Annotated in this window: 51 protein-coding genes (1 of these 51 cut by a window edge); 21 read left to right on the top strand and 30 right to left on the bottom strand. The window is 63.2% G+C overall.

Annotated elements, in window-relative coordinates:
- The 3 genes from AC1DXU_RS06705 to AC1DXU_RS06715 all read right to left on the bottom strand — a co-directional run.
- A partial coding sequence (locus AC1DXU_RS06705; protein ID WP_477366070.1) for a B12-binding domain-containing protein occupies positions 1 to 321 on the bottom strand: 321 nt, incomplete at its 3' end.
- A gap of 96 nt (positions 322 to 417) precedes the next feature.
- Positions 418 to 2,067, bottom strand: a complete 1,650-nt coding sequence (locus tag AC1DXU_RS06710; RefSeq protein ID WP_477366073.1) for an ABC transporter substrate-binding protein — start codon at positions 2,065 to 2,067, stop codon at positions 418 to 420.
- 45 nt (positions 2,068 to 2,112) lie between these two features.
- Positions 2,113 to 3,663 carry a trimethylamine methyltransferase family protein gene (locus AC1DXU_RS06715; protein ID WP_477366076.1) on the bottom strand — a complete coding sequence of 517 codons (1,551 nt, stop codon included), beginning with the start codon at positions 3,661 to 3,663 and terminating at the stop codon, positions 2,113 to 2,115.
- Positions 3,664 to 3,753: 90 nt separating this feature from the next.
- On the opposite strand from AC1DXU_RS06715, the gene AC1DXU_RS06720 reads away from it, so the two are divergent.
- From AC1DXU_RS06720 to AC1DXU_RS06730, 3 genes are all read left to right on the top strand, one after another.
- Positions 3,754 to 4,656 carry a LysR substrate-binding domain-containing protein gene (locus tag AC1DXU_RS06720; protein WP_477366079.1) on the top strand — a complete coding sequence of 301 codons (903 nt, stop codon included), beginning with the start codon at positions 3,754 to 3,756 and terminating at the stop codon, positions 4,654 to 4,656.
- A gap of 87 nt (positions 4,657 to 4,743) precedes the next feature.
- Complete coding sequence (gene mutL, locus AC1DXU_RS06725; RefSeq protein ID WP_477366082.1) at positions 4,744 to 6,606, top strand: DNA mismatch repair endonuclease MutL; 1,863 nt, start codon at positions 4,744 to 4,746, stop codon at positions 6,604 to 6,606.
- Positions 6,607 to 6,610: 4 nt separating this feature from the next.
- Complete coding sequence (locus tag AC1DXU_RS06730; protein WP_477366085.1) at positions 6,611 to 6,925, top strand: DUF1905 domain-containing protein; 315 nt, start codon at positions 6,611 to 6,613, stop codon at positions 6,923 to 6,925.
- 170 nt (positions 6,926 to 7,095) lie between these two features.
- Here the strand turns inward: AC1DXU_RS06730 and AC1DXU_RS06735 are convergent, their stop codons facing one another.
- Positions 7,096 to 7,989 carry a DMT family transporter gene (locus AC1DXU_RS06735; protein WP_477366088.1) on the bottom strand — a complete coding sequence of 298 codons (894 nt, stop codon included), beginning with the start codon at positions 7,987 to 7,989 and terminating at the stop codon, positions 7,096 to 7,098.
- A 92-nt stretch (positions 7,990 to 8,081) separates the two neighbouring features.
- Here AC1DXU_RS06735 and AC1DXU_RS06740 point away from each other — a divergent pair, with 92 nt between their 5' ends.
- Positions 8,082 to 9,008 carry a LysR substrate-binding domain-containing protein gene (locus AC1DXU_RS06740; protein ID WP_477366091.1) on the top strand — a complete coding sequence of 309 codons (927 nt, stop codon included), beginning with the start codon at positions 8,082 to 8,084 and terminating at the stop codon, positions 9,006 to 9,008.
- Here the strand turns inward: AC1DXU_RS06740 and AC1DXU_RS06745 are convergent.
- Entirely contained in the window at positions 9,005 to 9,589 is a 585-nt protein-coding gene (locus AC1DXU_RS06745) for a hypothetical protein (RefSeq protein WP_477366094.1), read from the bottom strand. The two genes, AC1DXU_RS06740 and AC1DXU_RS06745, sit on opposite strands and share 4 nt — an antisense overlap.
- A 115-nt stretch (positions 9,590 to 9,704) precedes the next feature.
- Here AC1DXU_RS06745 and AC1DXU_RS06750 point away from each other — a divergent pair, with 115 nt between their 5' ends.
- Positions 9,705 to 9,938 carry a DUF2093 domain-containing protein gene (locus AC1DXU_RS06750; RefSeq protein WP_477242707.1) on the top strand — a complete coding sequence of 78 codons (234 nt, stop codon included), beginning with the start codon at positions 9,705 to 9,707 and terminating at the stop codon, positions 9,936 to 9,938.
- Between the two features lie 7 nt (positions 9,939 to 9,945).
- Here the strand turns inward: AC1DXU_RS06750 and lpxK are convergent, their stop codons facing one another.
- The 6 genes from lpxK to AC1DXU_RS06780 all read right to left on the bottom strand — a co-directional run bounded on the left by lpxK (position 9,946) and on the right by AC1DXU_RS06780 (position 15,533).
- Entirely contained in the window at positions 9,946 to 10,971 is a 1,026-nt protein-coding gene (gene lpxK, locus AC1DXU_RS06755) for a tetraacyldisaccharide 4'-kinase (protein ID WP_477366097.1), read from the bottom strand.
- A gap of 1 nt (position 10,972) precedes the next feature.
- The gene (waaA, locus tag AC1DXU_RS06760) at positions 10,973 to 12,289 is read right to left on the bottom strand and encodes a lipid IV(A) 3-deoxy-D-manno-octulosonic acid transferase (protein ID WP_477366100.1); all 1,317 of its coding nucleotides are present in this window, start codon (positions 12,287 to 12,289) and stop codon (positions 10,973 to 10,975) included.
- Positions 12,286 to 13,077 (bottom strand): lysophospholipid acyltransferase family protein, encoded by a 792-nt coding sequence (locus tag AC1DXU_RS06765; RefSeq protein WP_477366103.1) that lies wholly within the window; start codon positions 13,075 to 13,077, stop codon positions 12,286 to 12,288. Before AC1DXU_RS06765 ends, waaA begins: the two co-directional genes overlap by 4 nt.
- Before the next feature lie 5 nt (positions 13,078 to 13,082).
- The gene (locus tag AC1DXU_RS06770; RefSeq protein ID WP_477320012.1) at positions 13,083 to 13,328 is read right to left on the bottom strand and encodes a DUF4170 domain-containing protein; all 246 of its coding nucleotides are present in this window, start codon (positions 13,326 to 13,328) and stop codon (positions 13,083 to 13,085) included.
- A gap of 68 nt (positions 13,329 to 13,396) precedes the next feature.
- Positions 13,397 to 14,152, bottom strand: coding sequence for a 3'(2'),5'-bisphosphate nucleotidase CysQ (locus tag AC1DXU_RS06775; protein WP_477320014.1), 756 nt, complete (start codon positions 14,150 to 14,152; stop codon positions 13,397 to 13,399).
- A gap of 37 nt (positions 14,153 to 14,189) precedes the next feature.
- The gene (locus AC1DXU_RS06780; protein WP_477320016.1) at positions 14,190 to 15,533 is read right to left on the bottom strand and encodes a TldD/PmbA family protein; all 1,344 of its coding nucleotides are present in this window, start codon (positions 15,531 to 15,533) and stop codon (positions 14,190 to 14,192) included.
- 131 nt (positions 15,534 to 15,664) lie between these two features.
- On the opposite strand from AC1DXU_RS06780, the gene AC1DXU_RS06785 reads away from it, so the two are divergent.
- Positions 15,665 to 16,081 carry a VOC family protein gene (locus tag AC1DXU_RS06785; RefSeq protein WP_477366106.1) on the top strand — a complete coding sequence of 139 codons (417 nt, stop codon included), beginning with the start codon at positions 15,665 to 15,667 and terminating at the stop codon, positions 16,079 to 16,081.
- Position 16,082: 1 nt separating this feature from the next.
- Here the strand turns inward: AC1DXU_RS06785 and epmA are convergent, their stop codons facing one another.
- Positions 16,083 to 17,129, bottom strand: coding sequence for an EF-P lysine aminoacylase EpmA (gene epmA / locus AC1DXU_RS06790; protein WP_477366109.1), 1,047 nt, complete (start codon positions 17,127 to 17,129; stop codon positions 16,083 to 16,085).
- A 123-nt stretch (positions 17,130 to 17,252) separates the two neighbouring features.
- Between epmA and efp the strand changes: the two genes are divergently transcribed.
- A complete protein-coding gene (efp, locus tag AC1DXU_RS06795; protein ID WP_027038615.1) occupies positions 17,253 to 17,822 on the top strand; it encodes an elongation factor P in 570 nt (189 codons plus the stop codon).
- 37 nt (positions 17,823 to 17,859) lie between these two features.
- On the opposite strand, the gene AC1DXU_RS06800 is transcribed toward efp, so the two are convergent.
- Positions 17,860 to 18,780 carry a LysR family transcriptional regulator gene (locus tag AC1DXU_RS06800; RefSeq protein WP_477366112.1) on the bottom strand — a complete coding sequence of 307 codons (921 nt, stop codon included), beginning with the start codon at positions 18,778 to 18,780 and terminating at the stop codon, positions 17,860 to 17,862.
- Positions 18,781 to 18,892: 112 nt separating this feature from the next.
- Between AC1DXU_RS06800 and AC1DXU_RS06805 the strand changes: the two genes are divergently transcribed.
- The gene (locus AC1DXU_RS06805; protein WP_477366115.1) at positions 18,893 to 19,552 is read left to right on the top strand and encodes a DsbA family protein; all 660 of its coding nucleotides are present in this window, start codon (positions 18,893 to 18,895) and stop codon (positions 19,550 to 19,552) included.
- A gap of 34 nt (positions 19,553 to 19,586) precedes the next feature.
- Positions 19,587 to 20,483 (top strand): MBL fold metallo-hydrolase, encoded by an 897-nt coding sequence (locus AC1DXU_RS06810; RefSeq protein ID WP_477320037.1) that lies wholly within the window; start codon positions 19,587 to 19,589, stop codon positions 20,481 to 20,483.
- Between the two features lie 110 nt (positions 20,484 to 20,593).
- Here the strand turns inward: AC1DXU_RS06810 and AC1DXU_RS06815 are convergent, their stop codons facing one another.
- From AC1DXU_RS06815 to AC1DXU_RS06845, 7 genes are all read right to left on the bottom strand, one after another.
- Positions 20,594 to 21,322, bottom strand: coding sequence for an ABC transporter ATP-binding protein (locus AC1DXU_RS06815; protein WP_477366118.1), 729 nt, complete (start codon positions 21,320 to 21,322; stop codon positions 20,594 to 20,596).
- Complete coding sequence (locus tag AC1DXU_RS06820) at positions 21,315 to 23,087, bottom strand: branched-chain amino acid ABC transporter ATP-binding protein/permease (RefSeq protein WP_477366121.1); 1,773 nt, start codon at positions 23,085 to 23,087, stop codon at positions 21,315 to 21,317. Before AC1DXU_RS06820 ends, AC1DXU_RS06815 begins: the two co-directional genes overlap by 8 nt.
- Positions 23,080 to 23,913, bottom strand: coding sequence for a branched-chain amino acid ABC transporter permease (locus tag AC1DXU_RS06825; protein ID WP_477320043.1), 834 nt, complete (start codon positions 23,911 to 23,913; stop codon positions 23,080 to 23,082). The genes AC1DXU_RS06820 and AC1DXU_RS06825 overlap by 8 nt, the downstream gene beginning before the upstream one ends.
- A 64-nt stretch (positions 23,914 to 23,977) precedes the next feature.
- Positions 23,978 to 25,129: a substrate-binding protein gene (locus tag AC1DXU_RS06830; RefSeq protein ID WP_477366124.1), complete on the bottom strand. Its 1,152-nt coding sequence runs from the start codon at positions 25,127 to 25,129 to the stop codon at positions 23,978 to 23,980.
- 53 nt (positions 25,130 to 25,182) lie between these two features.
- Positions 25,183 to 26,028, bottom strand: a complete 846-nt coding sequence (locus tag AC1DXU_RS06835) for a nitrilase family protein (protein ID WP_477366127.1) — start codon at positions 26,026 to 26,028, stop codon at positions 25,183 to 25,185.
- A gap of 248 nt (positions 26,029 to 26,276) precedes the next feature.
- Positions 26,277 to 26,921: an ANTAR domain-containing response regulator gene (locus tag AC1DXU_RS06840; protein ID WP_477320049.1), complete on the bottom strand. Its 645-nt coding sequence runs from the start codon at positions 26,919 to 26,921 to the stop codon at positions 26,277 to 26,279.
- A complete protein-coding gene (locus AC1DXU_RS06845; RefSeq protein WP_477366130.1) occupies positions 26,921 to 28,054 on the bottom strand; it encodes a transporter substrate-binding domain-containing protein in 1,134 nt (377 codons plus the stop codon). The genes AC1DXU_RS06840 and AC1DXU_RS06845 overlap by 1 nt, the downstream gene beginning before the upstream one ends.
- Positions 28,055 to 28,220: 166 nt before the next feature.
- On the opposite strand from AC1DXU_RS06845, the gene AC1DXU_RS06850 reads away from it, so the two are divergent.
- Positions 28,221 to 29,681: a phospholipase D-like domain-containing protein gene (locus tag AC1DXU_RS06850; protein WP_477366133.1), complete on the top strand. Its 1,461-nt coding sequence runs from the start codon at positions 28,221 to 28,223 to the stop codon at positions 29,679 to 29,681.
- Positions 29,682 to 29,715: 34 nt separating this feature from the next.
- Complete coding sequence (locus tag AC1DXU_RS06855; RefSeq protein ID WP_477366136.1) at positions 29,716 to 30,516, top strand: endonuclease/exonuclease/phosphatase family protein; 801 nt, start codon at positions 29,716 to 29,718, stop codon at positions 30,514 to 30,516.
- A gap of 5 nt (positions 30,517 to 30,521) precedes the next feature.
- Here the strand turns inward: AC1DXU_RS06855 and AC1DXU_RS06860 are convergent, their stop codons facing one another.
- From AC1DXU_RS06860 to AC1DXU_RS06890, 7 genes are all read right to left on the bottom strand, one after another.
- A complete protein-coding gene (locus AC1DXU_RS06860; protein ID WP_477366139.1) occupies positions 30,522 to 32,495 on the bottom strand; it encodes a glycoside hydrolase family 127 protein in 1,974 nt (657 codons plus the stop codon).
- A gap of 22 nt (positions 32,496 to 32,517) precedes the next feature.
- Positions 32,518 to 33,375 (bottom strand): carbohydrate ABC transporter permease, encoded by an 858-nt coding sequence (locus tag AC1DXU_RS06865; protein WP_477366142.1) that lies wholly within the window; start codon positions 33,373 to 33,375, stop codon positions 32,518 to 32,520.
- Positions 33,375 to 34,298: a carbohydrate ABC transporter permease gene (locus AC1DXU_RS06870; RefSeq protein WP_477366145.1), complete on the bottom strand. Its 924-nt coding sequence runs from the start codon at positions 34,296 to 34,298 to the stop codon at positions 33,375 to 33,377. The genes AC1DXU_RS06865 and AC1DXU_RS06870 overlap by 1 nt, the downstream gene beginning before the upstream one ends.
- A gap of 240 nt (positions 34,299 to 34,538) precedes the next feature.
- Positions 34,539 to 35,780: an ABC transporter substrate-binding protein gene (locus tag AC1DXU_RS06875; RefSeq protein WP_477366147.1), complete on the bottom strand. Its 1,242-nt coding sequence runs from the start codon at positions 35,778 to 35,780 to the stop codon at positions 34,539 to 34,541.
- A gap of 120 nt (positions 35,781 to 35,900) precedes the next feature.
- Positions 35,901 to 36,941 (bottom strand): LacI family DNA-binding transcriptional regulator, encoded by a 1,041-nt coding sequence (locus AC1DXU_RS06880; RefSeq protein ID WP_477366150.1) that lies wholly within the window; start codon positions 36,939 to 36,941, stop codon positions 35,901 to 35,903.
- A 162-nt stretch (positions 36,942 to 37,103) separates the two neighbouring features.
- A complete protein-coding gene (locus tag AC1DXU_RS06885) occupies positions 37,104 to 38,273 on the bottom strand; it encodes an NAD(P)/FAD-dependent oxidoreductase (RefSeq protein WP_477366153.1) in 1,170 nt (389 codons plus the stop codon).
- Positions 38,273 to 38,977: a class I SAM-dependent methyltransferase gene (locus AC1DXU_RS06890; RefSeq protein ID WP_477366156.1), complete on the bottom strand. Its 705-nt coding sequence runs from the start codon at positions 38,975 to 38,977 to the stop codon at positions 38,273 to 38,275. Before AC1DXU_RS06890 ends, AC1DXU_RS06885 begins: the two co-directional genes overlap by 1 nt.
- A gap of 208 nt (positions 38,978 to 39,185) precedes the next feature.
- Here AC1DXU_RS06890 and AC1DXU_RS06895 point away from each other — a divergent pair, with 208 nt between their 5' ends.
- From AC1DXU_RS06895 to AC1DXU_RS06915, 5 genes are read left to right on the top strand one after another with little or no spacing between them, the layout of a single operon-like run.
- The gene (locus AC1DXU_RS06895) at positions 39,186 to 40,256 is read left to right on the top strand and encodes a type III polyketide synthase (protein WP_477366159.1); all 1,071 of its coding nucleotides are present in this window, start codon (positions 39,186 to 39,188) and stop codon (positions 40,254 to 40,256) included.
- Complete coding sequence (locus AC1DXU_RS06900) at positions 40,256 to 41,473, top strand: sulfotransferase family protein (RefSeq protein ID WP_477366162.1); 1,218 nt, start codon at positions 40,256 to 40,258, stop codon at positions 41,471 to 41,473. Before AC1DXU_RS06895 ends, AC1DXU_RS06900 begins: the two co-directional genes overlap by 1 nt.
- Before the next feature lie 6 nt (positions 41,474 to 41,479).
- On the top strand, positions 41,480 to 42,097 hold the full coding sequence (locus AC1DXU_RS06905; RefSeq protein ID WP_477366165.1) for a Tgt2/MlaC family protein: 618 nt from the start codon (positions 41,480 to 41,482) through the stop codon (positions 42,095 to 42,097).
- A gap of 16 nt (positions 42,098 to 42,113) precedes the next feature.
- Positions 42,114 to 42,827 carry an ABC transporter ATP-binding protein gene (locus AC1DXU_RS06910; protein WP_477366168.1) on the top strand — a complete coding sequence of 238 codons (714 nt, stop codon included), beginning with the start codon at positions 42,114 to 42,116 and terminating at the stop codon, positions 42,825 to 42,827.
- Positions 42,824 to 43,945: an ABC transporter permease gene (locus AC1DXU_RS06915; RefSeq protein WP_477366171.1), complete on the top strand. Its 1,122-nt coding sequence runs from the start codon at positions 42,824 to 42,826 to the stop codon at positions 43,943 to 43,945. The genes AC1DXU_RS06910 and AC1DXU_RS06915 overlap by 4 nt, the downstream gene beginning before the upstream one ends.
- A 105-nt stretch (positions 43,946 to 44,050) precedes the next feature.
- On the opposite strand, the gene AC1DXU_RS06920 is transcribed toward AC1DXU_RS06915, so the two are convergent.
- Positions 44,051 to 44,338 carry a hypothetical protein gene (locus tag AC1DXU_RS06920; protein WP_477320083.1) on the bottom strand — a complete coding sequence of 96 codons (288 nt, stop codon included), beginning with the start codon at positions 44,336 to 44,338 and terminating at the stop codon, positions 44,051 to 44,053.
- Between the two features lie 420 nt (positions 44,339 to 44,758).
- Complete coding sequence (locus AC1DXU_RS06925) at positions 44,759 to 45,826, bottom strand: M35 family metallo-endopeptidase (RefSeq protein WP_477366174.1); 1,068 nt, start codon at positions 45,824 to 45,826, stop codon at positions 44,759 to 44,761.
- Between the two features lie 275 nt (positions 45,827 to 46,101).
- Here AC1DXU_RS06925 and AC1DXU_RS06930 point away from each other — a divergent pair, with 275 nt between their 5' ends.
- The 3 genes from AC1DXU_RS06930 to AC1DXU_RS06940 all read left to right on the top strand — a co-directional run bounded on the left by AC1DXU_RS06930 (position 46,102) and on the right by AC1DXU_RS06940 (position 51,820).
- Positions 46,102 to 46,725: a nuclear transport factor 2 family protein gene (locus AC1DXU_RS06930; RefSeq protein WP_477366177.1), complete on the top strand. Its 624-nt coding sequence runs from the start codon at positions 46,102 to 46,104 to the stop codon at positions 46,723 to 46,725.
- A 48-nt stretch (positions 46,726 to 46,773) separates the two neighbouring features.
- Positions 46,774 to 48,636: a hypothetical protein gene (locus tag AC1DXU_RS06935; RefSeq protein ID WP_477366180.1), complete on the top strand. Its 1,863-nt coding sequence runs from the start codon at positions 46,774 to 46,776 to the stop codon at positions 48,634 to 48,636.
- 97 nt (positions 48,637 to 48,733) lie between these two features.
- Entirely contained in the window at positions 48,734 to 51,820 is a 3,087-nt protein-coding gene (locus tag AC1DXU_RS06940; RefSeq protein WP_477366183.1) for an ATP-binding protein, read from the top strand.
- A gap of 193 nt (positions 51,821 to 52,013) precedes the next feature.
- Here the strand turns inward: AC1DXU_RS06940 and AC1DXU_RS06945 are convergent, their stop codons facing one another.
- Positions 52,014 to 52,556, bottom strand: coding sequence for a hypothetical protein (locus AC1DXU_RS06945; RefSeq protein WP_477366186.1), 543 nt, complete (start codon positions 52,554 to 52,556; stop codon positions 52,014 to 52,016).
- Between AC1DXU_RS06945 and AC1DXU_RS06950 the strand changes: the two genes are divergently transcribed.
- Complete coding sequence (locus AC1DXU_RS06950; protein WP_477368868.1) at positions 52,548 to 56,660, top strand: Pls/PosA family non-ribosomal peptide synthetase; 4,113 nt, start codon at positions 52,548 to 52,550, stop codon at positions 56,658 to 56,660. The genes AC1DXU_RS06945 and AC1DXU_RS06950 overlap by 9 nt on opposite strands.
- A protein-coding gene (locus tag AC1DXU_RS06955) for a GNAT family N-acetyltransferase (protein WP_477366189.1) crosses the window boundary here: on the top strand, positions 56,660 to 56,896 show its 5' portion. 222 nt of this gene lie beyond the right edge of the window; only the first 237 of its 459 coding nucleotides appear in the window; its start codon is at positions 56,660 to 56,662; the stop codon falls past the right edge of the window. The genes AC1DXU_RS06950 and AC1DXU_RS06955 overlap by 1 nt, the downstream gene beginning before the upstream one ends.

Below are 56,896 nucleotides of genomic sequence, written 5' to 3' on the forward strand. Positions count from 1 at the left end.
GCCGATCACCATCTTGCCCTGCTTGGGTGCGCCGGTGGCGGCGAGCAGCGGCCGCAGGATGAACATGCCGGCCTTCATCGCGTTGGCGGACAAAAGCACTTCGGGAACGAACAGGATGCCGTCTCGAAAATCCTCGCCGACGATGCGCATGCCTTCGACCAGCGCCTCGGTCAGCACCTTGTAAGGCACCCAGCCGCGCTCGAGCAGGATGTTGGTGCCTTCCTCGATCTCTTCCTTCAACCCGTCATAGAGGTCGTCGTGCATCTGCTGCACCAACTCGTCGTCGGAAAGCTCGGAAAGGATGATCTCGTCGTCGGCCATTTTTCCTGCGCCAATTGCTTGTCAGTGATTTACAGGTCGCCGGCACCTTTTGTCAGAGGTGCCGGCGGCTGCTGCTTGCAAGTCTCGGGAGTTACGTCAGGCGTCCAGCCAGACGTTCTGGAAGTCCATTTCGTACGTCTGGTGCATTCCGTAATTCTTCACCTTCTTGCTCATGTGGCAGCAGAGCTTCTGCCAGAACGGCTGGATGATGACGCCGGAATCCTGCAGGATCTGCTCGACGTCCTTCATCACCTCTTTGCGCTTGTCGGGATCGGCCAGCGAGAGCGCCTGCTTCAGCTTGGCGTCGAAATCCGGGTTGGCATAGGCCGTTTCGTTCCAGGCTTCGCCCGAGCGATAGCCGAGCGCCAGCACCTGGACGCCCAGCGGCCGCATGTACCAGATGGTCATCGAGTACGGATACTTCGTCCAGTCGTTCCAGAAGGTCGAGCCCGGCAGCACCGTACGCTTCACCTTGATGCCGGCATCGCGCAACTGGCCGGCGATCGCATCGCCGGTGTTCTTCTGCCATTCGTCCTCGACGGTGATCAGCTCATGCTCGAAGTCGGCCTGCCCGGCATCCGCCATCAGCTTCTTGGCGGCGGCGGCATCGCGTGTCTTCTTGGGCAGCGGGTAGTATTCGGGATGGATCGGGGCGACGTGGTGGTTCTCGCCGACCGTGCCAAGCCCGGCGTAGCCGAGCTGCATGACAGCATTGTTGTCGACGGCCATCTGCAGCGCATTGCGCACCCGCTGGTCGTCATAGGGCTTGTGGGTGATGTTGGTGCGAGCAACGAGGGTGGTCGCCGTCGCGACCTCCGATTTCACCAGATCCATCTTGTCGAGGGCGTCGATGAAGTCGGCCGGCGTTTCGAAATCGAGGTCGATCTCGCCGGACTCGAAGGCATTCAGCGTGGCGTTGAAGTCGGTGCCGTAGTCGATGAACTCGACACCGTCGAGCGGCGCTTCGCCACCCCACCACTTGCCGTTCTCGCGACGCTTGACGACCGCCTTCGTACCCACCGCATAGGACACCAGTTCGAAAGGTCCGGTGCCGATCGGCTTCTTGATCGGGTCGGCGCCATCCTTGTCGAAGTCGCGATGCACGACCAGCGCCGGATAGTCGGTGAAGCCCGGTATGATGGCGATGTCGGGTTCGGCCAGCTTTAGCTTGACCGTGAGGTCATCGACCTTGGTGATGGCGCCATCCTTGGCCTTGCCGGTCGTTGTGTCGATCAGCGCACCGACGCGTGCTGCCATGGAATTGCCGGACGCACCCTTGTCGCACCAGCGGTTCAGATTGGCGACCACGTCATCGGCGTTGAAGGCATCGCCATTGTTCCAGGTGACACCTTTGCGCAGATGCAGTGTGTATTCGGTGGCGTCGTCATTGACGTCCCAGCTTTCGAGCAGGACCGGCTCGAAGGTGAACTGGTGCGTGTAGCGGACGAGCGGCTCCAGCCAGCAACGGGTGACGTTTGCCATCTCGGTCCAGTCGTAGGTGCGCGGATCCTTCTGCGCCTTGACCGACATCGCGACACGCAGCGTTCCGCCCTTTTTCGGTTCGTCGGCCAGGGCTTTGGTCGGCGCGGCAAGGCCGATCATGCCGTAGGCGAAAGCCGTCGATGCGCCGAAGGCGCTGGCCAGCGCCAGGAATTCTCGCCGGTCCATGCGGCCTGCACGCGTCTCTTTCGCCATTGCCTCGATAGCGCCCGGCACGCGGTCGCCATTGCTTCTGAAGAGCGTCATGTTTTCCTCCCTTGGTTTTTCCGTCAGGTTCTTCGCCTGTCTTAACTAACTAACGCTGTCCGGCAGTTTTTCCTCCCGCCGCGCGATCAAATCCTTGAGACCCTCGGCGATGCCCTCGTCGAGCTTCGGCTCCTCATAGTCGGCCAGCATGTTGCGCGCCTTCTCGCGGCCGCGCGTGTCGTGGTCCTTTGCGCCCTCGGCGTTCCACTGCTCGTACGAATTGAAGTCCATGATCGAGGGCATGAAGAAAGCGGACTCGAAATGTTCGAGTGTGTGCTGGGTGCCGAGGAAATGGCCCTGCGGCCCGACCTCGCGGATCGCCGCCATCGCTTCCTTGAAATCGTCGAACGGAAGGCCGCCTGCATATTTGTACCAGCCGACAAGCTGCTCGCAGTCGGTGGCGAATTTCGAGTAGCCGCAGGTGAGCCCCGCCTCCAGCCATCCGGCCGAGTGCCAGATGTAGTTGGCGCCGGCAAGGATGGCGGCATGCATAAGCATGTTCGCCTCGTAGCCGGCTTGGGCGTCGTTGAGCTTGGAGCCGACATGGAAGCCCGACGTGCGCCACGGCAGTTTGTATTTCCTGGCCAGCGCACCCATCAGATACATCATCTGCGCCGCCTCCGGAGTGCCGCCCATAGGCGCCCCGGTCTTCATGTCGACCGTTACCATGAACTGGCCGTAGATCTGTGGCGAGCCGGGACGCAGGAGCTGCGTGAACGCGATGCCTGCAAGCGCTTCCGCATTGACCTGCGCGACTGCGCCGACGGCGGAGGCCGAGGTCGAGGCGCCGCACAGTGCGAAGGGCGCCAGGATCAGCGGCTGGTTGCTGCGCGCATAGACCTTCATGGCGTCCAGCATGGTGGCGTCCCACACCAGTGGCGAGTTGCAGTTGGTGATCGACACCAGCACCGGGTTGTCGCGAACGAACTCCTCGCCGAACACGATGCCGGCCATCGCCATCGTGTCTTCGGCGCGCTCCTTCGAGGTGACGATGCCCATGAACGGCTTGTCGGAGTGCTTCAGCGCCGAATGGATGATGTGGAGGTGACGCTTCGGGACCGCGATTTCCATCGGCTCGCAGATGACCGAGCTCGACGAGTGCAGCGCTGGCGCCATGTAGGCGAGCTTGTGGAAATTGTTGAGGTCGGCGAGCGACCCGTAGCGCCTGTTGTTGTCGAGGTCGCGCACATAGGGCGCACCATACATCGGCACGAAGATGGAATTCTTGCCGCCGACGCGGACGGTACGCTCGGGGTTGCGGGCATTGAGGGTGAATTCCGATGGGACCTTGGAGACCAGCTCCATCAAGAGCGCACGGTCGATGCGGACGCGCGTCTCGGTGACATCGGCTCCTGCGGCCTTCCACAGGGCGATCGCCTCATCGTCGCGGAACTCGCAGCCCACCTCTTCGAGGATCAAGAGCGATTCCTCGTGGATCAATTCCACCGCCTCGTCAGGCACCATCTGATAGGCGGGGATCTGGCGCACCAGCGTCGGAAACGAGGCTATGGGAGCGCCTCGTATCGCCTTGCGCCCCAGCCGACCGCCACTTCTGCGGTTGGCGTGATCGGTCACTGCAACGGCCGGTGCATTCATGGCAACTCATCCTCCAACAGCCCTCAACTTAGCGAGACGAAATATAGCTGTGACGCTGGAAAATCCTGATCTCTTGTATAAACTCTCCTTATGCGAAGCCTGCGCCATCTGCTGCCCTCCGCCGGCAGTCTCATCGTCTTCGAGGCGGCCGGCCGGCTGTCGAGCTTCACCGCCGGCGGGCGCGAGCTCGGCATGACGCAGGCGGCCGTGTCCTACGCGGTGCGCGGGCTGGAGGAACAGCTCGGCGCCAAGCTGTTCCAGCGCCGCCATCGCCAGGTTGTCTTGACGGAGGCCGGCGAGCGTTTCCACGCCGATGTCTCGCTCGGGCTGTCGCATATCCGCAAGTCGGCGGAGGATCTGCGCCTGCAGGCGACCGGCGGCCATGTGACGCTGGCCGCCTCGACCGCCTTTGGCTCGTTCTGGATGATGCCGCGCCTGCAGCAATTCCGCGACGAACTGCCAGGCGTTGATCTGCGCATCCAGACCGCCGACCGCGACCTCGACATAATCGCCGAGGGCATCCCGCTCGGCGTGCGCGGCGGCGTGCCTGAACAATGGCCGGACTATCACTCGCTGTCACTCTCTGACGAAGAGATCTTCCCGGTCGCGGGCCCCAACTATCTGGCCAAGTTTGGGCTGCCGAAGACCGTCGAGGAACTGGCAACGCACCGACTCATCCATCTCGAGGAGCCCTATCGCGAGGCCCCGAACTGGGACGAATGGTTCGCGGCAGCCGGAACCAGCCTGCGCAATGCCGAGCGCGGCTTGCGCATCAATGATTATGCCCTGGTGATCCAGGCGGTCATGGAGGGGCAAGGCATCTCGCTCGGCTGGCGGCATCTGGTCGAGCGCCTCGTGGCATCAGGACTGTTGGTGCCGGTGACGGATCATGTGCTGAGGACCGGCATCGGATTCTACGTCATCTGGCCAAAGAACCGCGAGCTCAGCGACAATGCGCGTAAGGTAAGGGATTGGCTGGTGGCGCAGGCGTGATGCGGTGAATGGAGCCACGTCATCTCCGCTGGCCCCGCCGGCATCGAAAGCTTCCGCACGGGACACGAATCCGCCTATAATGCTTTGATGCCCATCCGCCAGCTTTCCGAAACGATGATCAACCAGATCGCCGCCGGCGAAGTCATCGAGCGTCCGGCCAGCGTGGTCAAGGAACTGGTCGAGAACGCGCTCGATGCCGGCGCTTCTCGCGTCGAGATCGTCACCGCCGGCGGCGGGCTGAACCTGATCCGCGTCACCGATGACGGCTCGGGCATTCCCGAACCGGAACTGGCGCTGGCGATTGCGCGCCACTGTACCTCGAAGCTGACCGAGAACATTCACGACATCCGCTCGCTCGGTTTTCGCGGCGAGGCGCTGCCGTCCATCGGTTCGGTGTCGCGGCTGTCGATCCGCTCGCGCACGGCATCAGGTGACAGCGCCGCCGAGATCGGCATCGAGGGCGGCCGCGTTTCCGCCGTCAAGCCGGCGGCCGCCAATCGCGGCACCACGGTCGAGGTGCGCGACCTGTTCTTCGCCACGCCGGCGCGGCTCAAATTCATGAAGGGCGAGCGCGCCGAAAGCTCGGCCACCGGCGACGTGATCAAGCGCATCGCCATCGCCTTCCCCGCCGTGCGCTTCACGCTGGCCGGCTCCGACCGCTCGACGCTGGAACTGCCGGCGACCGACGACAGCCCGGAAGGCCGCTTGCGCCGCGTCGCGCAGGTGATGGGCACCGACTTTCCCGACAATGCGATTGCCATCGATGCCGTGCGTGACGACGTGCATCTGACCGGCCATGTCTCGATCCCGTCCTTCAGCCGTGCCAACGCGCTGCAGCAATATGCCTATGTCAACGGAAGGCCGGTGCGCGACAAGCTGATCGCCGGCGCCATTCGCGGCGCCTTCGCCGATGTGCTGCCGCGCGACCGCCATGCGGTCACCGTGCTGTTCCTGACGCTCGATCCTGCCATTGTCGACGTCAATGTCCACCCGGCCAAGGCCGACGTGCGCTTCCGCGATCCGGGGTTGGTGCGCGGGCTGATCGTCGGCGCCATCCGGCAAGCCCTCGCTGAATCCGGGATTCGGGCCGCCACATCCGGGGCGGCCGGCATGATGGCGGCGTTCCGGCCGGGTGCGGCGTCCTATGCGCATGGCGGCCCGGCCAACGGCCATCGCAGTTATGAGGCGGCCTACCGCGCCTCGGGCTTTGCCGGTTTCGACCGCTCGCCGCAGCGGCCGCTCGACATGAGTTTTGAGGATACGAGAAATGCCGGTTTCGGCGAGACCGATCAGTCGACATTCGACGCTGGTCCGCTGCACAGCGCCGATGCGCGCGCCGGGTCGGATGAAGCGGCGCAGACGCTGCTCGGCACGGCGCTGGGCGCTGCGCGCGCGCAGGTGCATGAGAATTACATCGTTGCGCAAACCAGGGATTCGCTGGTTATCGTCGACCAGCACGCGGCGCATGAACGGCTGGTCTACGAGGCCTTGAAGAACGCGTTGCATTCGCGCGCGGTGCCGTCGCAGATGCTGCTGTTGCCGGAGATCGTCGACTTGGCCGAGGAAGACGCCGAGCGGCTGGCCATGCATTCGGAAACGCTGGCCCGTTTCGGCCTCGGCATCGAGCGCTTTGGTCCGGGCGCAGTGGCGGTGCGCGAAACGCCATCGATGCTGGGGGAAACCAATGTCCAGCAGCTGGTGCGTGATCTCGCCGACGAGATTGCCGATAACGACACGGTCGAGACGCTGAAAGGCCGGCTGGACAAGATAGCCGCCACCATGGCCTGCCACGGCTCGGTGCGCTCCGGCCGCGTGCTGAAGGCCGAGGAGATGAACGCACTGCTGCGCCAGATGGAAGCGACGCCGGGATCCGGCACCTGCAACCACGGTCGTCCGACCTATATCGAGCTGAAGCTCGCCGACATCGAACGGCTCTTCGGACGGCGGTAAGCCTGTGGGCGACGAGACGACCCTCCAGTTCCGGTTCGAAGCCGAGGTGATCCACTGGCGGGGCCCTTCGCCATACTTCTTCGCGCCAATCCCCGAGCAGCATGGCGACGAGATCAAAAAGGTCGCGAAGTTCGCGACCTATGGCTGGGGGGTCATTCCTGTCGAAGCGACGATTGACGGCTTCATGTTCGGCACATCGCTGTTTCCCAAGCAAGGAAGCTATCTTTTGCCCCTGAAGGACGACGTCCGGCGCAAGTGCAATCTGACGGCAGGCGATTCGATTTCCGCTCTCATCACGATACGCCTTCGCGGACGATAACAACGCGGCCAGTGGGCGATTGTGTTGGCAGGCGTCGCCTCATCCCCTCAGGCGATACGTCTTCAAAGACGTAAACCTCATACCCGGCACAACACTCGGTTATTTCATGGGATCAGGAAATTCCGGCGCGGCTCTCATCCTGATTCGGGAAATGTGCCCAACCCTTTGATCTAGCGCTTCAAATTCACCACGATCACACCACCCAGCGCCAGCGCTCCCCCGAGGATGCCGAGCAGGGTCGGGATCTCGCCCAGCCAGAAGAAGCCGATCAGGGCAGACATGGGCGAAACCAGGTAGAGGAAGTTCGAGGCACGTGCGGCCGGCAGGCGCGACAGCGCGGTTGCCCAGGCGGCGTAGGCGATCAGGCTCGGCACGATGCCGAGAAAGATCACGGCGCCGAGACCGGCTGTGTCGGCTATCGCTGCCTGCGCAAAGCCGCTCGGCAGGAACGGCGACAGGCAAAGTGCGCCGAGGATCATGTTCGAGGCCGAGATGGTCAGCGGGTGATGGCGGGCAAAGAGCGGCTTCTGGACGATGGTGTTGACGGCCGAGCAGAGTGCGGAACCCAGCACCAGCAGCGCACCGGCGTTGAAATGCAAGCCATTGCCGTCGGCGACCGCAATGATGCCGATGCCCGCGAAAGAAATGGCCGTGCCGGCCCAGGCCCAGCTCGAGAAGCGTTCGCCGAGCAGTGCCATCGCCATGATGGCGGTGAAGATCGGGCTGACGTTGATGATGAAGCCGGCAGCGCCGGCCGAGACAGTCAACTCGCCGAAGTTGAGCATGACGGTGTAGAGCGCGACGAAAATAGCGCCGCCAAAGACGAGGCGCCACAATTCGTCGAGCCTAGGCAGCACCGGACGCTTGACAGCGAGGAAGATTGCCGCAGGCACGGCGGCGATGGCAAAACGCAGCGCGCCGAGCTCCAGCGGGCCGAAGGCGGCGAGGCCGGCGCGGATCGCCGGAAAGGCAGAAGCCCAGCCGACCACGGTCAGCGCCACAGCGACGGCTGCGGTGGTGTCCATCCGTTGTGTCGGATTCAACGTGCCGGTCATAGAGCTCATCTCACTGTCCTCGTGTTTCTGCGTCCCTGATTGGCAGAAAACGGCTTTTCGGGCAGATTGACAAACGATCAAATCGAGGATCACCTGTGACTATGGATCACAGCTCAGACACAATGATGCCGCTCGAGACCTTGCGCGCCTTCGATGCGGCGGCGCGAACAGGCAGCTTTTCGGCCGCCGCCGAGAAACTCAACATTACCCATGGCGCCGTCAGCCGGCAGATCGCCAAGCTCGAGGACTGGCTCGGTTTGAAAGTGTTCGACCGCGGCGCGCGCGGCGTGTCGCTGACGATCGAGGGCAATCGCCTGCATCTGCGCACGGCGGAAGCCTTCGCGCTGATATCAAGCCATTCGGACCGCTGGGTCGAGCCGCGCGGCACCGCCGTGGTGCGGCTGACCTCGATCCCGTCGGTCAGCGGGCTTTGGCTGATGCCACGCATGGCGGCGTTGGAAAATCACCCGTCCAAGCTGCGCATTGTGCTTGATGTCGACATTCGCCAAGCGGACCTTGCCGACGAAGGCATCGACCTGTCGATCCGCTGCGGGCGCGGCGGCATTCCGGGCCGCGTCTCGGTGCAGCTTTTCGAAGAGCATGTTTTCCCTGTCGCCTCACTGGGCCTTGCCCGCGAGATCGGCCGCGGCGATCCCGCACGGCTGCTTAAATTTCCTTTGATCAACGATTCCGATGCCTCGGCCTGGCGCGCGTGGTTCGCTGCGCAAGGCATGGACTACCGTCCGCGCCCACAGGACCGCCGCTTCGAGGACTACAATCTGGTGCTCGACGCCGCCGCCCACGGCCTCGGCATCGCTCTGGCGCGCCCGCCTTTGACCGAGCATCAACTGAAGTCGGGCCGCATCGTCACCGTCGACGAGCGCACCGCGCTCAATCCGGTGTCGTATTGGCTCGACCGGCCGATAGGGCGACCGCGTAGCGCTGCAGCGGAACTCGCGCGGCGCATCGCCACCCAGGCCGGGCTGGCCATGGAAAAGATGGACGCGTTCATCGAGGCCGAGCGCTAGCGAAGTACCAGTAAGACAAACCCGACGATCGCGGCAGCCAGTAGCCCGGCTCCCAGCGACATCAGCCCGACGCTCATCTGCCGGTTTTCCGGCCGTGCCGCGCCGCGTGGTTGGGAGATTGCCTGCCCTCGCTCCGCCGCCTTGGTGACGAAAGCAGGGCGCAGCGGCGGAAGCTCAGATGCCAGAAATGCCAACCATGGCAGGCTTGTCGGCCGAACGGCTCCACCATCATCAACCCTCGCAAGAGGCACTGCGAGTCCGCGTTGTGCCTCGTCGCCGTCCGACCGCCTCGCCGGAACTGTGGCGGGTGCGGCATCGCTGGCCGCATGCGGCTCGGCCAATGCCAGATAGGCCTGCATGATCTCAGCCGACGCTAGCTGCTGTGCCTTTGCGGCGGGTGCGGGCAACAGGCGCGGCAGGGCCGACGCCATCGATTGCGGGGACGCGCCTGCTGGTGCCGGCGGCTGCACCAGTACCTTGATCAGCGCTGTCCTGACCGGATCGGCCTTGGCCGACGGCACGGCCTGCGGTGTCATTGCCTCCTTCAGCAACGCGGTCAGGCGGGCAGATGAAATGTCCATACCGTTCCCACAACAGGTGGTTTCCAGCGTGACAATAGCGCTTCTGCATTGCGTCAAGCTTGACCTTGCCGGCAATTTGTGGCGATGAAATCATCATGAACCTTGGCGTCCCCTCATGATGAACCGCTTCGAAGGCCCTGGCGGCAAGGAAGCCCGTATCCGTTATCTCGACGGTGACTTCCAGGTCACCAGTCCCGGTGCATTCGTGCGCTGCGCGGTAACCGGCGAGAACATCCCGCTGGACGAGCTCAAATACTGGAGCGTCGCCAGGCAGGAGCCCTATGTGAGTGCCGCCGCCTCGCTGCGCCGCGAAATCGAAACGCACCCGGAACTGCGCAGCCGGCGCTAGGTCGGGCTCAGCCCCTCAGCTTGCGCTGACGCCAGGCGTCCAGCGTCTCGTCGATAATGCGTTCCGGCACGTTGTCCAGTTCGAACACGGCGTCGATCTCGAGCACGTCGAGCTGATCCAGAAACTCCGGCGATGCGCCGTGGCGCAGCCGGGCGGCGTCCTTGGCGGTGGTGATCAGGCCAAGGCCGTCCTTGCGTGCCGTCGCCGTCAGTTCGGCAAGTTCGTCCTCGCCATAGAAATGATGGTCCGGGAATGGCCGGGCCAGCACCACGTCGCCGCCGGCGTCGCGGATCGTATCGAAGAATTTCTCGGGGTGGCCGATGCCGGCAAAGGCAAGAAAGCGCCTGCCGGCAAGCCTTTCCTTGCCGCTTGGCTCGGTATGCGCCTCGAAGATCGCCCGGCCGGCGCGCGCCGCCTGGCGCACGACCGCGTCGGCCGCGGTGCCCTCGCCCATCTTCAGCAGCCCGCTGGTGAAAACCAGCTGGTCGACGATGTTTGCCCTGAGCGGCCCGCCGGGAATGACGCGGCCATTGCCGATGCCGTAGCGCGCGTCGACGACGACCAGCGCATAGTCGATGTGAATGCGGGCGCTCTGGAAGCCGTCGTCCATGATGAGGAAATCGCAGCCGTGCTTTTCCATGAGCAGCCTCGCGCCGGCGGCGCGGTTCGGCGTCACCGCCACCGGCGCCTGTTCGGCCAGCAGCAGCGGTTCATCGCCGACATGCTTGGCGGTGTCGTGATGCGGATCGACGACATGCGGCTGCGCAAAGGAGCCGCCATGGCCGCGCGACAGGAAACCGGGATTGAGCTGCATGCGTTTGGCCTGCCTGGCCAGCGCGATCGCCACCGGCGTCTTGCCGCTGCCGCCGACGGTGAAATTGCCGACGCAAAGCACTGGCGCGTCGACCTTTTCGCGCACTGCCGCACGCATGCGGCGGCCGGCGACGAGGGCATAGGCCGCTGACAGCGGCGACAGTGCGAACACGCGCCAGTCCGGCTCCTCCCACCAGAAGGGCGGTGCTTCGCTGGACACGCTAGCGCCCGTCCGCGCCCTTCAGGCGCGACTTGACGATCAGCGGCTGGATGTAGGGCTCGAGCGACTTCAGCGTGCGCGCCAGCGCGCCGCGCATCTCATCGACGGTGGCCGCGCCTGCCGCCATCATCTCGTGGCGGGCGACCTCGTTGCTCAACAGGAAATTGACGGCGCCGGCCAGCATGTCGCGGTCGCGCACCAGCTTGGCGCCGCCGCTGTCGAGCAGGCGCTGATAGGCTTCGCGAAAATTCTGGACATTGCGACCGGCGAGCACCGCGGTGTCGAGCATCGCCGGTTCCAGCGGGTTCTGGCCGCCCTCCGAGGTCAGCGACCGGCCAACGAAGGCGATCTCCGTCAACCTGAGATACAGCCCCATCTCGCCAATCGTATCGCCGAGCAGAATATCGGTATCGGCGGTGATCCTGTCGCCCTTGCTGCGCCGCGCGACTGTCAGGCCCATGCCGGAAATCTGCGCGGCAAGCGCTTCGGCGCGGTCGGGATGGCGCGGCACGACGATCGTCAACAGGCCGTGGTGGCGCTTGTAGAGCGTGGCGTGAACTTCGGCCGCCACCACCTCTTCGCCGTCATGGGTCGAGATCGCCGCCCAGGTCGGGCGGCTGCCGATCTGACGCCGCAGCGTCGACAGCACCCTTTCGTCGACCGGCGGCGGATTGGTATCGACCTTGAGATTGCCCGACACGGTAACCGGCCTCGCGCCGAGCGAGCGGAAGCGTTCACCGTCGACATCGGACTGGGCGACGACATGAGCGAGATTCTCGAACAAGGCCTCGGCGATGTTGGCGCGTTTCTTCCAGGAGGTGAAGGAGCGGTCGGACAGCCGGCCATTGACCAGCACCTGGGGCACGCGCCGTGCCCCAAGTTCCAGGATGGTCATCGGCCAAATCTCCGATTCGGCGATGATCGCAAGATCCGGACGCCAGTGGTCGAGAAAACGGCTGACTGCCGGCTTGAGGTCGAGCGGCACATATTGGTGGATGATGCGGTCGCCGAGCCTCTCGTCGGCGACCTGGGCCGAGGTGACCGTCCCGGTCGTCAAGACGATGTTGACGCCATAGTCGAGAATGCTCTCGACCAGCGGCACGACGGCGATGGTCTCGCCGACGCTGGCCGCATGGATCCAGATCACCGGACCGTCCGGACGCGCGCGCCCGGCGACGCCGTAGCGCTCGCGGCTGCGGCTGCGGTCTTCCTTGCCCTGCGAGGTGCGCCAGGCAACATAAGGTCCGATCACCGGATAGATGGCCGCACCGGCGAAACGATACGCCGTCAAGAAGGCACGCGCCCAGCGCACGCTCATTGCTTGATATCCACGAGGCGATAGGCCTCGGCGGTCGCCGCATTGAGCGCGACGGTAAGTTCGAGGCGCTTGCGTTCCATCTCGGCATCGTCGGCGGCAGCGGGCACGAAGATAGGCGTGCCGATGACGATGGACGAGCGGCCGAACGGCAGGTTGATGGTGGTCTTGTCCCAGCTCTTCTCCAGCACCTTGCGGCGGCTGGTGGTGATGGCGACAGGCAGCAGCGGCCGGCCAGAGAGGCGCGCCAGAAGAACGATGCCAAGCCCCGCGTCGCGCGGCGTGCCGTGGGGAATGTCAGCAATCATGGCGACGTTCTTGCCGGTGGCGAGCGACTTTTTCAGGGCAATCAACGCCTTGGCACCGCCCTTATCGAGATGTTTGGTGCTTTCGCGGCCGCCGGAACCGCGCACCGCCTCGATGCCAAATTTCTCCAGCATCAGCGCGTTGAGCTCGGCATCGGCACTGCGCGACACCATGGCGACCAGCGGCTTGCGCTTGGGGTAATAGGCCGGCGTCAACAGATGCTGCCCGTGCCAGAGTGCGATGATGCCGGGTTCGAATTCAGCATAGGCGCCGCCCGAGAATTGCGCCGATCCTTCGACCAAGCGGTTGGTCAGGCGCACCAGACGCACGAACTGGGCGAGCAGGCCGACAATGATATTCTTGACGAATCGCGACTGTGCCAGCGGTTGGCGAATCCGGCGCCAGAAAGCCTTGGTGGCACGGCTGCCGCCACGGCTCGCAGGGGCGGCCTCGTTGGCCGGCCCTTTGACCGCTTCATGATCCATCGAAGTCAACCGGCAGCCTTGCTGTCTGGGTCGAGCAGCCGATGCAGGTGAACGACGAAGTAACGCATATGGGCATTGTCCACGCTGGCCTGCGCCTTGGCTTTCCACGCGGTATGCGCGGACTGGTAATCCGGAAAGATACCGACAATGTCGAGCCCGTCGAGATCGCGGAATTCGGTTCCGCCGAGCTTCTTCAGTTCGCCGCCGAACACCAGGTGCAAAAGCTGCTTCTTTCCGTCTTCCGCGGCCATGTCGGTCCTTCACATATTGTGAGTTTGTGACAGGTCTAGACCAAAGCCGCCGACTTTGGAACCTTCGATCACGCTTCCGTACCGGCAATCACACCGGCAAGCACGGCCAGTAGTTCGCTGCTGCCGGCGGCCAATGCGCCGTGACGGATGATTTCGCCGGCATAAAGCGGCGCGCGACCATGCCGGTCGAGCAAGGCGCCACCGGCCTCGCGCAGGATGAGGTCTGCCGCGGCAATGTCCCAGTCATGCGCATTGGGCTTGACGAAGCTCGCATCGAGCGTGCCGGCGGCAATCATGGCCAACCGGTAGGCCAGCGAGGGAATGTGGGACACGCGCTGCATCCGGCTTTGCCATTCGGCCGGCATCTGGTCGAGCAAGAGCTTCGGCCCGCCAATTTCGACCATCGCCGCCGGGCGGCGCACGGCGATGCGCTGGCCGTTCAGGAACGCGCCCTGCCCGGGCAGCGCCCAATAGGTCTCGTCCCTGGCCGGGCATTCGAGCACGCCGGCAAGCGTGCGGCCATTCTCGACCACCGCGACGCTGACGCACCAGGAGCGAAGGCCCTCGAGGAAGCCGCGCGTGCCGTCGATGGGATCGACGACGAAGGTGCGGCGTGCAGAAAGCCTGACCGGATCGTCGGCTGTCTCCTCAGACAGCCAGCCATAATCGGGTCGGGCGGCAAGCAACGTCTCGCGCAAATAGGCATCGGCGGCGTGGTCGGCCTCGCTGACCGGCGACGTCCCCTCCTTCATCCACACTTGCGGGTTTTTGCCGAAATAGCGCATGGCGATGAGACCAGCCTCGCGGGCGGCTTCGCGCAGCACGGCCAAGTCTTCAGAGGCCCCGGCTGACAGGGCCTGGTCACGCACCGGCAAGGGTCATGCCTTCGATGAGAAGTGTCGGCGCCGCGGTGCCGAAATTGCGGTCGAGATCGCTGGCCGGAACCATGTTGAGGAACATGGTCTTCAGATTGGAGGCGATGGTCACTTCGGCAACGGGATAGGCAAGTTCGCCGTTCTCGATCCAGAAGCCGGAGGCGCCACGGCTGTATTCGCCGGTCACCATGTCGACGCCCTGGCCGAACACTTCGGTGACGTAGAAGCCCGATACCAGTGACTTGATCAGGTCCTCCGGCGACCTTTCACCTGGTTCGATGGCAAGATTGGTCGATGACGGCGAGACCGAGGAGCCGCTGCGCGATCCCCGGCCATTGGTGGTCAGCCCCAATTCGCGTGCGGCCGAGGTCGACAGGAACCAGTGGTTCAGCACGCCTTTTTCGACCATGAGCAGCTTTTCGCCCTCGATGCCTTCGCCGTCGAACGGGCGCGAGGCCTGGCCACGGCGGCGCAGCGGCTCGTCGGTCACGGTGATCGCCGCCGAGGCCACCTGCTTGCCCATCATGTCGCGCAGAAAGCTGGTCTTGCGCGCCACCGAGGCGCCGTTGATGGCGCCGGCGAGATGGCCGGCAATGCCGCGCGCGACGCGCGGGTCGAACACCACGTTGACCGGCCCGGTCGCCGCCTTGCGCGCGCCGAGCCGCCGCACGGCGCGTTCGCCGGCCTTGCGGCCGATCGTCTCCGGCGCGTCGAGATCGGAAAAATGCTGGTGCGAGGAATATTCATAGTCGCGCTCCATGCCGGTGCCCTCGCCGGCGATGACGCTTGCCGAGCGCGAAAAGCGCGACGCGACATAGTGGCCGACAAAGCCGTTCGAGGTGGCCAGAACCAGCCCGCCCAGACCGGCGCTGGCGCCGCTGCCGGCGGAATTGGTGACGCCCTTGACGGCAAGCGCCGCAGCCTCCGCGGCCAATGCCGCTTCCTTCAGCTGGTCGGTCGAAACCTCGGTGGCGTCGAACAGATCGAGGTCGCGCGGCGTGCCAACCAGGAGAGCCGGATCGGCGAGGCCCTGATAGGGATCCTCTGGCGACACCTTCGCCATGGCAACCGCGCGCTCGGCCAGCGCCTTCGGGTCGGACGCCGCCGTCGCCGAGACGCTCGCCACCCGCTTGCCGACGAAGACGCGCAAAGAGACATCGTCGCCCTCGGAGGCCTCGGTGCTCTCCACCTTGCCGAGCCGCACCGACACGCCGGCCGAACGGCCGCGCACCGCAACCGCGTCGGCGGCATCGGCGCCGGCGCGTTTGGCAGCCTCGACCAGGGCCGCGACGCGGTCGGTCAGTTTGGCTGCGTCGAGCGTATCGGTCATGCGCATGATCCTGTTTTTTTCAGCAGGCTTTGGGAGCAGCCGCTGGTGCACCATCTATTGTTCCACTGCCGCTTGTGCAATGGGAGAAGCGGCAATCAAGATGCATTAGCAGCCTGTTTGGAGCATTCGCCATGACGCCGTTCCACCTCGCCTTTCCGGTCCGTGATCTCGATGAAACCCGCGCTTTCTATGGCGAGGTGCTTGGCTGCGCCATCGGGCGCTCGTCGGCGACCTGGGTCGATTTCGATCTTTTCGGCCACCAGATGTCGGCGCATTTGCGGCCGCAGGTGGCAGAGGCTCCCAGCGACGGCAAGGTCGACGGCATCGTCGTGCCAATCCCGCATTTCGGCGCGGTGCTACTGATGGACGAATGGCAGCGGCTCGCTGCACGGCTGGAGGCGCGTCCCGACATCGACTGGCTCGAACGGCCGATGGTGCGCTTCAAGGGCGAACCCGGCGAACAGGCAACGCTGTTCATCCGCGACCCCTCAGGCAACGCGCTGGAATTCAAGGGCTTTCGCTCGCTGGAGCAGATTTTCGCGCATTGAGCTACGGGTTGGCCACCGGCGTCCAGATCACGTCCTCGATTTTCTGCGCGCCGGTCGCCAGCATCGCCAGCCGGTCGAAACCAAGCGCTGAACCGCTGGCCTGCGGCATGATGGTCAGCGCGTCGAGAAAATCCTCGTCGAGAGGATAGCGCTCGCCATAGACGCGCTCCTTCTCGTCCATCTCGGCGGCAAAGCGCCGGCGCTGCTCCACCGGGTCGGTCAGTTCACCGAAGGCGTTGGCGAGTTCGACGCCGCAGCAATAGAGCTCGAAGCGCTCGGCAACCCTGGGGTCGTCGGCGCTCGGCCTTGCAAGGGCAGCTTCCGAAATCGGATAGCCGTAAAGAATGGTGGCACGCCCCTGCCCCAGTGCCGGCTCGACTTTTTCCACCATCACCCGGCTGAACAGATCGGCCCAGTTGTCGTCCGGCGCGGTGCGCAATCCGGCCTTAACCAGGGCGTCATGCAGCGCCGCACGGTCGGTGCCGCCGTCCGTTGCCACGGTGGCCAAAAGGTCGATGCCGGCATGGCGCGTGAAGGCATCGGCGACGCTCAGCCGCTCCGGCTCGGCGAATGGGTCGCAATCACGACCGCGGAAGCTGAAGCGCGTGGCCCCTGCCCGCTCGGCCGCCAGCGCCAGCAGTTCAGCGCAGTCGCGCATCAGGCTCTCATAGGTTTCACCAACGCGGTACCATTCGAGCATGGTGAACTCGGGATGGTGCAAGGGGCCGCGCTCGCGGTTGCGATAGACTGCTCCAAGGCTGAAGATGCGCCGCTCGCCGGCGGCAAGCAGCTTCTTGCAGGCGAATTCCGGCGAGGTGTGGAGGTAGAGAGGCTGGCGCGACCCGTCCGCACCGATCGCCTCGGTGGCAAAAGCCGACAGATGCGCCTCGTTGCCGGGCGAGACTTGCAGCGCCGATGTCTCGACCTCGATGAAATCGCGACGGGCAAACCAGTCGCGCATGGTGGCCGTTATGGCGTTGCGTAGGATCAGCCGCGGCCGGCGGTCGGCATGAACATGCGGCGTCCACCAGGGCGAAGCGGCGGTCATGAGCAGCGGATTTGCACGGAGGACTGGCGGATGCGGCCAAGATGCGCTAGGGCGACGGCTTCCGCAGCCGAATTGCGCCGAACACATGTTTCAGGCCAACAAACTTTAGCAGGACAGAAAACCGTGGTGAAAGTCATCGCCAGTTCGCTCCGCAAGGGCAATGTCGTCGACAAGGACGGCAAGCTTTATGTGATCCTCTTTGCCGAAAACATCCACCCAGGCAAGGGCACGCCGGTGACGCAGCTCGACATGCGCCGCATCGGCGACGGGGTGAAGGTTTCGGAGCGCTACCGCACCACCGAGCAGGTCGAGCGTGCCTATGTCGAAGAGCGCGAGCACACCTTCCTCTATCGCGACGGCGAAGGTTTTCATTTCATGAACCCGGAAAGCTACGACCAGGTGGCGGTGTCGGAAGCCGTGGTCGGCGACATGGCGCCATACCTGCTGGAAGGCATGGCCGTTCAGGTGTCACAGTTCAATGGCATTGCCATTTCGCTGGTGCTGCCGCAGCGCGCCACCTTCGAAGTGGTCGAGACCGAGCCGACGACCAAGGGCCAGACGGCCTCGTCGTCCTACAAGCCGGCCGTGCTGTCCAACGGCGTGCGCACGCTGGTGCCGCCGCACATCGCCCCCGGCACGCGCGTGGTGGTGATGACGGCTGATGGCGCCTATGTGGAACGCGCCAAGGACTGAGAAAGAAACATCCGGCTACGGACGCGCGTAAAACTGTTTACGGCGTCCGTCCCTGACCTAGCGCGACCGAAGCTTTCTGGTGCTCGGATGCGATGAGCATTTCGACGAAAGCGGTCACCTTGCGCGGCCGGAAGCGCGCCGCCGGATAGACGGTATGGATGCCTCCGGAAGGCAGCGACCATTCCTTGAGGATGTGGATCAGCCGCCCCGATACCAGCTCGTCGGCCACCGAGAAATCCGGCAGGATCGCAAGACCGCCCCCGGCTCGAACGGCCTCGAGCACCCCTGGCGTGGTGTCGATGGCTATTCTCGCCTGCATGCGAACCGCGCGCCGCTCGAAGTCGCCGCGCGAGAATTGCCACAGCAGCGGTTCGCGCAGCGCCATGTTGGCGACGAACGGCAGCTTCGCAAGATCGTCGGGATCGAGGACCGCCGCGATCTGGTCGCTAAACTCAGGTGCGGCGACCAACAATTGCCGGAAGGAACCGATCCTGCGCGCCTGGAGCGTGGAATCCGTGAGCCAGCCGACGCGAACCGCCATGTCGATCTTGCCGGATGTGAGATCGATCGTGTGGTCGCTCAGCGTCTGCTCCACGCGGCAGGCGGGATAGCGCGCCGCAAAGGCGGCGACGACCGGAGCGACCACTGCGGTGCCATAGTCGTTGGGCGCGGTTATCCGTAAGGTCCCGGTCGGCTCGGTGGCGGCCTGGGCAAGTTCGTCGAAGGCGTCCTCCGCCTCGCGCAAAATCATCACGCAACGGGCGTGAAACATGATGCCGGCCTCGGTCGGATGGACGCGTCGGGTCGTACGGACGAGAAGGCTTGCCCCGACATCTCGTTCAAGCTGTGCCACCTGATGGCTTACCACGGCCTTGGTGATGCCGAGCCGCTCCGCCGCGCGGGTGAACGATCCGGTGTCAACGACCGCGGCGAAATAGGCCAATCGATTGAGATTCATGGATTTCACTCAAGCTCGCCAATTGTCAAATAATAACATACATTCTGTCGTATCTGTCGATCTTCTTCAACCAATCTTCATCTGCCATATCTGGTGCCAGAGGGCCCCCGATATGACCGCAGCCACCCGCATCACCTATCTCTTCGACCCGCTTTGCGGCTGGTGCTATGGCGCCTCCGCGGCACTCGAAAAGCTTGTCGCCAGGCCGGACTTCGCCGTCGAACTGGCGCCGACAGGTCTTTTCGCCGGCGCCGGCGCCCGGCCGATGGATGACGGGTTCGCCACCTATGCCTGGATGAATGACCAGCGTATTTCCCGCTTGAGCGGCCAGCCCTTCAGCGAAGCCTATCGGCACGGCGTGCTTGGCGACCGTACGCGCCTTTTCGACTCCGGCCCGGCGACGCTGGCGCTCACTGCCGTCGCCAGCACTGCGCCAGACCGGGAGTTCGAAGCGCAGAAAGCCATTCAGCGGGCGCGCTATGTTGATGGCCGCGACATCACCGATATTGCCGTCCTCTCCGATGTGCTGCGCGCGCTCGGCCTGCGGGAGGCCGCCGAACGCCTGGCAGCGTCCGATGCCGATCTGATTGCCGCCTATCGCCAGCGCATCGGGGCCGCGCGCGCAGACATGCGCCGCTTTGGCGCCGATGGCGTGCCGGCCCTGATCGAGGGTGTCGGAGCAAGCCGCCGCCTTGTGCCCGGCAATGCGCTTTACGGCAGCCATGACGTTCTGGCCGGCAGGCTGCAGGGCCTGAGCCTGGCCACCAGCTGAACTCACACCCTCAACCACCACCAAGGAGACAGTCATGTTCACACGGAGAACCATCATGAAAACGACCCTCGCCGCCGGTGCCGCCGCAGTCTTCGCTCCCGCAGGGCTTGGCCATGCCGCCGCAGGACTGTCCTGGAAGCATTTTCCCGCCGGGGAAAACGGCTTCTTCCGCGCCCCGGTGCTGATTTCCGGAGCCACTGAAGCCGTGCTGATCGACGGCGGCTTCACATTTCCCGATGGCAAGGCTTTGGCCGAGGCGATCAAGGCGACGGGCAAGAAGCTCACCACCATCTATGTCAGCCAGTCCGACCCGGACTATTACTTCAGCCTCAAGCCTATCCAGGAGGCTTTCCCCGACGCGCGCGTGATCGCCGCCTCGGAGACGGTGGCCGCCATCAAAGGCAGCATCGACAAGAAGCTCGCCGTATGGGGTCCGCAGCTCAAGGAGAACGGTCCGCAGACGCTCGCCGATGTCGTCATCCCGGAGGTCTTCGACGAAAAGACGCTCAGCGTCGATGGCGAGACCATTGAAATCGTCAATGCCGAAGGCCTCGCCAACCGGCGCTATCTGTTCGTGCCGTCGCTGAACGCGGTGTTCGGCGGCGTGATGATCTTTGCGGGCGTGCATGTGTGGACCGCCGACACGCCGACCAAGGAACAGCGTGCGGCATGGATTGCCAATCTCGAGAAAATCGCAGCACGCAAGCCGGCGATCGTGGTTGCCGGCCACATGACACCGCAATCTCCTGCCGACCTCTCTGGCGTCGAGCACACAAGGGCCTACCTCATTGCTTTCGAGGAAGAGCTGGCCAAGGCCAAGGACGCAGCCGCGCTCAAGAGCGCCATGGAAGCCCGCTTCCCCGGCCTCGGCATGGGGGTCGCGCTCGACATCGGTTCCAAGGTTGCCACCGGCGAAATGAAGTGGGGCTGATAGGCGCCAATCTGGACTGATCCGTGCCAGCAGGCACCAATGGCTAAGCCGAGGCAAATATCCGCGCGGTGCGGAGAGCCTCGGCTGAAGCTGGTTTCCGCTTTGGTGCCCTAGATTTTCAGGTGCTGCAGCACCCGGGCCGCCGTTCCCTCCGTCACCTCGCCGGCATCGTCGACGCGGCCGAGCTTCAGCACCGCCCAGCTGTCGGCTATGCCGAGCGCGAAGGGCAGGTTCTGCTCGACGATCAGGATCGTCGTGCCGTTGGCCCTGCGTTCTTCCCTGAGAGCCGTGGCGATACGTTCGACGACGGAGGGCTGCAGACCCTCCGAAATCTCGTCGATCAAAAGCAGCTTCGGCTGCAGCATCAGCGCACGGCCGAGGATCAGCATCTTCTGCTCGCCGCCGGACAGCGTTCCGGCGCGTTGCGACAGGCGCTCCCGCAGAAACGGAAAATGCCCGTAGACCCGCTCCACCGCTTGCGCGAAGCCGCGATCCGAACGCAGGGCGAGCCGCAGATTGTCACGCACGCTGAGATCCTGAAACAGGGCCTGCTCCTGTGGCGCATAGCCGACGCCCGATGAAATCAGAGAGGCCTGGGAAACCCCTGAGATCGACGCGCCATCAAGGCGGATGTCGCCCGAACGCAGCGCCACGAAGCCGAGAATGGTTTTGAGCACCGTCGTCTTGCCCATGCCATTCTTGCCCATCAGGGCAAAAATCTGCCCGGGCGCGATGGAAAGCGACAGCGCCTCGATGACGGCGACCGGCCCATAGCCGCTCGAAACGTTCGACAGCGAGAGTTTCGGCACGGTGGTTCTGGCCTCTCTGGTCTCAAGCATGGGCGGCTCCCGAATAGATCGTCCTGACCGTTTCGGAATCGACCACCTCGGCGACGCTGCCGTCGAGGACAAGCTTGCCCTGGTGGAGAACAACGATCCTGGTCGAGATGTCGCGGACGAAATCGAGATCGTGCTCGACCAGGATGGCGGCGAAGCCGAGCTCGCCGGTCAGTTTCTGCAGCGTGGCGCCGATGGTGGTGCGCTCGACCTTGGTCAGTCCGGCCGTCGGCTCGTCGAGCAGGATGAGTTTCGGCTCGAGCGCAACGACCATGGCGAGTTCGAGGCTCTGCTTCTGTCCATGCGACAAGAGCGACACCGGCTGACCGAGCATGCGATCGAGGCCGGTGGAGTGCAAGATGTCAGCGGCCGCTACCGGCAGTCCAAGCGTGGCGGAGCGGCGCAGCAGGCTCGGTGCCTGGCGCGAGGCGCGTGCCATACGCAGGCAGTCGGCGACGGTCAGGCTGTCGAAGACGCTCGCCACCTGGAATTTTCGGCCGACGCCGAGCGCCACGATTTCGTCCGGTGTCATGCCGTCGATGTCCTGGCCGGCGATGCTGACGCTTCCGGTGGTGGCTTCGGTGCCGTCGCTGAGACACCGCATCAGCGTCGTCTTGCCGGCGCCATTGGGGCCGACGAGGCTGACCAGTTCGCCGGGGCGCACGTCGAGGTCTATGCCTTGCAAAACCTGCAAGCTGCCGAAGGATTTGCCGAGGCCGCTGACGGAGAGCACGCGGTTGTCGCCGGCGCTGCCGTTCCCGGCCGTCTCGACGGTGACGGCCGGGCTGCCGGCGGCGTTGGTCTGCTGTGCATTGCGACGCGGCAGGGCCATTCTGGCCAGTTGCGCCAGCCCGTTCGGCAACAGGATGATCATGACCACGAACAGGGTTCCGACGATCAGGTTCCACAGGAAGGGCAGATCGCCGGACAGCTGGGCACTGAGATAGTCGATGCCGATCGCGCCCATGACCGGCCCGATGATGGTGCCGCGACCGCCAAGGGCGGTCCAGATGACGATCTCGGTGCCGAAGACGAAACCGGTGTTTTCCGGCGCCACCACGCCCGACGCATTGGCATAGAGGAAGCCGGCAATGCCGGCGACGCCGGCCAGCAGCGCCGTAAGCACAATCTTGAGGCGCTGCGGATCGAGGCCGAGATAGGCGCAGCGCGCTTCATTGTCGCGAATGGCGACGAGCAGCTTGCCGGCATCGGAGCGGGTGAAGACCAGGGCGACGACTGTGGTGACAAGCAGGCAGATGCCGGTCAACCGGAAATAGCCCGGCAGGCCGAGCGGCAGGCCGGAATAGCCGACCAGCCCGCTGCTCGATCCGGTCCACACACCGCCCGAAAACACCAATTGCGTCACCACGATCGGCACCACCAGCGAGATCACCGTCGCATAGAGCGGTGTCGAGCCATGGCCGAACGACAGCCAGCCGACGAAACCGCCGAGCAGCACAGGCACGAGGATCGCCAGGGCCAGCGCCAATGCCAGAAGGGCGGGCGTCGAGCCGAGATGGCTGAGCACCATGGCACTGGCATAGGCGCCGGTGCCGAAGAACGCCGCCTGGCCGAAGGTCAAGATGCCGGTGTAGCCCCACAGAATGTCGACGGTCACCGCCAGCATGGCGTAGATCATCGAGCGGGTCAGCACGTTGAGCGTAAAGCGATCGAAGAGCGCCGGCCCGATGACGACGACGACCGCGGTCGCAAGCGCAAGGGCTGCAAACAGCCAGACCCTCGGTGGGATGGAACGGTTTTCAGGCACGAGCAAATCCCTTCGGGCTTATGCGCAACACCAGGGCGCACAGGACCGCCACCGTGATGCCGCCGAGAATGGGGCTGACGAAGGTGCTGACCAGAACCTGGGCGCCGCCGAAGACGAGGCAGGCGATGGCCAGCGTCGAGAAGGACGATCCGGCGACCATGACCAGCATGAACGAGCCGATCAGCCAGGCGACGCCCATGTTCGGATCGACGCTGGTCAGCGGCGTCAGCAGCACGCCGGCGAGTGCCGCCAGCCCGGTGCCGACCATGAAGGTGGCCAGCCGCACACGGGCGGTGTCGATGCCGAGCGCGCGCGCCAGCATCTCGTTCATGATCACCGCTTGCGCCGACAGGCCGAGCCGCGTGCCTTCGAGCAGGAAGGTGAAGGCAAGCCCGATGACCAGCGCTGCGGCCACAGCGAACAGCCGGTAGAGCGAATAGCCGACGCCAAAGACATCGACGGTGCCCGACAGCAGATTGGCAGTGAACTGTACGTCGCGCCCGAACCACAGCGTGATCAGCTGGCCGATGACGATGCCCAGCCCCCAGGTGGCCAGGATGGCGTCGAGCGGCCGGCGATAGAGCGGCCGCACGATCACCAGTTCGGTGATGCCGCCAAGGATTGCGCCGACGGCAAAGGCAATCGGCAGCGCTGCCCAGGGATTGAGCCCGAGGCCGGCCGTCGCCACCGCGCAATAGGCGCCGATGGTCAGCCAGGCACCGTGCGCGAAATTGATGATCTTCAGCACACCGAAGATCGCAAGCAGGCCGGCGGCAACGATGAACAGGATCGCCGCCGTCGTCACCATGTCCAGGAGAAGCGTCATGGCAGGTCCCCGATGATGTGGAACGGGGCGGCACGGAGCCGCCCCGTTGCGAACAGAGGCGCGATTACAGGTTCGGGCACTGTTGCCCGGGGTCGACGCCTTCGAATTTGTCGACGACGGTCACCGAGCCATCCGCCTTCACCTGGCCGAGATACATGGTCAGCGGAGCATGGTGCTGCTTGCTCATCGAGACCGTGCCGCGCGGGCCGACGAAGGATACCTCGGCAAGTGCCGCGAGCACAGCGGCGGTGTCGGTCGACCCGGCTTTCTCGACCGCGGCCTTGTAGAGGTAGATGCCTTCATATTCAGGCACTGAGAGGTCGTTGGGGGTGCGCAGCTCGGCGCCGTACTTCTTCTCAATCGCGGCAAGGAAGGCCTTGTTGGCGTCGCTGCCGATGCTGGTCACATAGGACGCGGAAATGAAGATGCCGGCAGCATCCGCGCCCATGCTCTTGGCGGTCCCTTCGTCGACGGCGAGGTTGCCATAGGGGATCGTAACGCCGGCGCCGCGCAACTGCTTGGTCAAGGTGACGTTGGGTGCCCCGCCGGCGGTCGAGGTGATCACCGCATCGGCGCCGGAGCTCTTCAGGTTGGAGATGATCGCCGTCCAGTCGCTGCCTTCCATCGGCAGATATTCTTCGCCGACGACACTGGCACCAGACTTCTCGATATAGGCCTTAGCGAATTCGAGCATGCCGCGGCCGAAGGCGTAATCGGAGCCGATCAGGAAGAACTTCTTGGCGCCTTGCGTCTTGGTGAAATTGTCGACGATCGGCGGCACCTGCTGCTCCGGCACCCAGGCATTGACGAACAGGTTGGCGTTGCAGGATTTGCCCTCGTAGAACGAGGTGTAGATGTAGGGGATGTCGCCCTTCGAGATGATCGGCAGGCCGGCATTGCGGGCAGCGCTTGTCTCCATGGTGATGACGGCGTTGACCTCCTTCTGGAAGACCAGCGAATCGAAGGCCTTCTGCGCACCCGCCGCACCCGAGGCATCGTCGGCGATCTCCAGCGCAAGCTGGCGTCCGAGCACGCCGCCGGCGGCGTTGATTTCGGCGACCGCGAGTTCCGCCGATTGCACCACCGACGGCGCGACGACGCTGTTGGCGCCGGAAAGGCCGACCGGGATGCCGATCTTGATCGGACCGTCCGCGGCGAAGGCGGCGCTGGTCAGGGCGGCGCTGGCGAATGCGAGGATCACTGCTCTGGTCTTCATGGTATTCCCCTTTCTCTGGTTGATCTTACCGGGTGGTGCCGGCTTCTTCTTGGTTATCCGTAGACGTCACTGCGGCGATCGCCGATGGCGTCGTTGCGCTCGCTCAGCGCGCGCGCCCTGGCGACCTCGCCGAGGTTGATCGTGGCGATGAGGATCTCCTCGTCGGCTTCGCTGGCCGGCCCGGCGATCGGCCAGCCGGTCGGGCCGACGATCAGGCTCCTGCCGACAAAGGGCTGGCCGCGCTCAATGCCGACGCGGTCGGCGCAGGCGATGTAGATGCCGTTGCTGTGGGCGGCGGCCTTGTGCAGGATGTTGGCCATCGGCTCCGGGTGGTCGCCCTGAGCGGGCATCGGCACCCAGTTGGTCGGCACGCAGACCAGCTCGGCGCCCTTCAGCGCCAGCTGCCGATAGGTCTCCGGGAACCAGCCGTCATAACAGATCGCCACGCCGATCCGGCCGATCGCGGTATCGAACACCGGCAGGCCGAGATTGCCCGGCTGAAAGTAGAGTTTTTCGCGGTTCCACAAATGCAGCTTGCGATAGGTGCCGATGGGACCCGATGGGCCGCACAACATGGCTGCGTTGAAGAACCGGTCGCCATCGCGCTCGGCAAGGCCGCAGACGATGTGGAGGCCGAGTTCGCTGGCCAGCGAGCACAGCAGCGCGGCACTGCGTCCCTCCGGGATGGGCGCTGCGAGTTCGGCGAGCTCTTCCCGGCTGTCGAAGACATAGCCGCTGTCGGCGAGTTCCGGCAGCACCACAACCGATGCGCCGAGACCGGCGGCCTGGCGGATCAGCCGCTCCATCGATCTGAGATTCTTGTCCAGGCGGCCGATCGCCGGTTGGAACTGGATGCAGGCCAGACGGAGGTCCGTGGATGCTGTCGCCAATAGTGCCAAAGCCTGTCTCCAAACGCAAAAAACCCCTGGGCGCGGAAGTCATCCGCGAGCCAAGGGCTACATAGCCATCAATGTGAAACGGCATTCCTGCCGAAGAGCAAACCTGCTCGTGCTTTAAGAAGTTGCACAGCCGGGAGATCGCGTCAAGGGCCAAAGATCCCGGCAGCAACCGCCGTTGTAAAGGTTGACTTATAGAAGCAAAATCAGATGGTTATAACGGACTTCTGCTGCGACTCACCGTTGACGCCCTATCGATCGTTCGGCTGTTTCTGATTGCCCTGCGCGGAAATCCCGAAGCCGAAAGTACGCATCGCTTCCTGCGCCGCGAGGATGCCATCGGCCACCGAAACCAGTGCGACGCGCTTCGATGTCGCCTGGTCACGGATCAATTTGTAGGCGGTCTCCTCGTCGACGCCGTTCATCTCGACCAGCACCTTGACCGCCTTCTCGATCGTGCGCCGACCTTTCAGCGTATCCTCGAGTTTGCGCACCTTGTTGGCGAGCCGCCCTTCGTAGCCGTAGCGGTAGCGGGCCAGCGCAAATTGCGTCAGCACGCCCAGTTGCCGCAGCGGCTTGGTGATGACGCCATGGGCGTTGAGGTCGATGATCGCCTTGATCGAGGTCGGGCTTTCATAGGTGACGATGGCGACCACGGCGGCGCTGGCGCCTTCGATTAGCGACACCATCGCGTCTGTCGGCGCTTCGCCCACCTGCACGAACACCGTATCGATGTCGCCGGGGATCGATGCCGGTGGCGGCCACGCGGCCCGAACCTCGCAGCCGAGGCGCCGCAAGTGATCGACCAGGGCTGCGCCATCCTCGTCCTTCGGATGGATGACCAGGATCTTCGCTTGCCGCAGGTCGTTGAGGATGCGTTTGAGCGTCGCCGTCATTACAGCCACGGCTCCTCAAAATGGGTCGCGGCGAGATAAGGGTCTGGCCGGATCGGCGCCTGCGATTGCCAGGCGATGTCGAACTGGCCGCTGGCGTTGGCGATGCCGATGCGCGGTGTCGACCAGACGTGACGGTTCTCCTGGTCGAACATCATCCGTCCCTCGGGCGACGCATAGTCGACTTCCAGCGCTGCCTGGCCGAGGCGGAATGTGTCGAGGGTTCCCGCCTTTTCCAGTGCGCGGGCGAACAGATGTACCTGCGTATACGCCGTCTGCGACCACATGGTTGCTGTCGTGCGGTCGCCAAAGCGGCGGGCGAGGTCACCGACAAAGCGCTGGTTCTCGTCGCTGTCGACGCTCGCAAGATAAGGGGCGGCCAGCACATGGCCGGTGCAGTGCTCGGCGCCGATCACCCGGATCTCGCCTTCGGCGAGCGTCAGGCTGGCGATCGGCCGCTTTGTCCGGTCGATGCCTGCCTCGGCATAGACTCTGTAAAGGATTTGCGCGCTGCGTCCGATTACCGTCGAGAACACTGCGTCCGGCGCGGCCTTCTCGATGTCGGCCATCAGCCGGCGGATCCGGCGTTCGTCGGCATCGAGCGGCACATATTGTTCCTCGACGATGGTGCCGCCCTTGCATTCCAGGAGGTCGCGCATCACCCGGTTGGATTCATGCGGGTAAATATAGTCGGACCCAGCCATGAACACGCGCGGCCCGTAGCGCTGCAGGATGAAGTCGGCGAGCGCGAAGGTGTTCTGGTTGAGCGTGGCGCCGGTGTAGAGGACGTTCTCGGAATATTCGAAACCCTCGTAGATCGAGGGATACCAGAGCAAACCATTGTAGCGCTCGACGATGGGCAGCACGGCCTTGCGGCTGCCCGACATCGAACAGCCGAAGATGACGTTGACATCGTCCTCGGTCAGAAGCTTGCGGGCCAGCGACCGAAACGCCTCATGGTCGCTGCCCGGGTCGTAGGCTATGGGCTCGATCTGTCGCCCCAGAACGCCACCGCCGGCATTGATCTCCTCGATGGCGAGCGCCGTCCCGTAGAAATGCTCGCTTTCGGTGACCGAGGTGATGCCGCTGCGCGAAAAAAGGATGCCGACACGCCATGTCTGGGCTGTTCCGGTCACGGCAATCCTCCCCTGCGCTTTTCCGGCAAAGGCCTATTGCACGCGGGGCGTCATGGCAATCGTCATGAGGCGCCAAGGTGCTGGCGGCGTTCGCGCTTACAGCTGCCTGTCGGCCTCGTCATCAGCTGCATTGCCTTCTGCGGCCGCCCGCTGGATAGTCCTGCCGATGTTGCAGACCCTAGCGACTCACTGGCCTCAGATCCTGATGATCATTCCGATGGTGATGGCGACCATCGGCATCGTCCACGCCATCATGACGAAGGAGGATGTCCGCGCGGCCACGGGCTGGGTGGGCGTCATGCTGTTGTCGCCGTTCCTTGGCGCGATCATCTACGCCGTGGCCGGCATCAACCGGATCCGTCGCGCAACGATCAGCGCACAGCGGCTGCTCGCCCGTGAGGCCGCTTCCGCAAGACGCGACGGCGACATTGCCGCGGAAAACCTCATTGCCGAGCGCTATGGCCTGCGGTTCACCGGACTGAAGACGTTGGGCGACAGGGTGGCGCGGCGCGCCCTGACGTCGGGAAATGCAATTGCGATCTTGAAGACCGGCGACGAGGCCTATGCCGCGATGCGCCGGGCGATCGACGGCGCGGAGCGCAGCATCTTTCTCGAGACCTACATCTTCGACAATGACGAGGTCGGGCGGCTGTTCGTCGAATCGCTGGCCGGTGCGGTCAAACGGGGTGTCAGCGTTCGCGTGCTGATCGATGCGGTAGGCGTCCGCTACTCAGTCCCCAGTATCCTGGCGCATCTCAGAGACGCAAATATCGCCGTCGACCTGTTCAATGGCAACATCGTCATGGGTCTGCGTCTTCCCTATGCAAACTTGCGAACGCACAGGAAGATCCTGATCGTCGATGGCACGGTCGCCTTTACCGGAGGAATGAACATCCGAAAGGGATTTTCGGCCGAGTTCGCAGGGTCCGCCAGCTCGGTGGATACGCATTTCCAGGTGACCGGACCGGTGGTGGCCGACCTGTTTTCGGTTGCCGCCGAAGATTGGCGCTTTGCCGGCAACGAGGCGCTCAAGGGCGACGACTGGCAGGTGGACGAGCCCTCGCCGCCTGCTGGCCAGCCGATGCTGGTGCGGGCGGTGGCGTCGGGGCCGGATGCCAGCATCGAGACCAACCACAAACTGCTGATGGGGGCATTTTCGGTCGCCCGCAAATCGATCCGCATCATGTCGCCCTATTTCCTGCCGGATCGGGAGCTGATCAGCGCGCTGACCACGGCGGCCCGGCGCGGCGTCGAGATCGACATCGTCGTGCCGGCGGTGAACAATCTCTTCCTTGTCGATCGCGCGATGACGGCGCAATTTGACCAGGTGCTGAAGCACTATTGCCGTGTATGGCGCCACACCGGGGCGTTCGACCATTCGAAGCTGTTGTCGGTCGATGGCGTGTGGGCCTATGTCGGCTCCTCCAACCTCGATGCCCGCTCGCTCAGGCTGAATTTCGAGATCGACATGGAGGTGCTGGATGCAGGCTTTGCCGCCGAGATCGAAGCGCGCATCGGATCGGCAATCGCCGCTGCCATACCCGTGACACTCGATACGTTGAAAGCGCGGCCATTTGCCATTCGCGTCTTCGACCGATTGCTGTGGCTGGGATCGCCCTATCTATAGAAGCTGAAATCCGGGAAGAGATAAGCAGCGGAACATGCAGAGAACCGTACGCAGCCTTCAGGCGAACATGCTTTCAACCATTCGCCGCAGAAAAGCCCGGGCGGCAGGGTCCGCGCCGCATGAGCGGACGGATGCCGCAGGCACGCTGGTCGCGTCCTACAACGTCCACAAATGCGTGGGCGTCGACAGGAAGTTCGACCCGGACCGGATTGTCCGCGTCATCCGGGAAATCGGCCCTGACGTCATTGCGCTGCAGGAGGCGGACAACCGGTTCGGTGACCGTGCCGGGCTTCTCGATCTTGCGCGGCTCGAGATGGAAACGGGCCTGGTGCCGGTGCCAGTATCGGGAAACGGCAAGGGACATGGCTGGCACGGCAACGTCTTGCTGTTCAAGCGCGGCACGGTTCGCGATATCCACCAGATCAAGCTGCCGGGCCTCGAACCGCGCGGGGCGCTGGTTGCCGAGATCGATCTGGACGAAAAACGGACGCTGCGCATCATCGCGGCGCATCTCGGCCTGCTGCGCCGGTCACGCTCCGAACAGGCGCGCGTCGTGCTCGACATCATGAACCGCCCGGACGAAACGCCAACGCTGCTGCTTGGCGACCTGAACGAATGGCGGCTGGGAAACCGGTCGGCGCTGAAGACGCTGCATGCGACTTTCGGCTCCTCGCCGCCGGCGGTTCCCACCTTTCCGTCGAGCCTTCCGCTGCTGGCGCTCGACCGGATCATGGCCAATCGACAGGACATGATCTCGACCGTGGAAGCCCATGACACGCCGCTGTCGCGGGTTGCCTCCGATCACCTGCCGCTGACGGCTTTCCTGCGCCTGTAGTTGCTTCACCCGTCCCGCAGCCAGACCAGCATCTCGCCGGGTTCGCGGTTGTCCCAGGCAAAGTACGGGACAGCCGTGATTTTGGTCTCGCTCAGGGAAGGTGGATCAGTGCGATAGAGCCCGCTTTCCCAGTTTTCCTGGGCTTCCGCGCTGGCAAGTGCCGAAAGCGTCACGATGCCGCCGAGCAGGTTCGGCTCGGCATGCGCCTCGATCCTGGCGGTGCGCGGCAGAGCGATGCGGTGCAACTGGCCGGTATTGTCGGTCTCCTCGACGCAGTAGATCAGTGGACCGCGGGCAAGTGCGACGCGGCCGATGTCCTGGCGTACCTCCGGATTGGCGAAGAGCCGGGCGATCGACATTTCGAGATCGAGTTCCACCCGGTCGCCCTGGCGCCACTCGCGCCGGATCGCGGCATAGCCGTCGCTGGTGGCACCCTCCAGATCGACAGCGGCGCCGTTGACCTTGAGCGCCGCCTTGCCGCACCAGGAGGGAATGCGCAGGTGCAAGGTGAACTCGACCGGCGCGTCAACTTCGATCCGGATCGAGACCGCGCCGTCCCAGGGATAGTTGCTGCTCTGGATCAGACTGACCGCCCGGTTCGATATGTCGAAGCGGGCGGTCGAGTCGCCATAGAGATGGACCGCCAGAGCGTCGTCCGCCAGGCTGTAGAAATAGCTGCCGATGGAGGCGACCATGCGGCCGATATTGGGCGGGCAGCACGGGCAGCGGTGCCATTTCCAGCGGTTGTGCTTACCGCGACTTTCCAGCGGATTTTCGTAGAAGAACAGCGAGCCGTCGAGCGACAGGCCTGAGATCGAGCCGTTGTATAGCGCCCGCTCCATCATGTCGGCGTAGCGCGCATTGGGTCCCATGCCGAGCATGCGGCTGGCCCAGAACACCAGCCCGACCGAGGCGCAGGTCTCGGCATAGGCGGTCTCATTGGGCAGATCGTAGTCGCTGGTAAAGCCCTCATTGTGCGCGGATGGCCCGATGCCCCCGGTGATGTAGAGGTTCTTGGTCGTCAGATCGTTCCAGAGACGGTCGAGCGCTACCCTGAGCGTATCGTCGCCATATTCGGTGGCGATATCGGCCATGCCTGAGAACAGGTACATCGCGCGCACCGCATGGCCGACGACCTTGTCCTGATCGCGCACCGGCTCGTGCGACTGATTGTACTCATAAGTCTTGAAATGGTAGGCCTTCGGGTCGGCGCCGCGGGCGCGCGCCTCCTCGTCGAAGTAGTGCGGCTGCTGGCCGCGCTGGTCGATGAAATACTTGGCGAGGTCCATGTATTTCTGCTCGCCCGTCGCCCGCGCCAGCTTGACCAGCGCCAGCTCGATCTCCTCATGGCCGCAATAGCCCTTCTTCTTGCCGGGCTCGGGACCAAACGTGTCGGCGATATGGTCGACATAGCGGCACATAACGTCGAGCAGCTTGCGCTTTCCGGTGGCCTGATAGTAGGCGACCGCGCCTTCGATCAGATGGCCGGCGCAATAGAGTTCGTGGCAATCGCGCAGATTGGTCCAGCGCTTGCCGGGCTGGATGCGCTGGTACCAGCTGGAGAGATAACCATCTTCCTGCTGCAGTCTGCCGTAGAGGTCGATGACGGCATCGATCTTCTTCTCCAGTGCCGCGTTCTTGCGCCGGTAGAGCGAATAGGCCGCGGTCTCGATCGTCTTGCCCCAGTCGGAGTCCCAGAACATCTGCGTCGTCACCGTCGAGCCGGTGAAGCCGGGGCTGGCCGCCTCATCGGGCGACGGCGAATGGAACGGAATGACGACGCCCGGCGACGGCCGGTCCGGGTCGATCTGCTCCAGCATGCGTGCCTCGACGCAGCGCTCATAGAGGATGTCGGCGGTGCGTGACGCCACGGCATCGACACGGTCGCCCCAGAAGCCGCGCACATCAACCTGCGGCACCGGCAGCGGGCGGAAGGCGAGTTTTGGCTTGCCGGGCTTGGCGGATGGTTGGGCGGTCATGAGTCACTCCGTTGGATGTTGGTCATTTCACGGCCCCTGCCATCAGGCCGCGGATGTAGAAGCGCTGCAGCAGCAGGAAGAGCACCAGGCACGGCACCATCATCACGGTGACGCCCGCCTGCACCGCGCCCCAGTCGATGGCGCCGAAGCGGCCGGACTGCAGCGCCGTCATCATGATCGGCAGCGTGAATTTGGACTGGTCGGTCATCAGCACGAGTGCGGCCAGGAACTCGTTCCAGGCGCCGAGGAAGGCAAACAGCGCGATGGTGACGATGCCTGGCCAGACCAGCGGCAGCATCACCTGCAACAGCATGGTGACGTTGTTGGCGCCGTCCATGCGCGCGGCTTCCTCGATCTCGCGCGGCACCGCGTCAAAGGCGTTGCGCATCATGAAGATCGAGAACGGCAATTGCAGCGTGGTGTAGACGCAGACCAGCCCGGTCAGCGTGTTGTGCAGGCCGATCTTGGTCAGCACCAGGAAGATCGGCGTCAGGATCGACTGGAACGGGATCATGATCGTCGACAGGATGACGATGAAGAGCAGGTCCTTCATAGGAAAGCGGAAGCGCGAGAAACCGTAGCCGGCGAGCACGCTGACGATGACCGACAGGACCACGGTCATGACCGAGACATAGAGGCTGTTTTGCGCCGGCAGCCAGAGGCCGTCGCCAAAGGTGTTGAGCGTACGGTAGTTCTCGACCGAGAAGCCTGATGTCGGCCATGGCGGCAGCGGCGGCTGGCGCGCCTCCTGCGCCGGCTTGAAGGTCGACAGCACGGCCCAGACGATCGGCGCGATGAACAGCGCGGACGCGATCATGCCAGTCGAATGCTCGGCGATCTTGAGCCCGAGGCGGCTCCTGCGGCTCCGTGCCTGCGCCATCAGTCGATGCCCTCCGGCTTGCGCAGCAGCCACAGCTGAACCAGGCTGAGCGCCACCAGTATGGCCAGCAGGATCATCGACAGCGCTGCACCATAGCCAAGTTTGAACGAGACGAAGGACTGGTTGAAAATCCAGTAGACGGCGGTCAGCGTCTGATTGCGCGGTCCGCCACGCAGGATGATGTAGAACTGGTCGAAGGCGAGGATCGATCCGGCGACCGACAGGATCAGCGCCAGCGCCAGCGTGCGGCGCATCAAGGGCAGCGTGATGGCGCGAAAGCGGGCGAACGGCCCTGCCCCGTCGATCATCGCGGCTTCCTGCAGATCGGTCGGGATCGACTGCAGGCCGGTCATCAGGATGATCATGGTGAAGCCCGCCACCTTCCAGACGACCATGGCGATGATCGACCAGAAGGCCGGCTGGAAGGTTGCGAGCAGGTTGAACTTTTTCGTGGTCAGGCCGAGGTCGAAGGCAGCCGGGCTGAACAGGCCGGAATCGACATTGAGCAGCCATGACCACAAGAGGCTGGCCGAGGCGAAACCGACGACGGCCGGCATGAAGAAGGACGTCCGGTAGAAGCCGGTCAGCTGCCGTGGCCTCTCGATGAACAGCGCCAGCGGAAAGGCGACGGCGAAGATCGCGATCGTCACGATCACCGTGTAGTAGCCGGTGAAGCTCAGCGCGTTCCAGAACCTGTTGTCGCGCAGGATCGCCCGGTAATTGTCGAAGCCGACATAAAAATGCTCGCCCATCAGCGGCCAATTGTGCAGCGACATCCACGCCGTCATGCCGAGCGGAATGATGAAGAACACGACAACCAGCGCCACGGCCGGCGCGACATAGAGCAGGCCGATCCACTGCCGGCGGCCAACGCCGACCAGTTTTCTGGCGCGCGGTGGGGTGGTGGTGGTGATGGCGGTCATACCTTGCCTGTTCTTCCGTCGGATCCAATTGGTCGCCCCACCTCCCCCTTGTGGGGAGGTCGGACCGCGGGTCSGGGTGGGGGTGCCGGCGCTGACCCCCACCCCGCTGCTTCGCAGCGACCCTCCCCACAAGGGGGAGGGTAAGGAGCGCCGGCCGCCCGTCCAGGGAGAACGGGCGGGCGGCCGGATCAGGACTTTTGACGACAAGGGCGTTGCGCCACCCCTGCCGCCGGCCAGTCCCTATTTCTGCGCCTGGTCGATGATCGACTGCATGGTCTCTTGTGCGTTGGCGATGGCGCCATCGACGTCGTCGCCGAAGAAGACCTCGTTGATCATCTGCGTCCACGGACCGTTGGCCGAGTTGATCAGATCGTTGAACACCACGGAATAGGGCGTGCGGCCCTTGGCCATGGCTTCGGCGGCGATCTGGTAGCGCGGATCGAGATCCTTCAGCGCGTCCTTGGCGATGTCGCCGCGCACCGGCAAGCTGCCGTATTTCGCCAAAATGGTCTGGCCCTCAAGCGAATAGGCGAAGTCGAGAAACTCCTTCACCACGGCGAGTTTTTTGGTGCCCTTGGTGACGACGAAATTGTCGCCGCCGGCAAAGGACGACCAGCCGCTGTCCTTGCCCGGCAGGAAAGTGACGCCATAGTCGACATTGGGATACTGGGTGTTGAGCGCGCCGATGGCGAAGGCGCCGGATGGCGAGATGCCGATATTGCCGCCTGCAAAGGCGGCAAAGAAGTTGGCGCCGGTGTCGGTCTGCGCGCCGGCCGGCACCAGATCCTTCTTGACCATCGAGCGGTAGAGGTCGATGGCGCCGCGCAATTGCGGGCTATCGAGCGTCGCCTTCGAGCCGTCTTCGCTCAAAATGTCGCCGCCCGAGGCCCAGATCAGCGGCGTGAAGGTGAAGATGTTGCAGCCGCCGCAATTGCCGGAGAAATAGAAGCCCTTGATGTCGCCACCGAGCGCGTTGACCTTTTCGGCATCAGCCGCGATCTCGGCCCAGTTGGTCGGACCCTTGTCGGGATCGAGCCCGGCCTGCTTGAACAGCTTCTTGTTCCAGATCAGCACCGAGGCGTCGGCCGAAAACGGCAGCCCGTAAATGTGGTCCTTGTAGGTGCCGGTCTTGACATGCGCCGGCGACAGGCTGGCGAAATAAGGCAGCGATTTCGCCCAGTCGGTGATGTCTTCCAGCTGGCCGGCGGCGGCGAAGGACGGCGTGTAGATCAGGTCGAGCGACAGCGCGTCGGGCGCCGTGCCGCCGGCGGCGGCTGCGCCATATTTCGGAATGATCTCGGCATTGGGAATGATGTCCAGCTTGACCTGGTTCTCATGGCCCTTGTTGAAGGCATCGACAATGCGCGGCATGAAGTTCGAGCCGTCGGCGCGAACCCAGATGTTGGCGGTCTCGGCGGCAGAGGCTGTTGCCAGCGTGCCCAAAATGCTCGCAAAGGCGAGCCCGGCGATCATGGTCTTCATGGTTCTCCTCCTCATGGTTTTCTTCTCCTCCCTGTGGCCGCGCTCCCCGCGCCGCCGTTTGCTTGATGCATGTCGTTGTCCCAAAACCGCTCCCGCACTTTTGGGCGACAGGCATTGGTCTCAGCCGCCCGGCGGGCGGCCGCATGACTGACGCACCACCAGCCGGCACGGCAGTTTTCGAATGCCCGGTGCGGCCGGTTGGCCGCCGACGAGCGAAAGCAGAGTGAGGCCGGCCTCGCGGCCGAGCGCTGCCAGGTTCATGTCGACCGAGGTCAGCGGCGGGCGGGTTGCCTCGGCCACGATCTCCCAATTGTCGAAACCGATGACGCCGACATCGCCTGGCACGCCAAGGCCGCGCTCGCGCAGCGCATCGATAACGCCGCGCGCGATCTGGTCGTTGCCGCAGAAGACCGCGTCCGGCTTCTCCCCCTTGCCATCGAACAGTTTTCCAACCGCCCCATGCCCCCAAGCTTCCGACCATAAGCCGAGCAAGGGTTCGGTGACCGGCAGGCCATGCTCGGCCAGAACGTCGCGATAGGCCTGCGCCCGCTCATGCACCACGGCGAAACTCGCGGGACCGCTGACATGGGCGATGCGGCGGCGCCCGAGCCGACAAAAGTGCTCGACCGCCAACCGCGCGCCGCCGGCATCGTCGGAGACGAAAGCGATGGCGCCGGGATCGGGCTGGCTGAAGGCGTAGATCACGGGCACGCCGAGATTGGCGAGGTCGACAGGCAGGTGGCGGTCGATGCGCTTGCCGCTGGCGATGATGCCGTCGATGCGCTTGTCCAGCATCGCCTCGACATGCAGTTGCGCCAGCCGCGGATCGTCCTCGACATTGCACATAAACACCGAGACGCCGGCATCGACCAGCGCATCGGAAATGCCCGACATGACCGGAAGCGAAAAGCGGCCATAGGTGTCGTTGGTCAACAGGCCGACGGTAAAGGAGCGCCGCCTGAGCAGGCTCTGCGCCAGGCTGTTGGGGCGAAAGCCGAGCCGCTGCGCCGTCTCGCGAATGCGCTGCCGCGTCTCGGCCGTCATCCGCCCCTGCCCGTTCAGCGCCTTCGAGGCCGTGGCCACACTGACGCCAGCCATCGCCGCCACCTCACGCAGGGTGACGGGTTGCTTGGCGGGTGTTGGCGACGTGTCGGAGGCCATATTGCTGGTGTGGGTCCTCGGTTGGGAAAAGGTTTTCTCTTACTGGCCTGTAATGTGTCGAGATGTGTGGGTGACGGCTGCTAGACGGTTTGGGAAAAGGTTTTCTCAAGGAGACTAGGACGAGAATTTGGGGATGGCAAGTAGGATCAGCGCTACTTGTCGTCAAAAGCCCGGAACAGGCTGGGTCTTTCCACTCAATCGAGCGCCAAGCGTCAAAGCCGCCGGAAAATTTTTGATCACGGCACGCATGGCCGGCGCGCCCCCAGGCCCAAGCGCTATTCGGGCAATCAAGGCCGCGGCACGCAAACGAGTCGAGAACTGTCGACGCCACTCGCTTTGATAGCGACGTCCGATCTCGTCGTGGCCCTCGTGACCTTTGCCCGATGCGACCAGTTCTCTCGCAAGGAGCCAGCCCGATTGCAGCGCCATCGAAATGCCTTCCGCGATGACAGGATGGGACTCGCCTGCGATGTTGCCGACGCGGAAGATGCCCTGATCATAGCCAGCTCGAATGCCGGGATGGATCGGTCCCGCGGCAAGCCATGGGCCATCCAGTTCGGCACCGGCCAGCACAGTCGCTACGCCTCGGCACGAGGCTAGGACGTGGCGCCATAGTGCATCGGCGGCCGCAATGTTTCCAAAGCGCTGGCGCAGTCCGGATAGAACATCCCTGCGGATACAGCAGGAAATCGACACCCGGCCACGGTCCGCCGTTACCATTCCGCCATAGCCGCCTGGGAATACCAGCAGCGGCATCAGGTCGGGCGGCAGCGCGGCGCCGGTAAAATGCGCCTTGAACCCGAAAAGGTCGGAGGGTTGGCTTGTTCTTTGAAGCTGGCTTGGGAGTTTCCCGGGTTCCCAGGATCCGTGCGCGGCAATGATGACAGGTGCGCTCAACACCTTTTCTTGCTGGCCCGCCTCCACGGTCACGAATTGCAGATCGTCGCGCCGATCAACGGCGGTGGCCTTGCAAGGTTGGAGAATTTCGACACCGGCACGTTCGGCGGCCTGCAACAGGATGTAATCCAAACGATCGCGGCCGAGCGCGCGGCCGAGACCCGTCCTGGCGATCGGCATTCGCGCCTGCGCCGAGACATCGCCCGAAAAGAACCCGACGCGACGTATTTCGGGGCCGGCTTCCGCGCGCCAGACGTCGCCGACACCCAACCGGTCGAGCAAGGCAAGGCTGGTCCCCGACATGAATTCGCCGCAGACCTTTCGGCGCGGAAACACCACCTTTTCCACCAGTGCCACCGACCAGCCATGTTGGGCCAGCGCAATGGCGGTGGAACTGCCGGCGGGGCCGGCACCGATGACAATTGCGTCGTGCATCACCTGGTGCCGGGCATGCAGGCGCCGACAAAAGCTTGCGTGAACAGGCCTTTGCGGCCCTCCATCACGGGCGTTCCCCCTGACTGTTGCCACAATTGGGAAAGTTCCGTGCCGCGAAAACCGGCGCGGACACTTTGCACCGCGTCGTTCAGCGTCACCGCGCAGGCGCCGATCAATGGCAGCAACCGCGTCGCGACAAGCGGCACCTTGGCCCTCAACGGCTCCGTCGCGACGAGGATTGGGGCCATCGCCATGATCCGGGAAAACAGATCCTGCAGGCGGGCGTCGTCGAAGTGGTGGAGGATAAGGTTGGCGCAGACAAGATCGAAGGGCCTGTCTCCGGTCCAATCGAAAATATCGGCGGTTACGGGTTGCGCCCGCCAACCAAATTTGGCGAAAGCGTCGCACACATCCTTGCCGATCAGGCCGATCCTGTCGACCATGACGATCTCGACGTTGGGCCAACGCCGCGCCATCAGTCGCGCCACCGCCAACATGAACTTTCCGTCACCGGCGCCTATTTCGAGGATGCGTAGCGGCGGCGTTTGCACGTTGGCCCGCAAGAGCGATGCCATGAACCTGGCCTGGAACATCAGTGCATTGATGCGAACGAGATCACGACGGGATGCGATCGCACGAGGATCATCGGCCGGGAGGCCGTCGAGGAGCTCTGGCTCCAGATGCCTGGTATTCATGTCGGTCATGCGATGGATCGGAGATGGCGCAAATCTGGGTGGCGAAGCCGAAGGTCCGTCCCTTTCGTAGAGCATCGGAGGCTGGTATCACAGTTTGCCAATGAGAAATATCGGCGCCACGCAATAAAATACTTTATGCCGACGTTAGCCTTAGGAAACGCTTCCCCAATTCCTGGACCTCTTGTGAGACCCGATTGGGCTCATTGTCGGAGCAATTTTGTCCCCTCAAGCGTATCTGAACCGCCTTGCCACGTCAGTTCCAGAACACGACGTGCATCAGTTCTACCTCCGCTATGGAGCATTGTTGCTTGAAGACGATGCCCAGCGCCTTGCGCTCTTCGAGCGAATGGTCGCTCTGGCCGGGATCGAACATCGCTACTCCTGCTTTGCGCCCGCCGACGATCCGCGCGGTGGGGCAATCGACCGCGACGGCACCTCGGTCAGGGGCTCGTTCGCCAGCACCGCAATCCGTATGGAGATGTACGAGGCCGCCGCGCCGGAGCTCGCGCAAAGCGCCGTCGACAAGCTTCTGGCCGACGACGACCGCTCGCTGATCACGCATTTGATCGTGACGAGCTGCACCGGCTTTTCGGCGCCTGGCATCGACCTCGAGTTGGTGCAGCGATGCGGCCTGGCGACGTCGGTCGAGCGCACCATTGTCGGCTTCATGGGATGCTATGCCGCCATCAACGCCTTGAAGCTGTCACGCCATATCGTGCGCTCCGATCCGAAGGCCCGCGTGCTGATCGTCAACATCGAGTTGTGCACGCTGCATTTCAGGGAAGCCACCGAGCTTGAGAAGCTGATCTCGTTCTGCCTGTGGGGCGACGGTTGCGCGGCCGCGCTGGTCACGGCCGAACCGCACGGCATCCTGCTCGAAAGCTTCCACGCCATCGTGGCAGTGGAGCGCAAGGAGCTGATGAGCTGGCACATACGCGACGACGGCTTCGACATGGTGCTGTCCGGCCAGGTTCCTGGCGCGGTGCGTGAGACGCTGCGCAACGACCATCCGGCAATCCTCGGCGGCAGGCCGCCTAAGGAGATCGATTTGTGGGCGGTGCATCCCGGCGGCCGCTCCGTGCTCGACGCGGTCGAGCGGGCACTCAAACTGGAGCCGACCGCGCTCGACGTATCGCGCGAAGTGCTGCGGCGATACGGCAACATGTCGTCGGCAACCGTGATGTTCGTGATGGCCGAAATGCTGAAGGAGCCGTCGGGCCTGCTCGGCTGCGGCATGGCGTTCGGGCCGGGATTGACCACCGAGACCATGATGTTCCGGACTGTCTGATGCCATCGAACCGGCACCGCATCCGAGCTTTCGCGGCCCGTTGGCTGGTGCCCTATCTGCCGTATCCGCACTTCATGTGCGTGGCGCCTCTTGATGCCGTACTGCGGGTCTTATGGCGCGCGGAAGGCCACATCCCTCCCGCCTACTGGCCGCGCCTGGTGCTCCTGCTCATGCTTTCCGGGATCAACACGGTCGCCTCCCTGCCGGAGCGCGTGATCCTTTGGGCATGGCTGCGGCTGCGCCCTCCCCGGATGGAGCGAGACAACGCCCCTGTGTTCGTTCTCGGCTACTTCCGATCCGGGACGACGTTCTTGCAGAACCTGCTGGCAGCCGATCCGAACCTGAGATCGCCGAGCTGGCCGCAGGTCCTGGCGCCTCAGACATTCGTACTTGGCTGGGCACTGCTGCGCTACCTTTTCGTCCCCTTGCTACCGTTGACGCGCCTCGACGCAGTCGTGCCCATAGGCGCCAAGCTGCCGGCAGAGGATGACTTCGCGTTGAACAATCTGGGTGGGATGTCCATCCTCGCGGGGCGCGCCGTGCTTCCCCGCCGGCAAGCCTTCTTCAATCGGTTTCACGATCTCGACGGGCTTTCGGCCGACGAGTTGAGCCGCTGGCGCTCACATCAGTTGGCTTTCGTTCAGAAGCTCACTCTGGTTGCAGGCGGGCGGCGACTTTTGCTCAAATCGCCGAGCCATACGGCGCGGGTCCGCTACCTCCAGGAACTGTTCCCGGGCGCCAAGTTTGTCCACATCTCCCGTTCGCCGGAAGTGGTGTTCCGGTCCAACCTCGTTCTGGCGCGCGAATTGCAGCGTGCATTCGCCCTGCAGCCGCCACTGCCCGAGGATGAGCAGGAGGAGATCATCGCTCACGAATATCTCGCGACGGAGATGCACTATCTGGCGGACAGAGCCCGGATTCCAGCCGCCGACCTCGCGGAAGTGCGGCTGCAGGATCTCAGCGCCGACCCCGTGGGCGAGATGAAGCGTATCTACGGCGAACTCGGCCTACCATTTTCCCGCGGCTGCGAGGAGCGGATGCTGCAGGTCGCCGCGACGTTCGGCAAACAGGTGCGCAATGGCCATCCCGACCTGACGGAAAGGCAGAAAGCGCGCGTGGCTCGCCTGGCACCGCTGGCAGCCGCTTTTGGGCATGCGCCAGCGCAGGCTCCCGACAGGCTCAATCTCAATGTTGACAGCCAACCGCGCATTGGATGACATGGGATGATGACGATAGCCCGATGGTCGCACGCAAGCTGGGCAGCCTTGGCCCGGCTGTTGCTCGTCCCTCTGTTGATCGCGACCTGCGCCCAACCGCTTTCGGCATCCGCCGATGAGCATAATGATGCGGTCAGGTTGGTCGAGACTGTGCGCCAGGCGGCGATCGTGCTTGGGCACGGTGGATCCACCGAGGGGCAGCTCCGCTCGATCTCCGCGGCGTTCGACGGTAGGGGGATCGCGCAAGCCGTGCTCGGGACGTATTGGCGCCGGGCGACTGCAGACGACCGCGCCTCGGTGGTCGATGCGCTTCTTTATGCTATCGCGCACAGGCTGGCCGACAAACTGGAGCGGACGCAGGACAAGAATTTCGTCGTGCTCGGCACAAAGGCTCTGGCCAATGGCGACATCCTGGTACGCAGCGAGTTTCGCCGGGCGCTCCACGGCCCGACGTCGGTGGACTGGCGTGTCCGCCACTGCCGCGGACAACTTTGCATCGGCGATGTCTTTGTCGATGGCGGCTCCGTGACCGTGCAGCAGCGGGACCGCATTGCCCAGCTGCTCGCCGGCAATGGTGGATCGATCCCCGCGCTTGTCGCCGATCTCAGGAAAGGCCGGGTATGACTTTTCGCGGGTCTTCATGTCCGCCCTCGTCGAATTGAGCAATGTCGGCCGCGACTTTGACGGCGGCCGCATTGTCGCCGTTGATGATGTGTCGCTCACAATCGGGAATGACGAGACCGTCGCCATTGTCGGCCGCAGCGGGAGCGGCAAGTCGACGATCCTGAACCTCATCTGTGGGCTCGACCGGCCGACGCGTGGCGAAGTTTGGTTCGAAGGACGGGCGGTCAACGGCAGGGCTGCATGGGCAGCCGTGCGGGCCAGCAGGATCGGCATCGTTTTCCAGAACTTCTTCCTGCTCCAGTCCTTGTCGGCGCGCGAAAACATCGAGGTGGCGTTGTTGGGAAACCTCAGCGGAGCGCGGCAGCGCCGCGTTCGCGCGCTCGAACTTCTGGCCCATTTCGGTCTTGCCGAGCGCGCTACGCTCCGGCCGGCCGAGCTTTCGGGTGGCGAACGCCAGCGGCTTGCCATTGCCCGCGCGCTTGCCAACCGTCCGAAGCTTCTCGTTGCGGACGAGCCGACAGGAAGCCTCGATGTGCAGACGAGCCAATCGGTAATGAGCATCATTGGCAATTTGCATCGCGAGTTCGGTACCGCGGTGGTCGTGGTGACGCATGACGACGACGTGGCCGCACTGTGCGGGCGGCGCGTCGAGATCTCCGACGGCCGCATCCGTTCGGACAACCGAACGGCGGCGACGCCGGTGCCAGCGCCGCGATCCGCCACTCCATGACTGAGCTGACCCTCCCCTTGCGCGGTCTCATTGCACGCCCGCTTCGCACCCTGCTCACGGTTCTCGGCATCGCTCTGGCGGTCGCGGGGTTTGTGGCACTTACCGGCTTGACCGCCGGCGTCCAGCATTCGTTTGCATCCGGAATCGATGAAAACGGTGCGGACCTGGTGGTAAGCCAGCGCAGCGCCTTCAACCTGGTGAGCAGCACCGTGCCCAAATCGTTGGGCTCCGGGCTTTCCGCGGTGCCAAACGTCGAGGCCGTGTCGGGCGTTCTCTTGAACATCACCACCGCTGACGACGCCGCGAATATTGTCATGGCCGGCTGGCCGAGCGGCAGCTTCCTGTGGAAGGACATGCACCTCGTGGCGGGGCGACTCCCTGCACCGGGCGACCGGTGGCCGGTGATCCTTGGCCAGTCGATCGCCAGCGCCCTGGACAAGCGGGTCGGTGATACAGTCGAGCTGCAGTTCCAGCCCTATACGGTTGTCGGCATCGCGTCGTTCTCGTCCATGCTGAACCAGAACAGCGCAATCGTTCCGCTCGAGGGGCTACAGCAACTCCTGTCGCGGGAGGACGTGTTTACCTTGTACGAGGTGAGGCTGAAGCGCCCGCTCGACAAGAACGACATCGCTGTTGCCCGATCCCAGCTCATCGCAGCCGCACCGGGGTTCGAGGTCGGCGACACCGAGCAGTTTGCCAACAGCATCCGCATCTTCGATCTGCTTCGGGCGATTGCCCAGACGATTTCACTGGTTGTCATGGCGATGGCCTCTGTCGCCGTTGCCAATACACTTCTGATGGCCGTGAACGAACGGACATTCGAGATCGGAGTTCTCGCAGCACTTGGCTGGTCGCCGCGGCGGATTCTTCGCCTCATTCTCATCGAAGGCCTGTTCATGAGTGCAGCCGGTGGGATCATAGGGATCATTCTTGGCGCCCTCACAATGGAAATGGCGGCGAAGACAAAGTTCGCGGCGGGTCTGATCGTGCCTTACCTGTCAGGCTGGTCGATCGCGCAGGCGCTGATCTTCGTCTTCATCGCCGGCCCCCTAGGCGCGCTGTACCCGGCTTGGCGCGCCACGCGCCTTCTCCCAGCTGACGCGCTTCGCAGGATCTGACGCCGGCAACGGATGACGTTCAGCGCGCTCGCTACGGCGGCGGCAAGCCCGACACCATGCGGCAGGCGATCGACGCGGCCGGCGCCCAAACGGCCGTACCCGACTCTATGTTCCCTTGACGATTCTCGGCTTAGCCGGCCGGACGGATTGAGCTGCGCTCTCGTCGGCCAAGGCCAACCGCTTCTCGTCTTCGATGGCTCGATCGACTGCCTCAATTTCCTCCTGGAGCAACTTCAGCTCGGCTCCGTAGCTGGAGCCGTCGCTGTCCCCGATCTGAAAGCCACTTGCCCGCATTGCGTCGCGCGTATGGTGCACGTTGCGGACTCCTTCGCGTCGAGTCGCGACCAGGATTTCCCTGAACTCTCCTAGACGTTCAATGTGATTTCGAGCCATTGCGTTCTCCTATTTTGTCGTCATCGTCGCCGACGGCGATTCAGAGGCTAAAACCTAAGGCGCAGAAGGTCTAAGAGACTACAGGAGATACTCTCGACAAAGCATGAGTGCGAAAGCTCAAATTTGAACTTCTTGCGATAACGTGAAGCGCGGCGGCCTGAAATCGGCTTGGGACCCGACCCGTCACCGGCCAGGTGCCAGACTATTCGGCCGAGCGCGTCTGCTTTACGGCGCGCTTGCTCGTCGGCGCGCTTGTTGGTCCATCCGCCTGCCGATTCTGGATCGCATGGGTCCGTTTCCGAGCGTAGCGACGCTGGCCTCAATGTCCGATGGTCGGCCTTAGCTTCCTCCAACGGGCGTGTTGGAGAAGACCGCCCGCTGGCACCCGCATCCATGCTGGATCAGTTGCCTGGGTGTCCCTCACATCGGAAGCTCGGGGCTATTCTCGGCAAAGTATTCATGACTATCGGCATTTTCTGTGGCTTGCGGTGGGTTTTCAACCGCGAGTAACTTGGCGGAATTCTGACCACCATAGGAATAGTCGTCTGTTCCGGCGACGACAAAAAAGTGACTAATTTCGTGTACAATCGTTCCAGACCTTGAATCCGTTCCTTTCAGAGCGGCTAACCAGAACTTAGGGCAAACGAAGATTCTGTACGGTTGATCACGGTGCACATATGAATAGTCTTCTGGCCTGCACTCGCTGCCGTGGCATCCAAACGATATTGTTTTGTTTCCAAGAGCATCCAAAATCTTCGAGAAATTTCCAGTGGCCTTTGCGTACAGTCCTACGGTATGCGCCCCAAACCATATCAGATATCGTTGGGAATTCGGCTGCTGGGCTGGAGGCGTGTCCTGCAAAACCTGCAGGGCAGCCGAGGCTATGTTGTTTGCTTCCGCCAGCGCAGTGCCAATATCGTCCTGTTGAGAGCTGTCACACTGGTCGAATTTGGGTGCCGAAAGCGGTATCCGTTCCGGAGGAATTCGACCGGATAGAAGCCTGAACGTGGCGGCGTTGCTCAGAACCTGGGCGCGTCTCAGGGCACCTGAAGGGCCAACCAGCAGACCCACTCTCTCTGTATCATAGGTAACCGCGTAGTTCCCTGCTTCATAGATGGCGTAGTACAATGACAGATCGACGGGCACCGAAATCGATCGTCCGGGTTCGATATTGATAAAGTCAGCCTCGGTGGGTTCTCCTCGCTTCACCAAACGGCCAATATACTGAATTGGCTGCGACCCTCTCGTCACTGAAAAAATTTCGCCGGAGACGCCGTCGATCGGCGTGGTCCACCTGAGCACCCTGATCGGGCTGCGGGACCGGTTCGTGAGAGTAAAGTCGATAATTAGGGGGGTATCGTTTCCATAAGAAGGCAGGCGCGATTGCAGAACTATCTCAATTTCCTGATTCTGCTGTGCAAACGCCAAAGGTATGGCGCCTAAAAAACATGAAAGTAGCAATACAATATTTCTGACAATACTCGGCATTTTATGCTCCTATATAACCACGATTAGACTTTATTGCTTCGTCTAAGTGAGTTTTTAGTTTGCGATAACATACCTGAATCGCCCACGGCCTACCTTGCAAGTTAGGAATGAAATTCCTGCAGGCCGGGCGTTGCAACTTACCGCAAATTCAAAAAAACAGGAACACGAAATCATGTCCGTGGCCTCGTATGCCATCGATTTCGGCTGACACCTTCTTTGGGGTGGTATAAGATGAATGGGTACTTTCCCATCAAGCTCCATAAGAGGGGGCCATCATGAGCGAGCGTTGGAAAGGCATAATCACTAACTGCGCGAGTTTGAGAAATTTTGCCCTGGTTTGTGAGTTCTGCTTTGCCTTCAGCGGCACTGCTTCAGCTGATTCCTGCGGAACACAGGCTACTGCCGGTTGGGATATCGAGAATCCTCCGGCCGAAGATCGTCAAGCAATTCAAGATCTTTTGTCCCGCTATGCCTGGACGATTGACGAAAGAAATGCGGCCGCGTTCACTGCTCTCTTTGCGGAACCGAGATCGTCTTACTATCAGATTTGCAGTTCAGGCAACAGTATCCTCAAGTTGACACTCGGCTTTGGCCCGGAGTCGGCAACCGATCTCCTCGGGCAGATGACAATAATACTTAAGAAAATGGAAACCGATAGCCTCCAGACCCGACACCTCGTGACCAATACCTTGTTCGACGTGGTTGACGATAAGACGGTGAACACCAAATCGATAGTCCTGGTCACTCTGCAGGACTCCCACTCTCCGGCGCCGGTTCTTGACTATTCGGCGGATGCCCGGGCCTCTTTTGCAAAGGGCAACGACGGCACGTGGCGATTTCAATCTCTCACAGTCTACGCCGACTATGTTGCTGGCTCTATCGCAGCGAAGAAGCGATGACGCCTAAAGATCGGCCATGGGTTCACTGGCACGCTCCAGTGGGCTGAAATGCGTGCCGTTGCGCTGATCGCTGCGGTCCTCGGCGTTGCGTTGCTCTCCTTGTCCGGGACGATCGAGCTTCGACATTTAGCTTTCGTATCGACGCCGCAAGCCGGTGAGAGGCACGGCTCCGATCAGGACGACCTGGATTCGAAGTCGTTCGCCGACGCCGTTACGCGATGGAACCCCGACATCTTTTGGGCGCCAGCCTCAAAGAGCACCGAAATCATAACCAGGTCTGGCGATGAAGCGCGGGCGGTGTTCGGTCCTATTCCCGACGGCGATTGCGACAGCCCACAGATGAAGGTCATCCCACTGGAAGTTGACGGCAATGTCGTCGACCTCAAGCCCAATCCGACAAAACCGGGTTCTCCGCTGGAGTTCGAGCACAGGAATGAGAACGGAGAGGTGGTGAAATGGACGGCGACATTGCCCAAATGCGACAAGCCTTCGCTGACCGGCAGCACGACCTACTGTGGGCTGAACTCACGTGTTGTAAGGGTCATGCGCGGCAATGTTGAATGGCTGTTCCTCTGCAGAAAATCCAGTATCAGCCAGGAGGTCAGCACCGACCCCTACTGGACGCGGTCGGATCCGAGATTTTCCGTGTTCGGCACCATCGGCTTCAATCGGAAATCCGGAGAAATTGTCTTCTTCGACGGACGCAAGGACCAGAGCGAGTTCGATTGGTCAAAGCCCTTCGTTCCGCCGGGCGGGCGCAGCTATTCCGATGAAGTCGGAAGGGCCGCGGCGGAGAAAATCTATGATCCGACGTTCCAGATCTCGTGCCATGCATGCCATGACAACAAAAGCCCCTATGTGATCGATCCGCACATTGCGCAGAGCAGGGTCGGTTTCCGTTCAGCCGGCGATTCCAGATCGACCGCCTTCAGCCTGGGCGATTTTCTACCGCAACGGCCGCGCTTGCCGGGCGAGCCGTTCCGCGTGGTCGGCTCCGGCTACACCAGCACCTACCCCAACGAACTTAGCCAAGCCAGGACGGTCGAAGATCCGACGGGCAACTGCACAAGCTGCCACACGCTTACCACACAAATCACGGGCCGCCGTTTTGCCGCGGACGCAGCGGGGCATGAGCCGACGGTCAAGTTGCCGAGTTGGGCCCAATTGCTCGAGCTGCACGAGGAGCAGATCGTCTACGCCGAGATAGCCGCACACCGGACGGACTGGGCGGTTGGCAGCAGCGGCGTCCATCCCTGGATGTTGCCGGGGTCGGGCAATGACCTGTCCTCCCGCGCGGCGGGACTGAGCTCAGAGGACTGGCGGAAGCTGAGCGACTGTTTATGGGGAGCCGGTGGCCCTGAGTGTGGCTACCGCCCACTCTACACTCGCTGCCCGGCGCCAGAGGCGGAGGATGAAGGCTCTTCGCTCGCCGATGCTGAGCTTCAGATATTGCCTCCGCCGCCCGGAGAGGCGGCGAAGACGCGTGTCCTTCGCGTAAGCTGGACCTTTCGCAACAGCTACGGTGGTGTTCCAGAGCGCGACGATATCAGGATCAATGTGGCGGTCAGTACGGACGCGATACCGGCAAACGGGGATCCGCCACAAAGCGGCGAATATCCGAGCATCGAGCAGGCAGAGGGCACCAGCGCCGAGGCCATCTCAGGTCCAGTCAGTTCAGCCGGCTCCAGCTTGCTGATCCAGAACGTTTCGTTTGCCGGTCACACGAGATGGAGCGATCCGACGCCGTCGATGTCGCCGCGCACCTTCCAGATCGATCTACCGGGTGAATGCAACCGGCGCACCTTGATCCGCTTGCTGCCCAAACGGTTCTGCTTCGACCAGAGCCAAGCGGCATTTAGCGAGGCAGACCATTTGATCTATGCCGATGTTCGGTGTGGCGAGCCTCGATGATCCACTTGACGCGATCGAAAGCGGCTGGTGAGCGCCGGGATTTGCGATAACATGACCGGGTGCTACATGGTCGCCGCACCAAGGAGGGTCCCGGAGCGTGACCACGCCGGTTCCATTGGCTAGCCCGATTTTGCCCAGCAGCAGTCCGGCGAAGTCTGTTGCGGAGCGGCGTTATCTCACCATCCTGTTTTGCGACATGGTGGGATCAACCGAATATGCCGACCGCATGGATCCCGAGGATTTCCAACGCCTGATCGAGAGCTTTCTGCAGACCTGCAGCAGCGTCGTGCGGCGCCACAAAGGTGTGACGGCCAGCTACATCGGCGACGCCATCCAGGCCTATTTCGGTTATCCAATAGCTGGCGAGGACGACAGCGAGTTCGCGGTGCTGGCGGCGCTCGAGATCGTCGATGCGGTGGCCACCATCTCGGCAAACCAGGAATATCCGTTGCAAGTGCGGGTGGGTATCGCGAGCGGCCAAGTCGTGGTGGGGGAGTTTGTCGGCGCGCCGAGCGGCGTGTCCACCGTCGCCTTCGGCCACGTCGCGCATCTAGCGGCACGGCTGCAGGTACTGGCCAAGCCGAATACGATCCTTGTCGACGCGGCGACATTCGAGGCGGCGAGCGGCGCGATTGATTTCACCAAGTTCGGCAAACATGAGCTGAAGGGATTCGCCGAACCAGTCGAGGTTTGGCAGGTGCAACGGCAGCGCATGGTGCCGACCCGCTTTGCAAAGCGTGCGCATATGACCAGGCTGTGCGGCCGCAATGCCGAATTGCGACTGCTGATGGAGCGCTGGGAGACCGTCGTGCGCGACAGGCGCGGCAATGCGGTGTGGGTCTCGGGAGAGTCGGGAATCGGCAAATCCCGGTTGCTCAACGAGATCCAGCAGCGCCTACGCAGCTTTCCGCAGCTGACCATGCAATGCTCTCCGACCTTTGAGAACAGCACCCTCTATCCATTCCTCGCCGAATTGCAGAGGATCGCAACGATCGAGGACGATGACTCGACGGAAGAAAAGCTGCGAAAGCTGAGCAACGCATTGTCGATAGGCTCGGTGTCCAGCGACGTCGCGCTGGCGATCTTCTCGAGCCTGCTCGGCATACCAACGACCACGCCGGACAGGCTCGACGGGATAAGCGCCGAACGGCAGCGCAACATCGCCGAGCAAGCGTTGATGGATCTCGTCAGTTATCTGGCGCGCACTACCCCGATCCTGATCCTGTTCGAAGATGAACAATGGGCCGACGCCACCTCACGCGAGCTTCTCGACAAAATCGTCGGCAGCCTGGCTGCGGCTCCCGCGCTGCTGCTTGTATCGAGCCGGAACACTGCAAGCGTTCCATGGTTCAACAGGCCGGATGTGCATCACATCAGGCTTGAAGCGCTCGGTCGCGAGGATGCCGAAGCGATTGTCCATGACATCAGCCCGAATGCGCTCGACGCTGATGTGTCAGTGGTGCTCGATCGCAGTGAAGGCGTCCCGCTCTATATCGAAGAGCTTACTCGGAGCGTGGTCGAAACAGGACTGCGGCTGGACGCATCGCAGCCTAAGCGCCTGTCACTCACGAACAACATTCCAAACTCCCTGCAGTTCTCGCTGCTTGCCCGCCTCGACAGGCTGGGGCCAGCCAAGGAAGTTGCGCAGATCGCAGCGGCGATCGGCCGCAAATTCGAATTCGAAATACTGCGCGAGATTTGCGATTGGCCCGAAGCGGAGCTGCGCAGCGCAGTTGGCGACCTGATGCGCACGGGGCTGATCGCAGCCGAGCGAGGGACGGCCGGCGCGGGCTTTTCGTTCACCCACGTGCTCCTGCAGCAGGCCGCCAGGGGCACGATGCTGCACGAACGTGCGCAGCAGGTTCATCGATTGATTGCCGAATGCATCGAACTGCGCGACCACAACGCGGCTTTTGCCCGGCCCGAAGTGCTCGCTGAGCATTTCGCCGACGCAGGTCTGTTCGATCGCGCCGCCGACTACTGGCTGCTGGCAGGGGTGAAGGCGGCCAAGACTTGGGCAAAGGCTGACGCAGTGCGTACCTTCAGGAAGGGGCTTGAAGCCGCGAAACTCTTGCCCGAATCCGATGATCGCAGCCGCAGGCTGCTTCGCTTCGAACTGGAGCTGGGCGACGTGCTCTACGCCGCGCAAGGCTACGTGACGGGCGAAGGCAGCGCCGCATATCAGCGGGCCATAGCACTGAGCGGGAAGCTCGGCGAACCGGAATCGACGATCAGGGCGCTCGACGGGCTTTTCGGAACCCACTTCAACTCGGGCCAGTTCGGCAAGGCCCTTGCGGCCAGTGATGAGTTGATCCGGGTTGGCGAGGATAGCGGCTACCTGAACGCGCTCGTCATAGGTTTGCAGTTCAAGGGGATGACCCTGTTCTGTCAGGGCGAGTTGGTGGCGGCCCGGCAATATCTCGAGCGCGCTCTCAGCCACAAGGACAGCGCGGACAAGGTCGGCAGCGACTTTCCGAGCATGGCCATGATCTACCTTTCCTGGACCTTGCATATCCTGGGATATCGCCGTCAGGCGCTGAACCTCTACCTCGAGGCGGAGGCGACCGTTCGGCAGCAGTCCCCGTATCGCTTGGCCGCCTGCCTGGGAAACGGGTGCGTGTTGTTCGCTTTCCGCGAAGAGAGCAGTTTGATCGCTCGACTGGCGGATGAACTCCTGCCGCTGGCGCAGGAGAACGGCTTCAATCTCTGGGCAAGGGTGGCGCGCTTTTTTGGCGGCCTGGCTGCATCGGCCCTCGATGACAATCTGGCGGGAAGCCACATGATGGCATTGACCGAAAACGATCTTGAAGATCAGGAGGTCGACAAGTCGTGTTATCTAGGTTTGCTCGCCAAGGCTTTCATGAACTCCGGGCAATTCGACATAGCGGCAGAGACCGTTGAGAAAGGTCTGCGCGAGGCCGAAAAGATCGGCGAGCATTACTTTACAGCTGCCTTGCTTCGCATTCGCGGTGAAATCGAACTTGCAAATGGAACAGGAGACAGAGCAGCGGAGGCTTCTTTCCGCGAGGCGATTGCCTTTGCGCGGCGGCAGAACGCCAGAAGCTGGGAGTTGCAGGCGACCAATAGTCTGGCGAAGCTATTACGGTCACAGGGTAGGTTCGAAGAGGCCCGTGCGGAAGCGCGGGAGGTCAACGATTGGTTCATCGCAGCAGACGTGGCGTAATCAACAGTGCATTGCGTCTCTGCCGCCAAGTTCGACGAGCGCCGCTTCGGCGACATCACGATCCTGGCCCTGGCAGAGTATCGGGACTTGTCGCGCTGCCATACAGGCTCTACCGCAACCCGGTCGGGATGTTCGGCGTCGGCCTATCTGGCCTTTTCTGTTCAAGCAAAGACTTCCTCTGGCATTACCCCGCCTAGCGCCACCTTGCCGCCGGACCTTCAGCCAGGGCGCCAAATGAAAGGCGCTCATCGCAGGTACATGGGCACCATGCCCCTATGGCCAAGCACCCTGCCCGCCCCATACAGAGCATGGCCGCATCGCCGCTGAAAACACAGGTCAGCAGCGTCATGAGCGCGAAAGTCGGCGCGGCCGCCAGCGATAGCAAATCGGCTGCGCCGAGGGCGACCTCGCCGGTGCCGTCTGCATAGGCTCGCTCATGGTCTCTTTCCCGGTTGCCGCGGAGGCTGAAGCCCTCCCCGCAAGGGCCAACAAGGGGCGGGCAAGATGCGCCGCCCAGACACACTCCAGAAACAAAATTCAACAGTTCGGAAAAACTGGCGAAAAGATCGGATGGCATAAGCGTCCGCAGTCGGGATTCCGGATTCTTCCTTTTTGGAAGCTTCGGTCCTCCATCAACAACTCGCAGCGGCGGCAGAACCGAAAATCCCTGCTCGAGCGGCGGCATGAACAGCCGGGCGATGCCCGGCCAGGACGAGAAAGTATGGAAATGGACCACGGTCTCGATATCGCCGGACTGGACAGCGACGCGGCAACCCCGATCACACAGCCCGACCTGCCAAGCATCAACACGCTGGCAAGGATCGCTCACGGTCCGGCAAGGATCGCGCACGGACAGGTCCTGACGGGCGCCGACTTTGCCCGGCATGGTCTGCCGGGTGAGCGGCTCGATAGGGTCTTCGAGCAGCTCGCCGTAACGTTCGCCGCGTTGCCGGCGGTGATCTCCGACGGGCGTGTCTGGACGTATCAGGAGCTGAACAGCCGTGCCAACCAGTTCGCCCGCATGCTCATCAAGCACGGCGTGCGGCCGGGTCACCGCGTCGGGCTCATTCTCGACCGCTCGGCGGAGACCTATGTTGCGGTGCTGGCGGTGATGAAGGCGGGTGCTGCCTTCGTGCCGCTGGCCACAGCGTTTCCTGAGGAGCGGATGACGCTCATCATCGAAGACGCCGGCGTCAGCATGATCGTCACCATCGCCGCCTATGCCTCGCGCGCCGGTCAACTGCCGGTTCCCCATGTGCTGATCGACAGCGCCGCCGTCGAGATCTCCGCACAGTCGCACGCGCCGCTGAAGCTGCAGGCGAAGATCGCCGACGACACCTGCTACATCCTCTATACCTCAGGCACCACCGGCAAGCCCAAGGGCGTGGTCATCACGCACCAGAGTTTTGTCAACTTCATACGGGTCGCCGCCTCCTCCTACGGCTACCGGCCGGGCGATCGTGTCTATCAGGGCATGACCATTGCCTTCGACTTTTCCTCCGAAGAGATCTGGGTCCCGTTCGTCGCCGGCGCGACAGTCGTGCCCGCACCTGGCCAGATGCCGCTCGTGGGAGAGGAACTGGCGGATTTCCTGCGCCACCATGACATCACCTGCATGGCCTGCAGCCCGACCTTGCTGTCGTCGATGACATCAGACGTGCCCAGCCTGCGCACGCTTTTGGTGGGCGGCGAGGCCTGCCCGCACAATCTGGTGGTGCGCTGGTCGAAGCCGGGCAGGCAGATCCTCAACACCTATGGCCCGACCGAAGCGACCGTCACCGCGACGATGGGGGCGCTGACGCCGGACAGTCCGGTGACCATCGGCGCGCCGTTGCCGACCTACTCGATCGTCATTCTCGACGCGTCGCTGCCGCAACTTGCCGAGCCAGGCGAACTGGGCGAGATCGGCATTGCCGGCATCGGGCTCGCCGTCGGCTATCTCAACCGTCCCGACCTGACCGACCAGAAATTCATTGCCGATTTCGTCGGCCTGCCGAACAACCCGTCGCAGCGCATCTACCGCACCGGCGACCTTGGCAGGATCAACGACAAGGGCGAAATCGAATATGCCGGGCGCATCGACACGCAGGTGAAGATCCGCGGATATCGCATCGAGCTCGGCGAGATCGAGGCCGTGCTGCTCGACCAGCCCGAGATCGCCCAGGCTGCCGTCACCACCTGGGAGATCGAGCCCGGCCGCGTCGAGCTCGTCGCCTACTACGCAGCCAAGGCCGGCCAGCCGGCGATCTCGCGTGCCGATCTCGCCCAGACGATGAAGCGGCGGCTGCCGGACTACATGGTGCCCTCCTATTTGGAGGAACTGCCTGCCATCCCGATGACGGTCTCCAACAAGGTGGACCTGCGCCAGCTGCCGAAGCCGACGAGCGTTCGGCTTTCGGCCGATCGCGCCATGGTGCCGCCCGCCAATGACGACGAGCGTTTCCTGGCCGATGCCCTGGCGACGGTCCTGAAATTCGACGCGGTGTCCGTCGAGGATCACTTCTTCGACGATCTCGGCGCCAACTCGCTGCTGATGGCCCATTTCTGTGCGCGCGTGCGCACCAGGAAGGAATGGGCGACGACGTCGATGCGCGACATCTATCTCTATCCGACAGTGGCGCGGCTGGCCCAACATCTGGGCGTGGCGCAGGAGTTGACGACGGCCACCAACGAGCCGGTTCTCACCCGCCAGGCCTCGAACCTCGCCTACTGGACCTGCGGCGCCGCGCAGCTTTCGTTCTACTGCCTCTACAGCTACGTGGCATTGTGGGCGATCAATGACGGCCTCAACTGGATGTATGACGCGCTCGACGAACCGCTGGAGCTCTATTTCAGGTGCGTGGCGCTTTCGGCCGCCGTGTTCTTCGGCATGTCGGGCTTTGCCGTCCTGGCGAAATGGGTGCTCATCGGCCGCTGGAAGGCCGAGGCGTTTCCGATCTGGGGCCTGCGCTACTTCCGTTTCTGGGTCGTCAAGACGTTGATCCGCACCGCACCCGTCGTGCTGTTCCGCGGCAGCCCGCTCTACAGCCTCTATCTGCAGCTGCTCGGCACCAAGCTCGGGAAAAACGCCGTCATCGAATCGAAATCCGTGCCCGTCTGCACGGATCTCATTTCCATCGGCGCCAACACCATCCTGCGCAAGGAATCGATGATTCTCGGCTTCAGGGCCCAGTCCGGCTATATCCATACCGGGCCGCTGACCATCGGCCGCGATGCCTTCGTCGGCGTCGGTTCTACGCTCGACATCGACACCAGGATCGGCGACGGCGCCCAGCTCGGCCATTCGTCCTCGCTGCATCGCGGGCAAAGCATCCCGGACGGCGAGCACTGGCATGGATCGCCGGCGGTGCCGACCACGGCGGACTATTGCAAGGTGCGCAATATCAATCCTTACCAGGTCCGGCGCTTTCTCTATGAAGCCCTTCAGCTGATCGGCTTGTTTGGCCTTGTCACCCCGCTGCCACTCTTGTTCCACAGCTACTGGGAATATGTCGGCGACGACTATCAGGAGACGATCGGTCTTGTCGCGATCGGCACCACGGTCACGCTTTTCGGTTACATCGCGGCCGCCTTCCTGGCGGCGACGCTGGTGCCGCGCCTGGCAAGCCTGCTGCTGAAGCCAGGCCGCACCTACACGCTTTACGGTTTCCGCTACTGGCTGCAGACCGTGTCCGAGTTCTCCAGCAACTCTCGAGTGCTGGGGCTGTTGTTCGGTGACAGTTCGGCCATCGTGCACTACATGCGCGCCATCGGCTGGAATCTCAACAAGGTGGTGCAGACCGGTTCCAACTTCGGTTCCAACCAGCAGCACGACAATCCGCTTCTGTGCGAGATCGGCACCGAGACCATGGTGTCGGACGGGCTGTTCATGATCAATGTGCACAAGTCGGCTTCCGCGTTCCGGCTGGAGCCCACCCGCATTGGCGAGCGCAACTATCTCGGCAACAACATCTACTATCCGCCGGATGGCCGCACGGGCGACAACGTCCTGCTCGGCACCAAGGTGATGGTCCCCATCGATGGCCCGGTGCGCGAGAATGTCGGCCTTCTCGGTTCGCCTGCCTTTGAAATCCCGCGCATGGTCAACCGCGACAAGGAGCTTATCGCCGGCATCGACGAAGCCGACCGGCGCCAGCGCATTCCCTACAAGAACCGCCACAATCTGGTGACGATCCTGCTGTTCCTGGCAACGCAATGGGTCATGCTGTTCGTCACGCTGGCGATCTGGGACCGGGCGCTGAACTACTATACCGAATGGGCGGAAGTCGCTCTCTTCGCCGCCGTGCTTTTGACCTCAGCAATCACCATTCCGTTCTACATCCTGGTCGAGCGGGCCAGCCTTGGTTTTGGCCGGCTGAAGCCACAGATGACGACGATCTATGACGTCGCATTCTGGCGCCACGAACGCCACTGGAAGCTGGCGGATTCGCCGATCGTGCGCCTGTTTGCCGGCACGCCGTTCCGGCCGATGATCCTGCGCCTGCTGGGCGTCAAGGTCGGCAGACGGGTCTATGACGGCGGCAGCAACCTGACCGAGCGTTCGCTGGTGGAGATCGGCGACGACGCCACCCTCAACGAGGGCTGCGTCATCCAGGCCCATTCGCTGGAAGAAGGCGCGTTCAAGTCCGATTTCATTCGCATTGGCAAGGGCTGCACGCTCGGACCTTCTGCCTTTGTCCACTATGGCGTCGTGATGGGCGAAGGGTCGATGGTCGATGTCGACGCCTTTGTGATGAAGGGCGAAGAGCTGGAGCCCAATTCGATATGGCGGGGCAACCCGGCCAAGCTGCATCGGTTCGTCGAGCCGGTCACGCAAGATGGCGCCAAGGCATCGACTTGATGAGCGCGGACATCCGTCTGGTTTCGGTGACCGGGGCCAACCGGGCCCTGGTCGCGGCCCTGGAACTGGCCCCGGATCAGATGGATTTCGTCGCCAGCAATGCGGAGTCCCTCGACGAAGCCGAAACTGACCGGGACGCACAGCCGCGAGTCGTCATGGCTGGCGAACGCGTCCTCGGTTTCCTGATGTACGAGGCAGACGACGACGAGGCGCGGATCTACCGCTTCATGATTGAT

This window comes from Mesorhizobium sp. P3_A10 (genome assembly GCF_056403175.1).

Bases quoted from the DNA above. Each gene is read 5' to 3' on its own strand.
- AC1DXU_RS06710 (WP_477366073.1), bottom strand. From the start codon at position 2,067: ATGACGCTCTTCAGAAGCAATGGCGACCGCGTGCCGGGCGCTATCGAG.
- AC1DXU_RS06715 (WP_477366076.1), bottom strand. From the start codon at position 3,663: ATGAATGCACCGGCCGTTGCAGTGACCGATCACGCCAACCGCAGAAGT.
- AC1DXU_RS06720 (WP_477366079.1), top strand. From the start codon at position 3,754: ATGCGAAGCCTGCGCCATCTGCTGCCCTCCGCCGGCAGTCTCATCGTC.
- mutL (WP_477366082.1), top strand. From the start codon at position 4,744: ATGCCCATCCGCCAGCTTTCCGAAACGATGATCAACCAGATCGCCGCC.
- AC1DXU_RS06735 (WP_477366088.1), bottom strand. From the start codon at position 7,989: ATGAGCTCTATGACCGGCACGTTGAATCCGACACAACGGATGGACACC.
- AC1DXU_RS06740 (WP_477366091.1), top strand. From the start codon at position 8,082: ATGGATCACAGCTCAGACACAATGATGCCGCTCGAGACCTTGCGCGCC.
- AC1DXU_RS06745 (WP_477366094.1), bottom strand. From the start codon at position 9,589: ATGGACATTTCATCTGCCCGCCTGACCGCGTTGCTGAAGGAGGCAATG.
- AC1DXU_RS06750 (WP_477242707.1), top strand. From the start codon at position 9,705: ATGATGAACCGCTTCGAAGGCCCTGGCGGCAAGGAAGCCCGTATCCGT.
- waaA (WP_477366100.1), bottom strand. From the start codon at position 12,289: ATGAGCGTGCGCTGGGCGCGTGCCTTCTTGACGGCGTATCGTTTCGCC.
- AC1DXU_RS06765 (WP_477366103.1), bottom strand. From the start codon at position 13,077: ATGGATCATGAAGCGGTCAAAGGGCCGGCCAACGAGGCCGCCCCTGCG.
- AC1DXU_RS06770 (WP_477320012.1), bottom strand. From the start codon at position 13,328: ATGGCCGCGGAAGACGGAAAGAAGCAGCTTTTGCACCTGGTGTTCGGC.
- AC1DXU_RS06780 (WP_477320016.1), bottom strand. From the start codon at position 15,533: ATGACCGATACGCTCGACGCAGCCAAACTGACCGACCGCGTCGCGGCC.
- AC1DXU_RS06785 (WP_477366106.1), top strand. From the start codon at position 15,665: ATGACGCCGTTCCACCTCGCCTTTCCGGTCCGTGATCTCGATGAAACC.
- epmA (WP_477366109.1), bottom strand. From the start codon at position 17,129: ATGACCGCCGCTTCGCCCTGGTGGACGCCGCATGTTCATGCCGACCGC.
- AC1DXU_RS06800 (WP_477366112.1), bottom strand. From the start codon at position 18,780: ATGAATCTCAATCGATTGGCCTATTTCGCCGCGGTCGTTGACACCGGA.
- AC1DXU_RS06805 (WP_477366115.1), top strand. From the start codon at position 18,893: ATGACCGCAGCCACCCGCATCACCTATCTCTTCGACCCGCTTTGCGGC.
- AC1DXU_RS06810 (WP_477320037.1), top strand. From the start codon at position 19,587: ATGTTCACACGGAGAACCATCATGAAAACGACCCTCGCCGCCGGTGCC.
- AC1DXU_RS06815 (WP_477366118.1), bottom strand. From the start codon at position 21,322: ATGCTTGAGACCAGAGAGGCCAGAACCACCGTGCCGAAACTCTCGCTG.
- AC1DXU_RS06825 (WP_477320043.1), bottom strand. From the start codon at position 23,913: ATGACGCTTCTCCTGGACATGGTGACGACGGCGGCGATCCTGTTCATC.
- AC1DXU_RS06830 (WP_477366124.1), bottom strand. From the start codon at position 25,129: ATGAAGACCAGAGCAGTGATCCTCGCATTCGCCAGCGCCGCCCTGACC.
- AC1DXU_RS06840 (WP_477320049.1), bottom strand. From the start codon at position 26,921: ATGACGGCGACGCTCAAACGCATCCTCAACGACCTGCGGCAAGCGAAG.
- AC1DXU_RS06850 (WP_477366133.1), top strand. From the start codon at position 28,221: ATGTTGCAGACCCTAGCGACTCACTGGCCTCAGATCCTGATGATCATT.
- AC1DXU_RS06855 (WP_477366136.1), top strand. From the start codon at position 29,716: ATGCAGAGAACCGTACGCAGCCTTCAGGCGAACATGCTTTCAACCATT.
- AC1DXU_RS06860 (WP_477366139.1), bottom strand. From the start codon at position 32,495: ATGACCGCCCAACCATCCGCCAAGCCCGGCAAGCCAAAACTCGCCTTC.
- AC1DXU_RS06865 (WP_477366142.1), bottom strand. From the start codon at position 33,375: ATGGCGCAGGCACGGAGCCGCAGGAGCCGCCTCGGGCTCAAGATCGCC.
- AC1DXU_RS06870 (WP_477366145.1), bottom strand. From the start codon at position 34,298: ATGACCGCCATCACCACCACCACCCCACCGCGCGCCAGAAAACTGGTC.
- AC1DXU_RS06875 (WP_477366147.1), bottom strand. From the start codon at position 35,780: ATGAAGACCATGATCGCCGGGCTCGCCTTTGCGAGCATTTTGGGCACG.
- AC1DXU_RS06880 (WP_477366150.1), bottom strand. From the start codon at position 36,941: ATGGCCTCCGACACGTCGCCAACACCCGCCAAGCAACCCGTCACCCTG.
- AC1DXU_RS06885 (WP_477366153.1), bottom strand. From the start codon at position 38,273: ATGCACGACGCAATTGTCATCGGTGCCGGCCCCGCCGGCAGTTCCACC.
- AC1DXU_RS06890 (WP_477366156.1), bottom strand. From the start codon at position 38,977: ATGACCGACATGAATACCAGGCATCTGGAGCCAGAGCTCCTCGACGGC.
- AC1DXU_RS06900 (WP_477366162.1), top strand. From the start codon at position 40,256: ATGCCATCGAACCGGCACCGCATCCGAGCTTTCGCGGCCCGTTGGCTG.
- AC1DXU_RS06905 (WP_477366165.1), top strand. From the start codon at position 41,480: ATGATGACGATAGCCCGATGGTCGCACGCAAGCTGGGCAGCCTTGGCC.
- AC1DXU_RS06910 (WP_477366168.1), top strand. From the start codon at position 42,114: ATGTCCGCCCTCGTCGAATTGAGCAATGTCGGCCGCGACTTTGACGGC.
- AC1DXU_RS06915 (WP_477366171.1), top strand. From the start codon at position 42,824: ATGACTGAGCTGACCCTCCCCTTGCGCGGTCTCATTGCACGCCCGCTT.
- AC1DXU_RS06920 (WP_477320083.1), bottom strand. From the start codon at position 44,338: ATGGCTCGAAATCACATTGAACGTCTAGGAGAGTTCAGGGAAATCCTG.
- AC1DXU_RS06925 (WP_477366174.1), bottom strand. From the start codon at position 45,826: ATGCCGAGTATTGTCAGAAATATTGTATTGCTACTTTCATGTTTTTTA.
- AC1DXU_RS06930 (WP_477366177.1), top strand. From the start codon at position 46,102: ATGAGCGAGCGTTGGAAAGGCATAATCACTAACTGCGCGAGTTTGAGA.
- AC1DXU_RS06935 (WP_477366180.1), top strand. From the start codon at position 46,774: ATGCGTGCCGTTGCGCTGATCGCTGCGGTCCTCGGCGTTGCGTTGCTC.
- AC1DXU_RS06950 (WP_477368868.1), top strand. From the start codon at position 52,548: ATGGACCACGGTCTCGATATCGCCGGACTGGACAGCGACGCGGCAACC.